The sequence below is a fragment of the Gordonia sp. SCSIO 19800 genome (assembly GCF_018132775.1).
GTDB classification, from domain to species: domain Bacteria; phylum Actinomycetota; class Actinomycetes; order Mycobacteriales; family Mycobacteriaceae; genus Gordonia; species Gordonia hongkongensis.
The window spans coordinates 1-42,470 of the sequence record NZ_JAGRQM010000031.1 but is presented as its reverse complement, the minus strand read 5'-3'; the positions used below and the strand labels follow the sequence as shown (position 1 = coordinate 42,470).

Annotated in this window: 21 protein-coding genes; 14 read left to right on the top strand and 7 right to left on the bottom strand. The window is 69.1% G+C overall.

Going from position 1 to position 42,470, the window contains the following annotated elements; translation table 11 throughout:
- Nucleotides 1-315: 315 nt before the first annotated feature.
- From KB201_RS22885 to KB201_RS22875, 3 genes are read left to right on the top strand one after another with little or no spacing between them, the layout of a single operon-like run.
- The gene (locus KB201_RS22885; protein WP_058251845.1) at nucleotides 316-1,215 is read left to right on the top strand and encodes an ABC transporter substrate-binding protein; all 900 of its coding nucleotides are present in this window, start codon (nucleotides 316-318) and stop codon (nucleotides 1,213-1,215) included.
- A 1-nt stretch (nucleotide 1,216) separates the two neighbouring features.
- Complete coding sequence (locus tag KB201_RS22880; RefSeq protein ID WP_211540601.1) at nucleotides 1,217-2,179, top strand: amino acid ABC transporter permease; 963 nt, start codon at nucleotides 1,217-1,219, stop codon at nucleotides 2,177-2,179.
- Entirely contained in the window at nucleotides 2,176-2,982 is an 807-nt protein-coding gene (locus KB201_RS22875; RefSeq protein WP_272498183.1) for an amino acid ABC transporter ATP-binding protein, read from the top strand. The genes KB201_RS22880 and KB201_RS22875 overlap by 4 nt, the downstream gene beginning before the upstream one ends.
- A gap of 6 nt (nucleotides 2,983-2,988) precedes the next feature.
- On the opposite strand, the gene KB201_RS22870 is transcribed toward KB201_RS22875, so the two are convergent.
- Nucleotides 2,989-3,852, bottom strand: a complete 864-nt coding sequence (locus KB201_RS22870) for a class I SAM-dependent methyltransferase (RefSeq protein WP_068971358.1) — start codon at nucleotides 3,850-3,852, stop codon at nucleotides 2,989-2,991.
- Nucleotides 3,853-3,869: 17 nt separating this feature from the next.
- On the opposite strand from KB201_RS22870, the gene KB201_RS22865 reads away from it, so the two are divergent.
- On the top strand, nucleotides 3,870-6,884 hold the full coding sequence (locus KB201_RS22865; RefSeq protein ID WP_249146359.1) for a BTAD domain-containing putative transcriptional regulator: 3,015 nt from the start codon (nucleotides 3,870-3,872) through the stop codon (nucleotides 6,882-6,884).
- Here the strand turns inward: KB201_RS22865 and KB201_RS22860 are convergent.
- Both KB201_RS22860 and KB201_RS22855 read right to left on the bottom strand, forming a co-directional pair.
- Nucleotides 6,834-7,931 carry a trans-aconitate 2-methyltransferase gene (locus KB201_RS22860; protein ID WP_211540599.1) on the bottom strand — a complete coding sequence of 366 codons (1,098 nt, stop codon included), beginning with the start codon at nucleotides 7,929-7,931 and terminating at the stop codon, nucleotides 6,834-6,836. The two genes, KB201_RS22865 and KB201_RS22860, sit on opposite strands and share 51 nt — an antisense overlap.
- Nucleotides 7,932-8,284: 353 nt before the next feature.
- Complete coding sequence (locus KB201_RS22855; protein ID WP_211540597.1) at nucleotides 8,285-8,863, bottom strand: 2'-5' RNA ligase family protein; 579 nt, start codon at nucleotides 8,861-8,863, stop codon at nucleotides 8,285-8,287.
- 225 nt (nucleotides 8,864-9,088) lie between these two features.
- Here KB201_RS22855 and rpsA point away from each other — a divergent pair, with 225 nt between their 5' ends.
- The gene (rpsA, locus tag KB201_RS22850; RefSeq protein WP_058251851.1) at nucleotides 9,089-10,567 is read left to right on the top strand and encodes a 30S ribosomal protein S1; all 1,479 of its coding nucleotides are present in this window, start codon (nucleotides 9,089-9,091) and stop codon (nucleotides 10,565-10,567) included.
- A gap of 79 nt (nucleotides 10,568-10,646) precedes the next feature.
- Here the strand turns inward: rpsA and KB201_RS22845 are convergent, their stop codons facing one another.
- Both KB201_RS22845 and KB201_RS22840 read right to left on the bottom strand, forming a co-directional pair.
- Nucleotides 10,647-11,246, bottom strand: a complete 600-nt coding sequence (locus KB201_RS22845; protein ID WP_211540595.1) for an SWIM zinc finger family protein — start codon at nucleotides 11,244-11,246, stop codon at nucleotides 10,647-10,649.
- Nucleotides 11,243-12,703 (bottom strand): DEAD/DEAH box helicase, encoded by a 1,461-nt coding sequence (locus KB201_RS22840; protein WP_249146357.1) that lies wholly within the window; start codon nucleotides 12,701-12,703, stop codon nucleotides 11,243-11,245. The genes KB201_RS22845 and KB201_RS22840 overlap by 4 nt, the downstream gene beginning before the upstream one ends.
- A gap of 369 nt (nucleotides 12,704-13,072) precedes the next feature.
- Here KB201_RS22840 and KB201_RS22835 point away from each other — a divergent pair, with 369 nt between their 5' ends.
- From KB201_RS22835 to KB201_RS22820, 4 genes are all read left to right on the top strand, one after another.
- A complete protein-coding gene (locus KB201_RS22835) occupies nucleotides 13,073-13,819 on the top strand; it encodes a TetR/AcrR family transcriptional regulator (RefSeq protein WP_211540592.1) in 747 nt (248 codons plus the stop codon).
- Between the two features lie 90 nt (nucleotides 13,820-13,909).
- The gene (aztD, locus tag KB201_RS22830) at nucleotides 13,910-15,142 is read left to right on the top strand and encodes a zinc metallochaperone AztD (RefSeq protein ID WP_211540590.1); all 1,233 of its coding nucleotides are present in this window, start codon (nucleotides 13,910-13,912) and stop codon (nucleotides 15,140-15,142) included.
- Nucleotides 15,143-15,268: 126 nt separating this feature from the next.
- Nucleotides 15,269-16,165: a dephospho-CoA kinase gene (gene coaE / locus KB201_RS22825; protein ID WP_211540589.1), complete on the top strand. Its 897-nt coding sequence runs from the start codon at nucleotides 15,269-15,271 to the stop codon at nucleotides 16,163-16,165.
- A 137-nt stretch (nucleotides 16,166-16,302) separates the two neighbouring features.
- Nucleotides 16,303-16,773, top strand: coding sequence for a hypothetical protein (locus KB201_RS22820; protein WP_065632416.1), 471 nt, complete (start codon nucleotides 16,303-16,305; stop codon nucleotides 16,771-16,773).
- On the opposite strand, the gene KB201_RS22815 is transcribed toward KB201_RS22820, so the two are convergent.
- Nucleotides 16,759-17,367 carry a DUF402 domain-containing protein gene (locus tag KB201_RS22815; RefSeq protein WP_065632394.1) on the bottom strand — a complete coding sequence of 203 codons (609 nt, stop codon included), beginning with the start codon at nucleotides 17,365-17,367 and terminating at the stop codon, nucleotides 16,759-16,761. The genes KB201_RS22820 and KB201_RS22815 overlap by 15 nt on opposite strands.
- Before the next feature lie 94 nt (nucleotides 17,368-17,461).
- Between KB201_RS22815 and KB201_RS22810 the strand changes: the two genes are divergently transcribed.
- The 3 genes from KB201_RS22810 (at nucleotide 17,462) to KB201_RS22800 (ending at nucleotide 20,917) form a co-directional block, all read left to right on the top strand.
- Entirely contained in the window at nucleotides 17,462-18,127 is a 666-nt protein-coding gene (locus KB201_RS22810; protein WP_211540588.1) for a hypothetical protein, read from the top strand.
- Between the two features lie 20 nt (nucleotides 18,128-18,147).
- On the top strand, nucleotides 18,148-20,304 hold the full coding sequence (gene uvrB, locus KB201_RS22805) for an excinuclease ABC subunit UvrB (RefSeq protein WP_058251857.1): 2,157 nt from the start codon (nucleotides 18,148-18,150) through the stop codon (nucleotides 20,302-20,304).
- 169 nt (nucleotides 20,305-20,473) lie between these two features.
- A complete protein-coding gene (locus KB201_RS22800) occupies nucleotides 20,474-20,917 on the top strand; it encodes a universal stress protein (RefSeq protein WP_058251858.1) in 444 nt (147 codons plus the stop codon).
- 47 nt (nucleotides 20,918-20,964) lie between these two features.
- Here the strand turns inward: KB201_RS22800 and KB201_RS22795 are convergent, their stop codons facing one another.
- Nucleotides 20,965-21,882 carry a hydroxymethylglutaryl-CoA lyase gene (locus KB201_RS22795; RefSeq protein WP_211540604.1) on the bottom strand — a complete coding sequence of 306 codons (918 nt, stop codon included), beginning with the start codon at nucleotides 21,880-21,882 and terminating at the stop codon, nucleotides 20,965-20,967.
- A 450-nt stretch (nucleotides 21,883-22,332) separates the two neighbouring features.
- Between KB201_RS22795 and KB201_RS22790 the strand changes: the two genes are divergently transcribed.
- Both KB201_RS22790 and KB201_RS22785 read left to right on the top strand, forming a co-directional pair.
- Nucleotides 22,333-30,600 (top strand): non-ribosomal peptide synthetase, encoded by an 8,268-nt coding sequence (locus KB201_RS22790; protein ID WP_249146351.1) that lies wholly within the window; start codon nucleotides 22,333-22,335, stop codon nucleotides 30,598-30,600.
- On the top strand, nucleotides 30,597-42,470 hold an 11,874-nt coding region (locus tag KB201_RS22785; RefSeq protein ID WP_211540585.1), incomplete at its 3' end, for a non-ribosomal peptide synthetase. The genes KB201_RS22790 and KB201_RS22785, both read left to right, overlap by 4 nt.

Genomic DNA, 42,470 nt, shown 5'->3' with positions numbered 1-42,470 from the left:
CCACCCCCGGCGCGAACCAAGCTCGAATGAAGGCTGTTGGGTAGCAACCCGTTTGAACGCTAGGTAGAGCCCGCGCCCGGCACGACCCCGGCCCGCTCGAACCCACCCACACACCCATCCCGACAGGCCACCGGCCGCCGGGCCACACCCCCACGCCCACACCCATCACAGGACCCCATTGACACAACCCTCATAGGCTGCTCAGGGAGCAGGTGGTGAGGCGCTCGCTACACGCGTGAACGGTGGGTGGCGAGCCGGGGTGCGGCGGGCGAACTACAGTGAGTTGGTGCGATCGGCCGGACGAAGGGTAGTGGTGTGACGCGGGTGGCTCGTTGGCTCGGCGTCCTGCTCGCCGTCCTGGTCGTCGTGACCGGATGCGTGGACAACGAAGCGCGGGAGCGCGCCGGTCAGGTCGTCCCGATCGACGTCGACGTCGAGGCCGTGCCGGAGATCGCGGCGCTGGTCCCACCGGAGATCGCGCGCACCGGACGCCTGATCGTCGGGGTCAACATCCCGTACCAGCCGAATGAGTTCAAGGACGCGTCGGGAAAGATCATCGGCTATGACGTCGACCTGATGAACGCCGTCGGCAAGGTGCTCGGACTCGTACCCGATTACAAGGAGTCCCAGTTCGACACCATCATCCCCTCGGTGCAGGCCGGGACCTACCAGCTGGGGATGTCGTCGTTCACCGACACCATCGAGCGCGAGAAGCAGGTCGACTTCGTGACCTACTACAGCGCGGGCGTGCAGTGGGCGCAGGCGAGCGACAACGACGACGAGATCGACCCCGACAACGCCTGCGGCCTCCGAGTCGCGGTGCAGACAACCACCTACGAGGACACCGACGAGGTTCCCGCCAAGAGCGCGGCGTGCGTCGCTGCGGGCAAACCGGCGATCGACAAGGTCCGGTTCGACAGCCAGGACGAGGCCGTCAACGCACTGATCCTGGGTCGGGTTGACGCGATGTCGGCCGACTCACCGGTCACGGCCTACGCGATCAAACGCACCGACGACCGGCTGAAGCCCGCCGGTGGGGTCTTCGATTCCGCGCCGTACGGGTGGCCGGTGCGGAAGGGCTCACCGCTCGCGCCCGCACTGCAGCGGGCCGTGCAGTACCTGATGGACAACGGACAGTACGAAGAGATCGCGGCCAACTGGGGCCTCGAGGAGGGCATGATCGATGTCTCCGTCATCAACGGCGCGGTGAGCTGACATGACGTCACCGCACAGCACCGCCGCGTCACCGCCGGGCGAACCCGAACCGATCGAGGCGGTTCCGCTCCGTCGTCCCGGACAGTGGGTCGCGGCGGTGATCATCATCGTGTTGGGCGCACTGTTCGTCTACGGTGCCGCCACCAACGAGGCCTACAGCTGGGGCACGTACGGCAACTATCTCTTCGACTCGCGAATCCTGTCGGGGGTCGGTTACACGCTCGCTTTGACCCTGCTGTCGATGACCATCGCCATCGTGCTCGGCGTCGTCCTCGCGATCATGCGGTTGAGCCCGAACCCGGTGTTGCGCGGCACATCGTGGGTGTATCTGTGGATCTTCCGCGGCACCCCCGTGTATGTGCAGCTGGTCTTCTGGGGCCTGTTCCCGGCGATCTACAAGCAGATCGACCTCGGCATACCGTTCGTGCACCAGTTCGTGTCGCTCGACATCCAGACGCTCAACGCCGCGTTCCTCTTCGCGGTCATCGGACTCGGCCTGAACGAGGCCGCGTACATGGCCGAGATCGTCCGCGCGGGTGTGTCCTCGGTCGGTGAGGGGCAGACCGAGGCGTCGGTGGCACTGGGTATGTCGTGGGCGCAGACCATGCGACGAACGGTGCTGCCCCAGGCCATGCGGGTGATCATCCCGCCCACCGGCAACGAGCTGATCAGCATGCTCAAGACCACGAGCCTGGTGGCGGCGGTGCCGCTCACCCTCGACCTCTACGGACGTCAGCGGGACATCTCGGGCGTGATCTTCGAGCCGATCCCGCTGCTTCTCGTCGCGTCCACGTGGTACCTCGTCATCACCAGTGTCCTGATGGTGGGCCAGTACTACGTGGAGCGCTACTACGCGAAGGGCGCGACCCGGCAGCTCACGGCGCGGCAACTCAAGACGATGGCCGACGGCGCGGCCACGGCGCCCGGCGGCGCCGCCGGGCCGGCAGGGGGAGAGAAGGCATGAGTCCCGCAGAAGACACGGCCGCACCGGCCGCCGGCGGATCGCCGCCGCCGATGGTGGTGGCCGACCGGGTCTGCAAGAGCTTCGGTTCGGTCCAGGTCCTCAAGGGGATCTCGCTGGAGGTGGCGCGCGGCGAGGTGCTGTGTCTCATCGGTCCGTCGGGATCGGGGAAGTCCACGTTTCTCCGCTGTGTGAACCACCTCGAAGTCGTCAACGCCGGCCGGCTCTACGTCGACGGTGATCTGATCGGCTACCGGGAACGCAACGGCAAGCTCCACGAGATGAGTGCCAAGGACGCGGCGACCCAGCGACGCGACATCGGCATGGTGTTCCAGCATTTCAATCTGTTCCCGCACCGCACGGCCCTCGAGAACGTGATCGAGGCGCCGATGCAGGTGAAGCGTCAGTCGCGTTCGGAGGCGGTCGACAAAGCCCGCTACCTGCTGGACCGGGTCGGCCTGTCCGACCGGGCCGACGCCTATCCGGCCCAGCTGTCGGGTGGCCAGCAGCAGCGTGTCGCCATCGCGCGTGCGCTCGCGATGGACCCCAAACTCATGTTGTTCGACGAACCCACCTCGGCGCTCGACCCCGAACTCGTCGGCGATGTACTGAAGGTGATGCGTGAGCTGGCTGCGTCGGGCATGACCATGCTGGTCGTCACGCACGAGATGGGTTTTGCCCGGGAGGTCGCCGACCAGCTCGTGTTCATGGACGGCGGCGTCGTCGTGGAGAAGGGGAACCCTCGTCAGGTCCTCGCCGATCCGAGAGAACAGCGCACCCGGGAGTTCTTGTCGAAGCTGCTGTGAGCGCCGCTAGTCGGGCTTGTGGCTGCAGAAGATGGCTGTTCCCGGGAAGTAGCTGCCGCGCAACGGGCTCCATTGCCCCCAGGTGCGGTCGAAACCGTCCGGCCACTCGGGTTCGATGATGTCGTCGAGAACGAACCCGGCGGCCCGGAGTTCGCGAACACGGTCACCGATGGTGCGGTGGTGCTCGACGTAGGTCAACGTTCCGTCGGCATCGGTCTCGGTGTACGGCGTGCGGTTGAAATAGGGGATCCGTACGGTCAGGCCCTCCGGCCCGGGATCGTCGAGGAACATCCAGCGCATCGGGTGGTTGACGGCGAAAACCCAACGCCCCCCGGGTTTCAGGACTCGTGCGACCTCGCTCATCACGCCGGCCGAGTCGGCGACGAACGGTACCGCGCCGAAGGCCGAACACGCGGCGTCGAACGACGCGGACGCGAAGGGCAGGGTCTCGGCGGTCGCCTGGACGAGCGGGACACGCACGCCTTCCGCCGCCATCGCGTCGAGTCCGATGCCCAGCATCCGCCGCGACAGGTCGACGCCGACTGCGCGCGCGCCGTGCGCGGCCAGCCATCGGGCGCAGGGCGCCGAACCGCAGCCGATCTCGAGGATGTCCTGGTCCTCGATGTCCCCCAGGAGCCGAACATCGGCCTCGCGTAGACCCTCCGGACACCACACGAAATCTCCGCCCGCGGCATGGGCACCGAGGAAGTCGCCGTGCTCGACGTGATAGTTCTCCGCGTCGTGATCCCACCACCACCGGCTGGCACGGTCACTGGTCGCGGAGTCGACCTCGCCGAGGATCCTCGGGGGACGGCTCGACCCCGGGCCGTTCGATGTGGTTTGTTCGGATTCCGCCTGGTTGGGGGACATCCTGCGATGATAAGGCCATGGTCTGTCTCACTCTGCTGGGTCCGGTGGACACACCGGATGACGCGGGTGTGTCCCGACCGCAGTTCGGCACCCCTCGCCTCCGCTGTCTGCTCGCCGCCCTGGCATTGCGCGCGAATGCGGTGGCCGATGTGGACTGGCTGACCGACATCCTGTGGGCCGACGCGCCGCCGGCCACCCCGGAGTCGGCCCTGCACAACCTCGTCTTCCGACTACGAACCACCTTGCGGCGACGTCAGGTCGACGGCCGTCTGCGAGTCGTCACGACCGCGCCCGGGTACACGCTCCTCGTCGATCGGACCGATGTCGACGCACTGCTCTTCGACGACACCGTGGCACGGGCCGTCGCCGTCGTGGATGTGGAGCCCCAGCTGGCTGTCGATCTGCTCGACCAGGCCGAGAGTCTGTGGCATGGAACGCCATACGGCGAGTTCGCCGACTGTGCCTGGGCGCAGCCGGAGGTCGGGGCGCTCCTCGAACGGCGTGTCCTGGCCGCGGAGACAGCTGCCGATGCCCTGGTCACCCTCGGCCGTCCGGAAGACGCCTATGTCCGGTTGCTGCCCTTCGCCGATGATCATCCCTATCGCGAGGGGCTCCACCTCAGGGTCATGGCGGCGTTGTGGCGGACGGATCGCGCGGCCGAGGCGCTCGATGCCTACCAACGGTTGCATCGACGCCTCGCGGAGGACCTCGGCACGGACCCGGCCCCGTCGGTCCGCGAACTGCATGCCCGCATCCTCGACGGGGCCCCGCCGCCGCGCCGCGTCCGCGGGGATCGGCGGCCGGCCGGAACAGGCGCGGTACCACATACCGAAATCGGCGCGGCGAGCCATGATTCGGGCCAGCTGATAGGCCGGGATGCCGACCTGACGGGCCTGACGGCAACCGTGCGGGGACGCGGGGTCTTCACGGTCCTCGGCCCCGGTGGTGTCGGCAAGACGGCGCTAGTCCGGCACCATGTCCGGTCGGCGAGTGACCGTCCCGTCTGGTTCGCCGAACTGGCAGCGGTCGCGAGCCGCGACGCGGTGGTGCACCTGGTGGCTTCGGCGACGGGCCTGTCGATGCGTCGCGATGTCGCGGCCCTGGACGCAGTCACCGGCGCGCTGACCGGTCGACGCGGACTGCTCGTGCTCGACAATTGTGAGCACGTCCTCGAGGCAGCGGTCGAACTCGTTGTCGCGCTGCAGGATCGGTGCCCAGATGTCACGGTGCTCGCGACCTCGCGGGTGCCGCTGGGAATTGCCGCCGAACAGATCATCTCCCTTGATCCACTTCCGGTGCCGGACGTGGATGCGGCGCCCGCCGCCATCGAGTCGTCGGATGCCGTCCGGCTGTTCTGTGTCCGTGCCCGGGCACGCGATCCACGCTTCGAGCTGAACGAAGCAACGGCGCCGGCGATCGCGGAGATCTGCCGACGGCTCGACGGCCTGCCGCTCGGCGTCGAGCTCGCGGCGACGAAGGCGCGCGCGATACCGCCGGCAGTGCTCGTCGACCGACTGCACTGGCGTTTCCGGGTCCTGCGCGGTCCGCGCGGGATCGCGCCCCGGCACCGGAGCCTGCACGCACTCGTCGACTGGTCCTATGGACTGCTGAGCGACTCGGCGCGTGGTCTGTTCGACGTCCTCAGCATCTTCCCCTCCCGGTTCGGACTCGACGATGCGGAGTTCCTGGCCGCGGCGACGGGAGTGCTGGACCGCGAAGACGTGGCCGATGCGATGGCCGAACTGGTCGACGCGTGCATGGTGTCGGTCGATCCGGGGGGCTACCTCCTCTTGGAGACGTTGCGTGCCTTCGGTATCGATGCACTGGCGAGTCGGGACGCCCTCGACGGTGCGCGGTGTGCGCACACCGCGTGGGTCGCGGATTGGCTCGGTCCGTTGGGGTGCGAGGTCTACGGTCGCGGACACCTCGACGCCGCGCGCCTGATCGATGAACGGCTCGATGACGTGCGGCAGGCGATCGACCATGCGAGTGTTCACGATCCCGCTCTCGCCGACACGATCCTGCAGGGGTCGATCCCCTTCCTCGAACTGACCATGAGTCCGGAGGTCACCGCATGGGCGCGGATGCTCATCGACCGTCACGACGACTCGTCGCTCGGGTCCGCGGTGTGGGCGGTGTCGGCCGGCGGTGCCCGCTTCGATGGCGACCTGCCGACCGCGCGGCGGTGCACGCGCCGGGGCCTCGACGCCGGCCCAGACCCGTCGGTCCGCGTCTACCTCCACATGATGCTCGTGGACATCGGCCTGTTTCAGGGGGATCTCGACACTGCGCTCGACGACGCGCGGACGTTCCGCGAACTCGCACTGGCGGCCGGGATGCCGGGGGCGGCGCACATGGCCGACATCAGTGCACTGCTCATCCGCGCCTACCGCGGCGAGGACGCGTACCCGGCTGCGCGGTCCCTCGAGATCGCCTGTGCCACAGCGGGTGAAGACGTTGTCGCGGCCTGGTGTCGCTACGTGTCCGGCGAGTGTCTGCTCGACGCCGATCCCGGGCGGGCGCGGCAACTCCTCGAGGGTGCCATCGAGTCCGCGCGCCGGCACGGTGACCGGTATCTGCTCGGGGTGGCGATGGCGTCGCGGGCGTCGATCGAGGCCCGTTCCGGCGCAACCGACGCCGCCGCCCGGTCGTACGTGGAGGTGCTCGAGCATTTTCGGCAAGCGGGAAACTGGACGAATCAGTGGGTGACCCTGCGCTCTGTGATCGACGTCCTGGTCGATCTCGGGCGGTGCGAACAGGCCGCTCTGATCCTCGGTGCCACCCGGCGAGCACACGAGGTGGCCGGGTCCGATCCGTTCGGGAACGACGTCGGGCGACTTGGTTCCGTCGAGAATCGAATCCGAGCCGCGCTGGGCGAGGCGGTGACGGACGATCTCGTCGCGACCGGTGCCGCCACGGCTCCGTCCGATGTCGTCGACGTCGCCGTCACCTCGTTGCGGGCCGGGCGCGCACCGGCGGGGTCAGGTCGTCAGCTCGTAGAAGCGGAAGAAGCTGAAGTCCTCGATGGGTAGGACCGTCACGCCCGCGTAACCCGCGTCGTGCGCGTACCGACGCAGCGTCGACGGTCGGAACACCGTGCCGGTGGCCGCGGACGGTGGTGAACTCATCGAGTCCGGCAGACACACCAGCAACGAGAACCCGTACATGATCTTGTCGAGATCGTCTGCGGGACCGTCGAACTCGTCGGATACGGCTTCGTCCATGACGATCAGCGAAGCTCCGGGCGCCAGTGCGCGCCGGACCGCGGCGAGGACCTCGACCGGCCGCGGCATGTCGTGTAGGCACTCGAACGCGAAGGCGGCGTCGAACGGGGCGTGCGCCGCGGCCTCGTCGCCGTCGGCGACGAGGAACGTCACGCGGTCGGTGACACCCGCCGCCTCGGCATGCGCACGGGCCATCCGTACCGACGCCTCGTCGACGTCGAGCCCGATGAAGGTGGCCTCCGGGTAGGCCCGCGCGAGTGCGATGGTCGAGTGGCCCGCTCCGAACCCGACGTCGGCGATCCGCGCCCCGGGCCGGGACAACCGCTCGTGCAGGGCTTCGACACCCGCCAGCGCGGGCGCGAGGCGTGCGTCGAACCAGGGCCGGTTGAGATCGGCCTGGCACTCTCGCGCGTCGGCGCCCAGGGTTTCCCAGCTCACGCCCCCACCGTTCCGGTAGGCATCGAGCAACTCCGGCAGATGGCGTGCCGACGCTGCGAACATGCGGGGGAGGGCGCCGAGGTACGACAGGCTGGTGGTGTCGGTGAGTACCTCGGCGACGCCCGGCGAGATCGCGAAGGTGTGCGGCCGGGTGGTCAGGTCCGCGTCGAGAATGCCGAAGGCGCTCTGCATCTCCAGCCATTCCCGGGCATAGCGTGCGTTGGTGTCGGTTCGTTCGGCCAACCCGTCGGCGGTGAGGGGTCCCGATTCGGCCAGGCATCGGTACCACCCGAGGCGCTCGCCGAGGTACACGCTCATGGTCTCGGCGGCGGCGAGCGTCGAACCGAAGAGTCGTTCGGCGAACTCGTCGGCGCTCGGTGCTGGTCGGTCGGTGGAGGATCTCAGTGTTTCGGTCATGCCCAGATCATCGGGCCGTGGGCTCTCAAGTCACTCTCATCGTGATCTCGGAGTTCTTCACCCGGTGCCGGTGGGACGCGCTCGTCGCCGTGGCGACGACGTGGGTCACAACCTTCGACGACCCCGGGTCCGAAGACCCTGCTTGGGTAACCTGAGCGCCGTGGGCGACCAGACTTGCCGATGCGGTCACGACCGATCGGCTCACGAGCACTACCGGACGGGTACGGATTGCGCGCTCTGCGGCGAGCGGTCCTGCCCGCGGTTCCGTCCGGACTCCCGGCTTCGTCGGCTACTCGGCGCGTTGCCGGGCCGACGGGGGAACGGCGGCTCCTCCGTCTGACTCCGCAGCGCGATCAGCAGGCCCGCCCCGCGAGCACGACGTCGGTTCCCGCATCTGGGTCCCAGCGTCGCAGTGCGGTGAACTCGCCGACGATCTCGGCGCGTATGTCGAGGATGTCGAAGGCGCGGACGAGCTGTTCGGCGTCCATCCGCCGCGCGAGGGTGACGTGCGGGGTCCACTGCCCGGGAGTGGTGTGCGCGAACGGCATTCGGCGACCATCGGTCGAGGCTGTCGCCGTGTCGGCCGGCTCGGGGTCGACGAACTCGGCGGACAGCCGCGAGACCTGGGCGTGGACCGACAGTAGTTCGCTCGACGGCACCACGAGCCGCGCGAGCGTGGATCGTCGGCCACCGCCGAAGACGATCGGAGCGCCGAGCCGCATGCCCACCGGCAGACGCATGGCGACCGCGGCCAGTGCCGGATCGGCGTTCCCGTCGATCCGGGACGCGGCCACCAGCGTCACGTGTGGCCGATTCGTCGGCGACGCGACGCGACTCTGATGGGGGAGTCCGGCTGCGGCGAGGGCGTCCCATTCGGCCCGAACCTGCTGGTCGGACGAGTCGTCGAGGAGGAGTTCGAGTGAGTGCGCCACGTGGGGATCGTCTCATTTTCCGCCGGGCCGCACGTCCTGGCGGCCTCGTGCGACGAGCCATTTGCCCAGCACAATGCCGCTGGAGTAGGCTTCTACACGCGCGTGTGCCCGATGACGCGCGGTTCGCACCTGCCCTGACCGGTGACAGGCCGGTCCAGGTGGTGTCGATCAACAGAGCTTTGCAGAATCGTACCTACTACACACCTGTCCGGAGCAACTCAACATATGTCGTCCCCCACGATCACCTCGCCGCAAGTAGCCGTCAATGACATCGGCACTGCCGAGGACTTTCTCGCCGCCATCGACTCCACGATCAAGTACTTCAACGATGGCGACATCGTGGAAGGCACCATCGTCAAGGTCGATCGGGACGAGGTTCTGCTCGACATCGGTTACAAGACCGAAGGCGTCATCCCTTCTCGCGAACTGTCGATCAAGCACGACGTCGACCCCAATGAGGTCGTCAACGTCGGTGACGAGGTCGAAGCCCTGGTCCTCACCAAGGAGGACAAAGAAGGCCGTCTGATCCTCTCCAAGAAGCGTGCGCAGTACGAGCGGGCTTGGGGCACCATCGAGGAGCTCAAGGAGAAGGACGAGGCCGTCAAGGGCACCGTCATCGAGGTCGTCAAGGGCGGCCTGATCCTGGACATCGGCCTGCGCGGCTTCCTCCCGGCATCGCTCGTGGAGATGCGCCGCGTCCGCGATCTGCAGCCGTACATCGGCAAGGAGATCGAGGCCAAGATCATCGAACTCGACAAGAACCGCAACAACGTGGTCCTGTCGCGTCGCGCATGGCTCGAGCAGACCCAGTCCGAGGTCCGCAGCGAGTTCCTGCACCAGCTGCAGAAGGGCCAGGTCCGCAAGGGCGTCGTGTCCTCGATCGTCAACTTCGGTGCGTTCGTCGATCTCGGCGGCGTCGACGGTCTGGTCCACGTCTCCGAGCTGTCCTGGAAGCACATCGATCACCCGTCCGAGGTCGTCGCCGTCGGCGACGAGGTCACCGTCGAGGTCCTCGACGTCGATCTGGACCGCGAGCGTGTGTCGCTGTCGCTCAAGGCAACTCAGGAAGATCCCTGGCGCCAGTTCGCCCGCACCCACGCCATCGGCCAGATCGTGCCGGGCAAGGTCACGAAGCTGGTGCCGTTCGGTGCGTTCGTCCGGGTCGACGAGGGCATCGAGGGTCTGGTCCACATCTCCGAGCTGGCCGAGCGCCACGTCGAGGTGCCGGATCAGGTCGTCGCCGTCGGTGACGACGCGATGGTCAAGGTCATCGACATCGACCTGGAGCGTCGTCGGATCTCGCTGAGCCTGAAGCAGGCCAACGAGGACTACACCGAGGAGTTCGACCCCTCGAAGTACGGCATGGCCGACAGCTACGACGAGCAGGGCAACTACATCTTCCCCGAGGGCTTCGACGCCGAGACCAACGAGTGGCTCGAAGGCTTCGAGAAGCAGCGTGAGGCATGGGAGGCCCGGTACGCCGAGGCCGAGCGTCGCCACAAGATGCACACCGCCCAGATGGAGAAGTTCGCCGCTGCTGCCGCAGAGGCCGCCAACGCCCCGACCGACTACTCGTCGGCGTCGGAGAGCCGCGGCGGATCGTCGTCGAGCAGCAGCTCGACCGGCGGATCGTCGGCCGGCGGTTCGCTGGCCAGCGACGAGCAGCTCGCCGCACTGCGTGAGAAGCTGTCGGGCAACGCCTGACACGCCTCGCTCACCGAGCACCATGAAGAAGCCCTCCCGGGAAAACCGGGAGGGCTTCTCTCGTTCTCACACTCGGCGGTCAGTCGGGCGGCCCGGTCCGACGCCCCGTACTCCAATAATCGCGGGCGTCGAAGGTCGTCAGAGCCGCCCACCGCAGCGGCATCCGGCTCGGTGGTCCATCCGGGTGGTCCGCGCCACCGGCGACTCCGCTGAGCCGTGCCTCGAAGTCGCGTAGGCGGAGGGCCAGCGAGGGCTCTCGATCGACGGCCGCGGCGAGGGCATAAAGCGTGGCGAGGATGTGCAGGCACCGGTCGCCGCGGGCGCGGCAGGAGCAGTCGGCGACCTCGAGAACCGGTGACGACCACGACGCCGCTTCGATGAGGCGACGATGCATGTAGTCGGTCGGTTCGGTGGACTCGCCGAGCACCTCCCGCAGCGTCGTCGCGGTGGCCGGGGACATGGCATCGAACTCGAGGTGTGCCATCGACGCCTCGCCGCCACGCTGCACCAGACCGCTGACCGAACGTCCGTCGACGGTGAGCGTGACGCCGCCGTTGCGGGCGACACTGCGGGCTCGTGGCGCCGAGGCGTTGGGGCCACGCGCCGAGATCGGCTCGGCGAGCCGGACGATCTCGGCGCCCCAGCGGGTGAACCCGAATTCGGCAGGAGTGCTGGTCATCGCGCCTCCCGGTGACGCCGCAGGATGTCCATCAACCGTTGGTCGTCGAGGCCGGTCAGCTCGGTGAGAGCGGACGTGTCGTCCGCGTGCGCGCCGAGCACGGACTTGCGCCGGTGCAGGCGATCGATGTGCTCTTCGAGGGATGTGGCCGAGGTCAAGGTGGTGATCGTGACGGGACGTTCCTGGCCGATTCGGTGCACGCGGTCGGACGCCTGGGCCTCGACCGCCGGATTCCACCAGCGGTCGAAGTGGATGACGTCGCAGGCGCGCGTGAGGGTGAGTCCGACGCCGCCGGCTTTGAGGCTCATGACCATCAGACCGGGGCCATCGCCCGACTGGAAGGCGGCGACGAGTTCGTCGCGACGGCTCGCCGAGAGACCGCCGTGGAAGAACGGTGCGTCGACCGCCAGTTGTTCGGCGAAGTGCCGGACGAGGAGTTCACCGGTTTCCCGGTACTGGGTGAAGACGAGCGTGGGGGAGCCGGTACGCAGGTTGTCGCCGAGGATCTCCGTGCACACGTCGAGCTTGCCCGAGCGTCCCGCGAGCACCCGGGTGTCGCCGGTGACGAGGCCGGGATGGTTGCAGATCTGCTTGAGCCGGGTGAGTGTGGCGAGAATCCGTCCGTGTCGTTCGAATCCGTCGCCGAAGCCGGTGTCTTCCACGCGCGCGAGGTGAGCGTCGTAGAGCTGCGCCTGTTCGTCGGTCAGATCGACGAGCACCGGATTGGCGATCTTCGGCGGCAGCGCCGACGCCACGCGGGACTTGGTGCGCGCCAACATCACCGGCGCGACCGCCACCCGAAGTCGTCGCAGCGCGCCGGCGTCGCCGTCGTCGACGGCTTTGGTGAAGCGCCGCCGGAACACCGCCCGGTGAGGAAACAGTGCGGGCGCGACGACCCGGAGAATCGCCCAGAGGTCGTCGAGACTGTTCTCGATGGGAGTGCCGGTCAACGCGACGTGAGCCCGGGCGCCGACGGTGCGCGCCGCGCGTGACACCTGGGTGCGCGGGTTCTTCAGGGCCTGCGCCTCGTCGAACACGGCTGTGGCCCAGTCGAATCGACGGACATCGGCGATGCTCAGTCGCAGTCTCGCGTAGGAGATCACGGTGATCGAACCGGGCCCGTCCGGCGCATGCTCGAGGGGGCCGGTGTACACGTTCAGATCAGGCGCGAAGCGGGCCACCTCGTGACTCCAATTGGTCACGAGGCTGGTCGGGCAGACGACCAGCTGTGGTCCCTTGTGCGCCCGAAGCGTCAGCAGTCCGATCGCCTGGACGGTCTTGCCCAGTCCCATCTCGTCGGCCAGCACGGCACCGCCGGTGACCTCCGCGGTCCGGGCCAGCCAGGCGATACCGCGAATCTGATACGGCCGCAGGTGGGCTCGCAGAGTGTCTCGCAGTATGTCCTCGGCGGCGAGACACTCCTGCAGCGCTGTACGGGCGAAGTCCGCAGTCGTCATCGCCGTACCGGTGGGATCGATCTCGGCGTGTGCGGCGAGCGGCAGCGGTGTCGCGGAGTCGCCGGCGAGTGTGCGTCGCCACGCTTCGACCGACTCCGCGACTCGGCTCGGATCACCCTGGTCGCACGCGGCCAGGAGTGCCGGGGGGTCGACGAGTTCGCAGCGGACGTCGCGAACGACGAGGTCGCGGCCGTCAGGGACCGCGAGACGGCAGCTGTCCGATAGGTTCCCGGCGTCGGATTGGTGGGAAGACCAGAGCGCGAACTGGTGCAGGTCCGGCAGATACGTGGCCTGAGTGGGCAGCGGACACTCCTCTTGGTACGGTGTACGGGATTATTACTCGGTACACCGTACGGGAAAGGCGTCACTGTGTCGACCTCAGATGATGCACGCACGCTGGTCCGACTGCTCTGGCGAGCCGAGGCCGGAGACGTCGGCCCGCGGCGGGGGCCGCGGCAGCGGGTATCGGTCGACGACATCGTGACGGCGGCGATCGACCTCGCGGACGAGCGCGGGCTCGCTGCGGTCTCGATGCGCGCCCTGGCCGCCGAACTGGGCGTCGGGCCGATGAGTCTGTACACCTACGTGCCGACGCGTGATGTGCTGGTGGCGCTCATGATCGATCACGTGACGGCACGGACTCCGATGCCCGGGCCGGCGCCGACCGTCGTCGAGTCCCTGGCGGAAGTCGCGCGCGCACTGCGTGCCGAGTGTCTCGACCACCCATGGCTGCTGGCGACCTCGCCGTGGCGCCAGGTGCTGGGCCCGCACCGTCTGGCCCGGTACGAGCGGCAGCTCGAATTGCTCGAGTCGACCGACATCTCGGATGTGCAGCGAGACCACATCATCGCACTGCTCGGTGCCTTCGTGGCCGGCAACGCCCGCGAGGCGGTCGGGGAGCGGACGGCCGCCGAGGAATCCGGGATGAGCGACGCGCGATGGTGGGAGATCGTCGGTCCTGAACTCGCGGCGGTCATCCCCGATGGTGCGTACCCCCTGTCGGATCGGGTCGGCAGTGCGGTCGGAGAGATCCATCAGGCGCCCGGCGCCCCCGACGACGCCTTCGAATTCGGACTCGCCTGCGTGCTCGACGGGTTGCGGCCAATGCTGTCCTGATGCCGGGGGTTCGTGAGGAGCGGCCGTTGCGGGCCGTCACCATCCCATGCGTTGTTGACAATGATTTTCATATCCATGTTCACTGTTCGGGTGTTTGCACAACGGACAAAACTGACCCGCTCTCTCGCGTTTCTCACCGCCGCGTCGTTCGCGCTCGTCGCCTGCGGGAGCGAGCATTCGAGCGAATCCGCGCCCGCCTCCAGCTCGGCCGCGGCCGTCGAGCAGCAGAGCGCCACGCCGCGCCTCGCGCTCAGCTACGACGGCGGCATCCTGGTCCTCGACGCGGAGTCGTTGGAGCAGGTCGCCGACCTCCCGATCGACGGCTTCATCCGACTCAACAGCGCCGACAACGGCCGTAATGTGTTCGTCTCGGAGTCGGACGGGTTCCGGGTTCTCGACATGGGTACCTGGACGCGTCAACACGGCGACCATGGTCACTACTACACGACGACACCGGCCCTCACCGACATGACGTTCGGCGGTGAAGAGCCGGGACACGTTGTGCCGCACGACTCCCGGATCGCCCTCTTCACCGACGGCACGGGCCAGGTCGACATCGTCGAGCCCGCCGAGCTCCTGCGCGGGAACCCGGCGTCGACCTCGTTCACACTTCCCGAGCCGCATCACGGGGTCGCGGTGTTCCGTGAGGACGGCACGGTCGTCGTCACCGTCGGAAACGAGGACTCGCGCAGCGGGATTGCAATTCTCGACCCCGAGCGCAAGGAGATCGTGCGCAACGACCAGTGCCCGGGCGTGCACGGTGAGGCCGCCGGCGCCGACGGAGTCCTCGCTTTCGGTTGCGAGGACGGACTGCTCATCGTGAACGGGAACGACATCCGCAAGGTCGAGAGCCCCGACGAGTACGGCCGCATCGGCAACCAGGCCGGCAGCGAGGAGTCCCCGATCATCCTCGGTGACTACAAGTCCGATCCGGACGCCGAACTCGAACGGCCGACCCGGTTCTCGCTCACCGACACCCGCACCGGTCAGCTCCGGCTCGTCGACCTCGGCACCTCCTACAGCTTCCGGTCCATCGAGCGCGGTCCCGGCGGGTCCGCCGTGATCCTGGGAACCGACGGTGCCCTACACGTCTTCGACGCCAACACGGCCGCGAAGACCGCCACGATCCCCGCCATCGGCGCATGGACCGAACCCGACGAGTGGCAGTCCCCGATGCCGAACGTCGTGGTGCAGGAGGGCATCGCCTACGTCAGTGACCCGGCGGCCAAGAAGATCGTCGCCGTCGATCTGAACAAGAACGAGAAGGTCGGCGAGGCGGACCTGCCGCACGAGACCATCGAACTGGCGGCCGTCACCGGCTGATCCATCAACCCGAGGAGACCTCGTCTCGACGTCGTGACCCGCTGAGGGTCATCGCGCGAGACGGGGTCTCTCGTGTCTGCGGGGGCCTTCCAACGTGTCGCAGACGGATTTGTCAGACTGGTGGGCGTGATCAGGCTTGGGCTGACCGGTGGCATCGGGGCCGGCAAATCGACTGTGGCAAAGACGTTCGTCGAGCGGGGCGCATACATCATCGACGCGGACAAGGTCGCCCGGGAGGTGGTCGAGCCGGGATCCGAGGGTCTGGCTGCGCTCGTCGAGGCGTTCGGTCCGGACATCCTGGCCGCCGACGGGAGTCTCGATCGTCCGGCTCTCGCGGCGAAGGCCTTCGTCGACGACGAGTCGAGGCTGACGCTCAACGGCATCACCCACCCGCTCATCGGGGCGCGGACTCAGGCCATGCTCGACGACGCACCGGCCGACGCAATTGTGGTGCAAGACATCCCGCTGCTGGTCGAGAACCACACGGCGCCGTTCTTCCATCTGGTCGTGATCGTGTTCGCCGAGGCCGACGTGCGGTTGCACCGGCTGACGACCATGCGGGGTGTTGCCGAGGCCGATGCCCGTGCCCGCATCGCCGCGCAGGCGACCGACGAGCAGCGTCGTGCCGTGGCCGACGTATGGCTGGACAACTCGGGCGCCCCCGAGGAACTGGCGGCATCGGCCGCCCGGGTCTGGGACGAGCGCCTCGTGCCGCTCGAGTTGAACGTCCGCGAGCGTCGCGTCGCCGAGTCGGTGCCCGGACTCGTGGCAGCAGAACCGAATCCCAATGGTCCGTCCGCGCGTCTGGTGAACCGATTGTGGGCGCTCGCCGGCGAACTGGCCACCGCGGTCGACATCGTCGACCCGGCGACGGTCGAGTTGCGGGTGACCGCACGTGACGCCGGCGCCGCGGAGGGCTTGGCGGATCGTCTCGCCGACGGTGGATTCGCACCGGCCGGACCGGATCAGTACGGGTCGTGTGACCCGGGGCGGCCGGCCACGGTGCGGGTCGTGACACGCTGACCGGCGGTTGGCACAAAAACTGACTACAAACGTTACCAAAATCGGCACATGCTGCCCCGTCCGCTGCTAACTTGTGAGTCGCACGCCCCCGCGGTGGGGGTGGTCGCTGAGGACGAAGCCCAGGAGTGGAGCACAGCATGGTCGGTCGGGGAAGTCGGAGTCGCGCGCGGATTGCCAGTGGCGCAATAGCTTTCGGTGCAGTTGCGTGCGCAAGCGTGGCGCTGGCCGCGCCGGCGGAGGCGGCGCTGCAGGGCATCGCGGTGGACACTCTTCCGGGTTACGGCTCGTCGGCCAACGGCTCGTTCAACTACGGGGTGTACGGCGCGGGATGTTCCTACACACTGTCGGTTCTCGTCAGCGATCCGCGTTCGGCGAAGTCGAATCTGAAGGTCACCCTGGTGGGCGCCGGGCGCACGGTCACGATCTACGACCAGAAGCCCACGAGTGTCGAGATCCGGCCCAAGTGGCGGCCGTCGACGCCGGGCCGCTACCTGCTGAAGGCGACCCTCGACGGAGTCGAGAAGTCGAGGGCGGTCACGGTGGGCACCGGCGTCCAGCTCCCGGACTTCATCCGTAACGGATCCTGTTTCGTGCTACCGACGTACTGATCTACCGGCCTGGCCATGGCGACGGTGGTCGTGGTCGCGAAAGGCCACCGCGCCACCCGCCGCGGCGTCGAGCCAGGCCTGTATGTCGTTGCCGTGTTCCGCCGCACCGACGAGTGCACGCGTGGCGATCTCGACGGCTTCGACGCACTGCGCGGTGTCGAGCAAACCGTCACGGTGGGCCTCGAGCAGCTCGTCGGTGTCGAGCAGCAGGGGAGGGGTGCCCGGCACGTCGACGAGATCGAGGTACCAGTCCTCGGCATGCCACCGGCCGTCGTCGTCGGGGCCGGCGAACCGGCCCACATCCAGGTACAGGCGCTGCCCTTCGCGGTAGCCGCCCTGGTAGTGGAAGATGTTGGCGCGCAACCCCAAAGCGGGTAGCAGCCATGACTCCAGGTGGTCGAATCTGGGGTGCCCGGGAGCGTGGCGCGACATGTACAGCCCGAAGTCGGTGACGCGATACTCCTCGACCTCCCGGACGAATCCCTTGTTGTCGGTGTTCGTCATCGCCGGGACGTCGAAGACCTCGCGTTTCGGCGGGTGCAGCGGGTGCGGTGCTGACCCGGGGTCGGCGGTGCGCCCGCCATCGCTCGTCATGCTCTGAATCTAGACAGCCTCACCGACGATCTCAGGGTGAAAGCCCGAGTTCTCACCGATGCGTCCGACCGCCGGTCCGCGGGATGGTCGGAACATGAGGACTTTCGTCGCCGAACGGGGCCGTGCTGTGGCCCGCGAACGAATCACAGCGCGGCCGACCGTCAAGCGCGCACGGCACGTGCTGTTGTGGATACACGTGCTCTCGTCGGTCTGTTGGATGAGCCAGGCGCTCGCGATGGCGGTTCTGATGCTGAGTCCCGGGGACGGGGGCGCGGTCGCCGCGCACGTCCTCGACACCACGGTCCTGGTGGTCTCTGCCAATGTGTCCGCGATGTCGGGATTCCTGTTGTCCGCCACGACGCCGTGGGGCTTCTTCCTCCACTGGTGGGTCCTCGTGAAGTTCGCGATCACGGTGAGCCAGCTCGTCGTCGGGATCGCGGTGCTCTCACCAGCTCTCGACTCGGCGGCGCGCGCCCGCGAAGTCGCGTCGGCCGGCCTGCTCGCGTCGACGGTCCTGATGGCCACGTTGATCGCGTTCCAGGGCTGGCTGTCGATCGCGAAACCGTGGTCGCGCGTGCCGCGCCGGTCCCGCGGCACGGCGCCGGTTCCGGGCCCGGCGGTCCGGGTCGCGGCACCCGTCGCGGTCCTCGCCGACGTCGGAGTGTTCGTCGTCGTCGGCCAGCCGATCCCGCTGTGCTCGGCGGTCGTGCTCGTCGCCGCGCTCGTCGGACGCCGGTCCGCGGGAACATCGATGTCATAGGTCGCGTTTACCCTGGCACTATGGCTTTTGCAGCAGAACGCCCCGTCATCGCGCACTCGGAGTTCCGGCCGGTCGGCGAGATCGAGCGGACCGATGCCCGCCTGCAGGTCGTCAGCGAGTACGAACCGGCCGGCGACCAGCCCGCCGCCATCGAAGACCTCACCCGCCGGATCAAGGCCGGGGAGAAGGACATCGTCCTCCTCGGCGCGACCGGCACCGGAAAGTCGGCGACCACGGCCTGGCTCATCGAGCAGGTCCAGCGCCCGACGCTCGTGATGGCGCCGAACAAGACGCTCGCGGCGCAGCTCGCGAACGAACTGCGCGAGATGCTGCCCAACAACGCCGTCGAGTACTTCGTCTCGTACTACGACTACTACCAACCCGAGGCGTACATCGCGCAGACCGACACCTACATCGAGAAGGACTCGTCGATCAACGACGACGTCGAGCGCCTACGTCACTCGGCGACGTCGAGCCTGCTGTCGCGACGCGACGTGGTCGTCGTCGCCTCGGTGTCCTGCATCTACGGCCTCGGTACGCCGCAGTCCTATCTCGACCGGTCCGTCGAGATCGAGGTCGGTCAGGAGATCGATCGAGACGCCCTGCTGCGTCTGCTCGTCGACGTCCAGTACACGCGCAACGACATGTCGTTCACCCGCGGCAGCTTCCGGGTGCGCGGGGACACGGTCGAGATCATCCCGTCCTATGAGGAACTGGCTGTGCGCATCGAGTTCTTCGGCGACGAGGTCGAGTCGCTGTACTTCCTGCATCCGCTGACCGGTGACGTCGTGCGCCAGGTCGACTCGCTGCGCATCTTCCCGGCCACCCATTATGTTGCCGGGCCCGAGCGCATGGAGAAGGCGATGGCGAGCATCGAGCGCGAGCTCGAGGAACGACTCGCCGAGCTGGAGGGCAAGGGCAAGCTGCTGGAGGCCCAGCGTCTTCGCATGCGCACCACCTACGACCTCGAGATGATGCGTCAGGTCGGGTTCTGCTCGGGCATCGAGAACTACTCGCGCCACATCGACGGTCGAGCCGCGGGGAGCGCGCCGGCCACGCTCATCGACTACTTCCCGGACGACTTCCTCCTCGTCATCGACGAGTCGCACGTGACGGTGCCCCAGATCGGCGGCATGTACGAGGGCGACATGTCGCGCAAGCGCAACCTCGTCGAGTACGGATTCCGATTGCCTTCGGCGGTCGACAACCGACCGCTCACATGGGACGAGTTCGTCGACCGCATCGGACAGACCGTGTATCTGTCCGCGACTCCCGGGCCGTACGAACTGGGCCAGTCCAACGGCGAGTTCGTCGAACAGGTGATCCGTCCGACGGGACTCGTGGACCCGCAGGTCGTGGTGAAGCCCACCAAGGGCCAGATCGACGATCTGGTCCACGAGATCCGTGAGCGAACCGATCGCGACGAGCGCGTCCTGGTGACCACCCTGACCAAGAAGATGGCCGAAGATCTCACCGATTACCTGCTCGAACTCGGTATCCGCGTCCGGTACCTGCACTCGGAGGTCGACACCCTGCGTCGTGTCGAACTGCTCCGCCAGCTGCGCTCCGGTGACTACGACGTCCTGGTGGGCATCAACCTGCTCCGCGAGGGCCTCGACCTGCCCGAGGTCTCGCTCGTGGCGATTCTCGACGCCGACAAGGAGGGCTTCCTGCGGAGCACAACGTCGCTCATCCAGACGATCGGTCGCGCGGCCCGCAACGTGTCCGGCGAGGTCCACATGTATGCGGACAAGATCACCGATTCGATGCGCAACGCCATCGACGAGACCGAGCGGCGTCGGGAGAAGCAGATCGCGTACAACAAGGCGAACGGCATCGATCCGAAGCCGCTGCGCAAAAAGATCGCCGACATCCTGGACCAGGTCTACAAGGAAGCCGAGGACGAGGCCGTGGCGGTCGGTGGTTCCGGACGCAACTCCAGCCGCGGACGCCGCGCACAGGGTGAGGTGTCGAAGGCCGGTAGTTCGGGGGTCATCGAGAAGCGTGACGTGTCGATGATGCCCCGCGCCGAGCTCGCCGACCTCGTGTCGCAACTCACCGACCAGATGATGAGTGCTGCTCGGGATCTGCAGTTCGAACTCGCCGGACGACTCCGCGACGAGATCGCCGATCTGAAGAAGGAGATGCGAGGGATGGACGCGGCCGGGATCAAGTGACGTCCGTTCAGCGTGGCAGCGTCGGGTTCACGATGTGCCGATCACCACGAACGGGGGACAGACGCGCCCGTGGCACACTAATGTCCCCGTGCAGGACCCCTGCATTGTGGGTATACGCGATGACGCCTCGCTGATGGGCAGCGAGGCGAATTCATGTCGAGAGGTTGGGATGAGCTCTTACGAAACCGTCGTCGTCGGAACGGACGGCTCCGAGTCGTCGATGAAGGCTGTGGAGCGTGCGGGTGCACTCGCGGGCGACGCTCAGTTGGTGATCGCGTGCGCGTACTTCCCGAACGAGCGCGGAGCCGGCGACGCCGCGGATGTCCTGAAAGACGAGGCGTACCAGGTCACCGGATCGACGCCGACCGAGGAGATCCTGCGAACCGCGAAGGAACGGGCCACCAAGGCCGGTGCGTCGAACGTGGTGCAGCGCCCGGTCAAGGGTGCCCCGGTCGACGCCCTCCTGCAGTTGGTGAGCGACGTCAAGGCCGATCTTCTCGTCGTGGGCAATCGCGGCCTGAATTCGATCGCCGGCCGGCTCCTCGGATCGGTCCCCGCCGACGTGGCCCGCAAGTCGGCGTGCGACGTGCTGATCGTCCACACCACCGGATAGTCGGCGAAGGGTTTCCCACCGGTGCGTTCGCACCGATGGGGTCCCGCTCAGATGTCCCCGTCTCCGCGGACGGCCGGAAATGCTCCGGCACGTCCGATGAGTGCGGGGACATCCTTGTCGAGGGCACGGCCCAGCCACGCGGCGGCGTCGATCAGCCCCTGCATGTCGACACCCGTGATGACCTCGGACCGATCGAGTGCGTAGACGAGATCCTCGGACGCGATGTTGCCGGTCGCCGCGGGCGCGAACGGACACCCACCGAATCCGCCGACACTGGCGTCGATGGCGCCGGCACCCGAATCGAGCGCGGTGAGAGCATTCGCGTAACCGGTGTTCCGCGTGTTGTGGAAATGCCAGCGCTGTGGAATACCGGGCGCACGCTCCGCCGTGCGGGCGGCGAGATCGCGGACCTGCGCCGGGACCCCGACGCCGATCGTGTCGGCGAGAGCGATCTCGTCCGGGGCGGCCTGATCGGTCAACCGCGCCACGATGTCGGAGATCCGGCGCGGGTCGACCTCGCCCGTGAACGGGCAGCCGAACGCGACCGCGATGGTCACCGTCGTCGCGAGGCCGGCCGCGCGCGCGTCGCGCACCACGTCGACGGCCGCGGAAACGGTGTCCTCGACGCTGCAGCCCTGATTACGGCGGCTGAACGCCTCGGTGGCCACGACGACCGCGTTCACCTCGTCGACCGCGGAGGCGAGAGCGCGGTCGAGACCACGACGATTGAGGACGAGCCCGATATAGGAGACACCGTCCACGCGGGGCACCCCGGCCATGACCTCCTCGGCGCCGGCCATCTGCGGTACGCGTTTGGGGTTCACGAAACTCACCGCCTCGATCCGGCGCACGCCGGCGTCGACGGCCCGGGCGATGAACTCGATCTTCTCCTCGACGGAGAGCAGGGTCTGCTCGTTCTGCAACCCGTCCCGCGGGCCCACCTCGATCAACTGCACGTCTGACACCAGTCCGATCTTGCCTTGTCCGGCGCCGGGCGAAGCCATGTCCGAGATGTCGTTCTGCCCCGGTGTCGGTCGAACGACCGAATCCTACGGTCCCGGAACCACGCCAGACGGTACGAAAGTGACCAGTGTGGCTCCATCGCACTCGGGTGTTCCCATCTGTCACACCAGTTTTCGAAGTCGTCCGATCGTCGGGAACGGCCGGTCGTGCGGGATGTATCACTTTCCGAAGCGGATGCGATGTACCGCGTATGATTCGTTGCTGTTCGACGATCGCTGCGGGGGGACGCGGGGGCGTCATCGTCGAGCGACCCAATCGCCGAAACCGACGTCGGACGAGGCATGGATGACACTGTGTCCCACCGAGATGGGACTGGGGGAGACTGGCGCCCGGGGGCACCCCGCGCGCCTCGAGGGGCGGATCTACTGGAGCTGACCGCGGCCCAACGCGCCATGTGGTTTGCCGAGAACCTGGTCGACGACCACTCGGTCACCGTCGCGCACTACCTCGACATCGTCGACGACGGACGCCCGTTCGATCGGGAGCTGTTCCGTCGGGGAGTGCTGGAGGCGGCACGCGACCTGCAGACGGCGTACACGCGTGTGATCGAGGTCGACGGCACGCCTCGGCAATACATCGACTTCTCCGTACCGTTCGACGTGATCGACATCGATCTGCGGACGCACCCGGATCCCGAAGCGGCCGCCGCCGACTGGATGCGCGCCGACCATCAGCGGTCGGTGGACCTGCTGGCCGATCCGGTCGCCGTCGCGGCCTTCATCCGGATCGCCGACGACCGGACGTACTGGTACATGCGCGGTCACCACATCGCGTTCGACGGATACGGCGCACTGATGTGCCTGCACGAAGCGGTGGCGCGCTACAACGAGCACCGCGCGCCGAATCCTGCGGCGGAGGTCGCTGCCGCGGTCCCGCCGCGAACCGGACGCCGACCGGTCCGCCGCGCCAGTATCGCCGAGGTGGTCGCCGACGACGCCGCCTACCGGCAGAGCACGCGGTTCGAGAAAGACCGCGAGTTCTGGCAGGAACGTGCCGCCGGGCTCCCCGAGCGGGTCAGCCTCGCGGCACACCCGGCCACCGCCGGCGTCCGCAACGAGACCGTCGTCTCCGCCGGGCTGCTCGGTCCCGAACTGGATGAGGCGCTGCGTCGGTGCGCCCGGGATCTCGACGCCTCGGTTGCTGCCATCCTCACCGCCGCGTTCGCCGCGTTCCTGGCGCGCATGTCCGGCAGCGACGACATCGTCCTCAGTCTGCCGGTCACCGCGCGGACGACGGCGCGCGTCCGGCACTCGGCCGGGATGGTCTCCAACATGTTGCCGCTGCGTGTGGACGGAATCTCCTCGGCGACGTGCGCCGACGTCGTCGCGGCGGTCAGCGCGGAGATCACCGCGGGTCTGCGCCATCAACGGTATCGATCGGAGGACATCAGGGCGGCAGCCGGTTTCGGTGATGCCCGCGGTACGTCGTTCGGACCGTTGGTCAACCTGTTGCTGTTCGACAAGCCGATTGTCATCGACGGCGCCCGCGTGCGCTATCACATGCTGTCCGCCGGTCTGGTCGAAGACCTGGTGATGAACGTCTTCGCGGCCGGCCCGGAGGCCCCGCTGGAAGTGGGTCTGCACGCGAACCCCACGCTGTACGGGTCGGCGGAACTCGAGGCACATCGCGGTCGCCTGCTCAACGTGCTCACCCAGTTCGTCGCGCACCCGAACCGGCCGGTCACCGACCTCGACCTGCTGATGGCCGGGGAGTCGGCAACCCTGGATCACCTCGGTTCCGGCGGGCCGGCCGTCGGCGTTGTCGGTGAGCACGTGCTGGCCGCCTTCGATCGCCAGGTCGAGTCGACGCCGGACGCGGCCGCGGTGACGTTCGGCGACACCACCCTCACCTACCGCGAATTCGCGCGTGCCTGCGACACATTCGCGGACCGATTCACGAGTCTGGGCGCGCGGCGCGGCGATCGCATCGTCGTGGCACTGGAACGCTCGATCGAGCAGGTGTGCGCGGTGTATGCCGCGATCGGGCTGGGTGCGGCCTACGTGCCCGTCGATCCGGCCGAACCGGACGAGCGGCGACAGGCGATCATCGCCGCGGTCGAACCCGCCCTGGTCGTCGACGCACACTTCATCGCCGGTCTCGACTCCCCGCTTCCCGGTCCGACTGCACGGCCGCATCGGGAGACCCGGGTTCCGGTTGATCTGGCCGCCTACGTCATCTTCACGTCGGGATCGACCGGGACCCCCAAAGGTGTTGAGATCGGTCATCGGGCGATCGAGCAACGCCTCGGGTGGATGCAGCACGGTCACCCGATCGCCGCGGGGGACGGCGTGCTGTACAAGACGCCGGCGACCTTCGACGTGTCGGTCTGGGAGTTGCTGTGGCCGTTGCGCGTCGGGGCGCGGATGGTGATCGCGATGCCCGGCGGACACCGCGATCCCGCGTACCTACGCGACCTCATCGCGCGCTCCGGCGTCACCGTCCTGCATTTCGTACCGTCCATGCTCGATGCCTATCTCGACGTGGTGCTCGGACCGGACCCCGGTGGTTCGACGACTCAGTCCGTCGACGACTTCGGCGGAACCGACACGATGGCGCACGAACGGCTCTCCCTACCCGACCACGTGCGCTGGGTGTTCACGTCGGGCGAGGCGCTGCCGGCCCGGCTCGCCCGGCGCGTACGGTCGACCACCCGTGCCGGACTGGTGAATCTGTACGGGCCGACCGAGGCGGCGATCGACGTGACCGCCCAGCGGGTCACGACGGATGGTCCCGTCGTTCCGATCGGACACCCGGTACCGGGGACCGAGGTGCGGGTCCTCGACAGCCGACTCCGTCCGGTTCCGGTCGGGGTCGCCGGCGAGTTGTATCTGGTGGGGCCGCAGCTGGCATCGTGCTACGTCGGTGCGCCGGGACTGACATCAGGCAGGTTCACGGCCGATCCGCGGGGGGACGTGGGTGCCCGGATGTACCGCACCGGGGATCTGGTCCGATGGACTGCCGACGGTGAACTGGAGTATCTGGGACGAACCGATCAGCAGATCAAGATCCGGGGTCAGCGCGTGGAACCCGGCGAGGTGGAGGCGGTGATCGCCGCGATCCCGGGCGTCGACGCGGTAGCGGTCGTCGCCCGCCGCGATCTCGGGCCCGCACCGGTTCTCGTCGCCTATCTCCGTGCTCGCCGGGATGGGTCCGTGCCCGAATCCCGCGCCGATCATGATGCCGGTGACACCCGGCAACTGCTCGATGCCGACGCTGTGCGTGCGCACTGCCGACGGCGACTCCCCGGACACATGGTTCCGCCGGGGATTGTCTTCCTCGATGCGTTTCCCACCACCCGGTCGGGCAAGCTGGACACACGCGCGCTGCCGGTTCCCGTACTCGGCTCCGCCGCAACGAGTTTCCGGACGCCGCAGACCCCGGTCGAGCGGGCGATCGTGTCGCTGGTGGAGGAGGCGCTGGACCGTGAGGGGGTCAGCGTCTCGGACAATCTCTTCGCTTTGGGTGCGGATTCGTTGCTCGCCGCCCGGATGGTGGCCCGCGCACGTGTCGACCACGGGCTGGGGATCGCCCTGACCGACGTCTTCGACGCGGTCGACCTCGCCGATCTCGCGTCACGCGCCGTGGTCGTCCCGCAGTCCGACCCGTCCGCCGCGACCCGGTCGCAGCCACCGCGTCCGGCGCGAATCCCGCTGTCGCAGGCGCAGACCCGGTTGTGGTTCATCAACCGGATGTCGCCGGCCGAGTCGACCTATAACATGTCGGGCGCGCTGCGCCTGGCGCACGCGCTGGACGCCGATGCCATGAACCGGGCGGTCCGGGATGTCGTGGACCGGCACGAGATCCTGCGCACGGTGTTCCCGGTCGTCGACGGCGAACCCGAGCAGCGAATCCTGGACTCGCGCACGGCTGCCGATCTTCTGGCCGGCGGGACACACGTTGAGCTCGTCGCCGGGAGCGCAGCGAGCGGGACACATGTCACTGTCGCCGGGAGCGCAGCGAGCGGGACACATGTCACTGTCGCCGGGAGCGCAGCGAGCGGGACACATGTGACCGACGCCGGAGACGATGTGGACGTGGCGATCTCCGCCATCACCGACGTGGGCTTCGACCTGGCCGAGGAGATCCCGTTCCGGTACCGCCTGCTGACAGGTCATCCGGATGGCGACATCGTCGTGCTGGTCCTTCATCACATCGCGGCCGACGGGCACTCGCTCCGGCCGCTGCTGCGAGATCTGATGACCGCGTACGACAGTCGGCGCGCGGGTGCGGAGCCGGATCTCGCGCCGTTGCCGATGCAGTACGCCGATGTCGCCGTCGAGCGCGCCGAGACGCTCGGAACGCCGGATGCGCCGTCGTCGGTTCTGGTCGAGGGCCTGGAGTTCTGGCGGGGGGAGTTGCGTGGCGCGCCGGATCTGCTGCAGTTGCCCACCGATCGGCCGCGTCCGCGGGTGATGTCGAGCAGCGGAGCGCATGTGGACACCGTGCTCGGGACGGGCCTGACCGCGGGGATCCGGCAGCTCGCGAGATCGTTGGCGGTCACCCCGTTCGCGGTGTTCCAGTCCGCCCTGGCGATCACCTTGGGTCGGCTGGCCGCCACCGACGACGTGAGTATCGGGACCGCGGTCGCCGGCCGCGACGATCCGGCGCTCGCCGACCTCGTCGGCATGTTCGTCAACACCGTCGTGCTGCGAACGACCCTGCAACCCGGGGACACCGTCGTCGACTTCGTCACCGCCGCGCATCGCCGCTGCGCGCGTGCGATGAGCCGCGCCGACGTCCCGTTCGAACGGGTCGTGGACGCTGTCGCGCCACACCGGTCGCCGTCGCACTCGCCGCTGTTCCAGGTCGCGCTGACGGTTCAACCCGATCAGTTGGCCGAGCTCGCCCGATGGGCCGGGTCCGCGGAGGTCCTCGATGCCCGGGTACCGTCCGCGAAGTACGACGTGACCGTGTCGGTCACCGACCGCACCGACCGTTACGACGTCGAATTCGCCTATGCAACCGACCTTTTCGACGACGCTACGGTGCGCGACATGGCGCGGCGGCTGGAGTTCGTCCTGGAGCAGATGGTGCACGAGCCGTCGCGGAGCATCGGTGCGATCGACCTGCTCCGCCCGGACGAGATGCGTACCCTGGCGGCGCCGGCCTGGGGATCGCGTCCCGAGCAGACCCTCGCAACCCTGCTGACGCGCGGTCTCGCGAGCGCCGACCCCGGCGCCCCTGCCCTGCTCGGGGAGAGCGCGGTCCGCTGGTCCGAGGTGACGACCACGACCAATCAGATCGCCCGCGTCCTGATCGAACGCGGCATCGGCCCAGGCGACGTCGTCGCGGTGAGCATCCCGCGCTCGCCCCGGTCGGTCCTGGCCGTACTGGGCGTGGCCATGAGCGGCGCCGCCTTCGTGATGATCGACTCCCGTCTGCCCGCCGCCCGCCGTTCGGCGATGCTCGCCGACAGCGGTGCGGTTCTGGTCATCACGGCGGATCCCGTCACCACGGACGGCGCCGGGTCCTCGGCGACCCGATCCACGGTCGCGCAGCTGGTTCTCGATGACCTCGAGGTGGATCTGGGCATCGCCGGACGGCCGACGAACCGGGTGGCCGACGCCGAGCGGGTACGGCCGATCGCCCTCGACGACGCGGCCTATCTCCAATTCACCTCCGGGTCCACCGGCCGGCCCAAGGCCGTCACGGTGACCAACGCCGGGTTCGCCGAACTGGTCGGTGAGCAGCAGCATCGCTTGGGCGCGGGCCCGGACTCGCGCATACTCCACGTCGCCGCACCGGGATTCGATGTCGCGGTCTGGGAGATCGTGTTCGCGGTGTGTTCGGGCGCCCAGCTGGCGATCAGCCCACCCGAGGTGTTCGCCGGTCCCGAGCTGGCGACCATCATCGCCCGTCACCGGGTCACCCACACGATCATGACGCCCACCGCGCTCGCCACTCTCGATCCTGCCGCGGTGCCCGAACTCTCGGTCGTGATGGTGGCGGGCGAGGCCTGCCCTCCGGAGTTGGTCGCGAGGTGGCATGCAGCCGGCCGCCCGCTGCTCAATCTCTACGGTCCCAGCGAGACCACCATCTGGGCCACCGCCTCCGCGCCCCTCCGGCCCGCGGAACCGGTCACGATCGGTGGGCCGATCGCCGGAGTCGGCGTCCGGGTCCTCGACGCCTGCCTGCGTCCGGTGCCGGACGGTGTCCTGGGTGAGCTGTACCTGTCGGGACGGGCACTCGGGCGCGGCTACCACGGTCGTCCCGGACTGACGGCGGGCCGGTTCGTCGCCGATCCGTTCGAGACCGGGGGGCGGATGTACCGCACCGGTGACCTCGTCACGCGCACACCGTCCGGCGACATCGTCTACCACGGGCGCAACGACTTCCAGATCAAGATCCGCGGCATGCGGGTCGAACCCGGCGAGGTCGACGGCGTGCTCGCAAGTCATCCCGACGTGGACATCGCGGTCACCGTCGGAACGACGACTCCCGCTGGGGACACGGTGCTGGTGTCGTATGTGACCGCCCCTGCCGACCGGGTCCCCGCACCCGAGCACATCCTCGACCACGCCGCCGCCCGCCTGCCGTCGCACCTCGTACCGCACACCGTGGTGGTGCTCGACGAGTTGCCGATGACCCGGACCGGCAAGGTCGACCGCCGCGCCCTGCCCGCGGTGGAGATCTCGCCCGCACGTGAATATGTCGGCCCCCGCAGCCGGCTCGAGGGCGTCGTGGCCCAGATCTTCGCCGACGTGCTCGGTCTGCGGGAGGTCAGTGTGTACGACGGGTTCTTCGAACTCGGCGGGAGCTCGCTGTCGGCGACCAAGGTCGCCTATCGCGTCGAACAGCATGTCGGACGCCGCGTGCCGATGTCGCTGCTCTTCGAGAACCCGACCGTCGCGGACTTCGTGGCGGCGGTGGCGACGGCAGACCGGGCGGTCTCGGGACGCATGCTGACGCCGCGCGAACGCACTCATGTCGTCGACCTCACGGGAGTGCAACGCGGCCTGTGGTCGATCAATCAGACCGATCCGGCCTCGCCTGCCTACAACGTCGGCCTGACCCTGGAACTCGACGGCCGGCTCGACGTCCCGGCCCTCACGGGCGCGGTGGGTGACCTCGTCGCGCGGCACGAGTCGCTGCGCACCCGTTACCCGCTGCACGACGGCACACCGGTGCAACTCATCATTCCCGCTGCGGATGCGGTGCACGCGTTGCGGATTCCGCTCGTCGATCTCGCCGGTGACCGGCCCGACATGCCCGCCGAGGACAGGTTGGGCGCCGAGGTCGCCGCTGTCGTCGGAGCTGGTTTCGACCTGACCGGCCCCCCGGCGGTCCGCGCGACGATCCTGCGGGTGAGCCCGGACCGGCACGTGCTGGTGTTCGTCGTCCACCACATCAACGCCGACGGTGGGTCGCTCGGCCCGCTGGCCCGCGACCTCGCCGAGTTCTACTCCGCCCGCATCTCGGGGCGAGCCGGATCGAGAAGTGCGGTGGGGCAGCGCGTGCAGTTCGCCGACTATGCGATCTGGCACGCCGAGCGCCTGCAGACCACGCGGCCCGACGGGGAGACGGAACGGCAGCGTCAACTGCGGTACTGGGGGCAGCGTCTGGATCGGGCGGGGGAGCCGGCGACGATCCCGACCGACCGGCCCCGGCCCGTGGAGCCCCGCCATGTGGGCGGAGTCGTCGATCTCGACATCCCGTCGTCGACCGCGACGATGCTCCGTCAGATGGCGCGGGTGGGCAACACGACGCAGTTCGCCGTCCTGCACGCGGCGATCGCGGTCCTGATCGGGCGGTTGTCGGGAAGCGACGACATCGTCATCGGCACACCGTTCGCCGGTCGTGATGATCCCGCCCTGACTGACATGGTGGGGATGCTCGCGACCACGGTGCCCCTGCGTACGCGGCTTCGCCTCGACGAGCCGTTCGCGGAGCTCTTGCGACGGGTGCACACCGATGATTTCGCCGACCTGGGTCACACCGACGTGTCCTTCGACGAGATCGTCGATCATCTCGCCCGGACCGACCGTACGTCGGTCCGCCGCGGACGCCGCAACCCGTTGTTCTCGGTGATGCTCTCGTACCAGAATCTCGAGTTCCCGGACATCGAACTCGACGGGCTGCATGTCCGGCCGCGTCTGCCCGAGTCCTTTCCCGCCAAGGTGGACCTCGAGGTCATGCTCTACCCGGGCGACCCCGACGGCGTCGACCGGAACGGCGCGTTGGGCGGGCAGATCGCCTTCGATACCGATCTCTTCGACCCCGGCACGGTGGCCCTGTTCGCCGAGAGATTCCGAAATCTGTTGGCCGACATCGTGTCACGGCCGGACACTGCGATCGGGGATCTCGCCGTCTGGGCGGAGCAGAACGCGCCGGATGTGCGCGGAACCGATGCCGTTCGGCCGCTGCACGAGCTGGTGTCGGAGGTCGCGGCCGTCGCGCCCGACACGGTCATCGGCGTCGCGGGGGCGCCACAGGTGACCTTTGCCGATCTCGAGGCAACCGCGGTCGCCATGTCGATGTCGATTCCCGACGAAGACCCGGCGGAGGCGTTGACGATCGCCGTGGCGACGCTCCTCGCCGACGCCGACCGGTCCATCGACGAGGTCTTCGAGAGTGTGCGGTCCGCCGCCGATGCCGTGGTGCACGGTCACACGGGCGCCGGATCGGGCGCGGTCCAGCGAAATCGAGTGGAACCCGCGTGACGTCGGACACCTCGATTCCCCGCACCTCGACGGGGCATGCCCAGCCGTCGCTGCGCCGCCCGTCCGCGCTTCGGCTGCTGGCGCTCGCCGCCGCCCATGCGGGCGACGACGAGGCGATGTCCGGGGCGGCCGGCCCGGTGACCTTCCGTGCTCTGCACCGCCGGGTCTCGGCCTCGGCGATCACCCTGGCGGAGCGGGGCGTCGCGCCCGACGCCGCCCTCCGCGCGACGGTGACGGCGCTGATGCCGCGCGCGGGGCTGAGCGGATCGCAACTGGCTACCGCCGCGGCCGGAATCGTCGATGAACTCGACCGGCGGATCACCGAGATCCTGGGCCTCGGTGACCGCGAGTCGCTGCCGGGGCTCTTCCGGATCGCCGCACGACGACGTGCCGACGCCGTCGCTCTCGCCGACCTCGACGGGGCGTCGCTCACCTACCGGGAACTCGACGAGCGCTCCGAACGGATGGCGCACGCCCTCGTCGATCGTGGTGCGGGTCCCGAAACACTCGTGGGGGTCGCGCTCCCGCGCTCGGTGGACCTCATCGTGGCGTTGCTCGCGGTTCTCAAGACCGGTGCCGCCTATCTACCCCTCGACCGGACACATCCGGTCGCGCGCCTGCGCGGGATCGTCGAGGACGCGTCGCCGGTCGCCGTCGTGGCCGACGCCGAGACGGCCGGAGCCTGGGCTGCGATGCCCGCGCCGCTGTGCACGCCGCAGGACCTGTTGGCGCAGTACGACATCGATGCCCGGTCGGTCTCGACCCCACCGCTGCCGGAGCACGTGACCGCCCAGTCGAGCGCCTACGTGATGTACACCTCCGGTTCCACCGGGCGCCCCAAAGGAGTTGTCGTCACCCACGACAACGTGGTGTCGCTGCTCGATGCGCTCGACGCCGTCGTGGAGAGTTCGCCCGACGACGTGTGGTCGATGTTCCACTCCTACGCGTTCGACGTCTCGGTCGGCGAGATCTGGGCCGCACTGCGCGCCGGCGGTCGTCTCCTCGTGCTCGACCACGCGACGACCCGCGCCCCGGACGACGTGGTCGAGGCGTTCGACCGACACGGGGTCACGATCGTCAACTTCACCCCGTCGTCGTTCTATCAGTTCGCGGCGGTCGTCCGCCCACCCCTCGGCCGTCGATTGCCCGACTCCGTTCGGCGCCTGCACTTCTCGGGCGAACTCCTCGACTACGAGCATGTCCGGACATGGCAGACCGACCGGGCGGCCGACGGGTCGGCGACCCGTCCCGGCGCCGATGTCGCGGGCCCGCAACTGAACAACATGTACGGTCCCACCGAGACCACCGTCTACATGACCCGTCGGGAACTGACGCGCGCATTCGTCGACCGGGCAACCGCCTCCGACATCGGGACCCCGCTGCTCGGTTCGCGGGTGTACGTCCTCGACGGTCGGCTCGCCCCCGTGCCCGACGGCGTGCCCGGTGAACTGTACGTCGCGGGCGCCCAGGTCACCCGCGGGTTCCTGAACCGGCACGGTCAGACGTCCACACGGTACGTCGCCGACCCGTTCGGACCGCCGGGCGGTCGGATGTACCGGACCGGCGACGTCGGGATGTCCCGCAACGGGTCCATCGAATTCGTGGGACGACGCGATGGCCAGGTGAAACTCCGCGGCTTCCGGATCGAGCTGGGAGAGGTCGAGTCGGCGATGTCGGCGCTCGACGGCGTCGACGCGGCGGGGGCGGACATCCGTACGCTCGGCGACACCGAGCATCTGGTCGGCTACCTCGTCGCCGCGGGCGGCGCCGCTTCGGCGGCGGATGACGCAGTCGGGCTGTCGGATAGCGAGATCCGCACGCGCCTGGCGACCGCGGTGCCCGAGTACATGGTGCCCACCCGGTTCGTCCGGCTACCCCGACTGCCGCTCACCGTGAACGGCAAGCTCGATCGCGGCGCGCTGCCCGATCCGGGGTCCGGCGATGGCCCGGAGGCCGAGCCGCCCGCCGGCGCGACCGAGGAGGCCCTGGCCGCACTGGTCGCCGAGATCTTGGGCGTGAGCGACGTCGGGGTCACCACGTCGTTGTTCGATCTCGGTGGCAACTCGCTCACCGCTACCCGGGTGGCCGCCCGGGCAGCCGAGCATTTCGGCACGACGGTCTCCGCGCGAGAAGTGTTCGCCGATCCGACGGTCCGGGGTCTGGGAGCGGTCATCGACGGACGCGACCACGACGGAAGCGGGGGAGCTGATCGCCGGGTGCCCCTGCGCCGAGTGGGCCGCGACGGGGTGCTCCCGTTGTCGCCCGCACAGCGTCGAATCTGGTTTCTGGAGACGCTGGATCCGGGCGGGGCCGGGTATCTCATCCCGGCCGTGCTCCGCCTCGATGCCGCATCGGGTTCGGGTCCGGAGGCGGCGGATGACCGGTCCCCGGACCCTGCGGTCGTCGCCGCGGCTCTCGCGGATCTGCTTGCGCGACATGAGGTGTTGCGCACTCGATTCGTATCGGTGGACGGCGTTCCCGAGCAGGTCATCGCGCCCGCGGGAGACCCTCGACACGACGTCCGGGTGACACCCCCGATCGACATGCGCGGCGCCGGCGAGGGCGACGTCACGGCCACCATCGCCGAGATCACCAGTCGTGGTTTCGATCTCGAAGCCGGTGCGCCTGTTCGGGCGCGCCTGATCCGCGTCGCCGACGACGCCGTGATCCTGGTCCTGGTGGTGCACCACATCATCAGCGACGGTGGCTCGGTCGCGCCGATGGTCACCGACTTCGTCACCGCATACGAGGCGCGCGCGGCCGGCCGCGAACCCAGCTGGGCGCCCCTGCCGGTCCAGTACGTCGACTACTCGGTGTGGCAGCACCTTCGGCTCGGGGACGCCGGCGACCCCACGTCTCTCGCAGCACGTCAGCTCGACCACTGGCGAACCCGTCTCGCCGGGGTGCCGGCACTCATCGAGTTGCCGGTGGACCGGCCGCGCACCGCGGTCCGGGACGACTCGGGTGCCGAGCTGTCGGCGACGTTCGACGCCGCCACCTGGAACGCTCTGGGAGACCTCGCCGGTCGGCACGGCGCGACGATGTTCATGGCCGTCCACGCCCTGCTCGCGGTCACTCTTGTCCGGTCCGGCGCCGACGAGGACGTCGTCATCGGGACCCCGGTCGCGGGTCGGGGCGAGCGCGATCTGGACCCATTGATCGGGATGTTCGTCAACACGCTGGCGCTGCGCAGCCGGGTGCGTCGCGCGGCCTCGTTCACCGATCTGCTGGACGACATCCGCGAGATCGACGTGACCGCACTCGATCACGCCGACCTGCCGTTCGAGACTGTCGTCGACGAGGTCGTCGCGGTACGCGACACCGCGCACCCGCCGCTGGTCCAGGTCGCTCTGGCATTCCAGAACGCCGCACGGCCGACCGTCGAGTTGCCGGGGCTCGTCGTCTCCGAGATCGAGGCCCCGGTCACCACCGCGAAGGTCGACCTGCAGATCACGGTCCTCGACGAGCCGGGCCGCAGCCCGGCCGACGACACGCGCGTGATCGTCACCTATGCCACCGCCCTCTTCGACGCCGGCACGGTGGACGCGTTCGTCCGTCGGATGACCGCCATCGCGCGAGCGGTGGTGGACGAGCCGCACACGCCGGTCGGCGACCTGTCCACCGGAGACGATCACTTGGATGCGGTGATCGCGGCACCGGGTCTCGCGTCGGCGAGGTCGACGCTCGCCGACCTGCTGGACGCCGCGATCGCCGTGAATCCCGACGGCATCGCGGTCACCGAGAACGGGCAGCACCTGACGTACACCGAGCTCGACCTCCGTACGCGCCGGCTGGCCGACGTACTCCGTGCGCGTGGCGCCGGGCCGGACGCCGTGATCGCCCTCGCCACACCGAGATCTCTCGAAGGCACGGTCGGGTTCTGGGCGATCGCGCGCACGGGCGCGGCGGTGGCGCCCGTCGACCCCGGCCTGCCCGGGGAGCGCCTGCGCTACATGCTGGACACCGTCGACGCGCGTCTCGGGGTCACCTCGTCCGAGGTCGTCGCCGGGCTGCGACCGGCGGCTGCGGCGGTGGACTGGGTTGTCGCCGAACAGCCCGGCGATCCGGACGAGACCGGAGTCGCGTCCGCCCGACGTCCGCGCCCCGACGAGACGGCCTATGTCATCTTCACGTCCGGCTCGACCGGCCGGCCGAAAGGCGTCGCGGTCACCCACCGCGGGCTTGCCGATCTGATCGCCGATGCCCGTGCGAGATTCGGGCTCACGCCGGCGGCGCGCGTACTCCGCTTCGCGGCACCGGGTTTCGACGCCGCGGTGTTCGAGACGCTGGTCGCGGTGGCGGCCGCGTCGACCATGGTCGTGGTGCCCGGCGGGGTCACGGGCGGCACCGAACTCGCGGCGATCCTGCGGCGGGAGCGTATCACCCACGCGACGATCACCCCGACCGCCCTCGCCACGGTGTCCGAGGCGGTCACCGGATCGGGCGCGGCGACCGGCACCGGGTTCCCCGATCTCGAGGTCATCTCCGTCGCCGGTGACGTCTGTTCGCCGGAACTGGTCCGGGCCTGGGCCGCCGGTCGCTCGATGCACAATCTCTACGGTCCCACCGAGACCACCATCTGGGCGACGTCGTCGGCACCGATGCGGCCCGACTCCGCGGTCACCATCGGTGGTCCGATCGCCGGTGTCACCGCCGCAGTTCTCGATCCCCGCCTGCATCCCGTTCCCGCCGGCGTGGCCGGGGAACTGTATCTGGCGGGTTCCGCCCTCGCCGCCGGCTACGTCGGCCGGACCGCGTTGACCGCCGAGCGCTTCGTCGCGGCACCGTTCGGCGCGCCGGGCGAGCGGATGTACCGGACCGGTGATCTCGTACGATGGCGCCGACGGAGCGGCCGCTGGACGCTGGACTTCCTGGGCCGCAGCGACTTCCAGGTCAAGATCCGGGGTTTCCGGATCGAGCTCGGTGAGATCGACGCCGTTCTCGGCGAGCACCCCGGGGTGGACTTCTCGACGACCGCCGGAATCGAGCACCCGACCTCGGGTGAGACGGTCCTCGTGTCCTGGGTCCATGGTGTCGCCGGCGCTGCGCCCGACACCGCAGACGTCGCGACCCACGCGGCTCGACGGCTCCCCGCCCACATGGTGCCCACCGTGATCGTGCCGATCGACGACATCCCGCTGACGGCCACCGGAAAGCTCGACAGCAGGGCGTTGCCCACACCGCGTTTCGGTGGACACGTCCACGTCCGGCCGTCGACGGCAACCGAGCAGGCGGTCGCTGCGGTCTACGCCGAGGTCCTCGGACTCGATGCCGCGGAGGAGGTGTCGGCCGAGGCGTCGTTCTTCGATCTCGGCGGCACCTCGCTGTCGGCGACCCGGGTGGTGGCCCGCCTGGGTGGCTCGCTCGGTGTGGAGATCGGAGTCCGCGCGCTGTTCGAGACGCCGACGGTCCGGGCGCTGGCCGCCGCCGTCGATGCGGGGGAACACGGTCGCGGTGCCGATCTGCCCGCGCTCGAGGCGATCCGCCGGCCCGACCCGGTACCCGTCTCGTACGCCCAGCGCCGGATGTGGTTCCTCAACCAGTTCGATCCGCACTCTGCCGCCTACGTGATCCCCATCGTGGTCCGTCTGCGCGGGGACCTCGACGTGTCCGCGATGCGGACGGCGATCCTCGACGTCGTCGACCGCCACGAGGTGCTGCGCACGATCTACCCGACGACGACGCCCGACGGCGACACCGGCGCGGAATCCATCGCGGCCGGGTCCGCGTCGGCCGAAACGGGCGCTCGCGCCGTCGGTGTCGAACCCGTGGCGCATGCACCCACCGACTGGGCCGGGCGCATCAAGATCGGGCACACCGTGGTCCCGCCGCGGGCCGTCGCATCATCCGGCGAGGTCGTCGACCAGGAGATCCAGGAACTCGTCACGACCACGTTCGACGTGACGACGGACCTACCGGTGCGGGTGCGCGTCATCACCGCGTCGGCGGATCACCACGTACTCGTCATCGCGCTGCACCACATCGCCGCCGACGGTGAGTCGGCACCGGTGCTGGCGGCCGAGATCGCGCGGGCGTACGCGGCCAGGCGGTCGGGCCGCGCGCCGGACTGGCCGGCCCTGCGCTTCCAGTACGCGGATTACGCGGTGTGGCAACGACATCGGCTCGGTGACCCCGCGGACGCCGACTCCCTGATCGCGCGCCAGTTGCGGTTCTGGGTCGAGCGGTTGACCGGTCTGCCCGACATCCTCCCGCTGCCGATCGATCGCCCGCGCCCCGCCGAAAGCGACGGACGCGCGGCCACGGTGCGGTGGTCGCTGCCCGCGGCCGTCGTGTCGCGACTGCGCCGACGCGCCGCAGCCCGCCGTGCCACCCTGTTCATGGTCGCGCACACGGCCACCGCCGCGGTCCTCGCGCGCCTGACGTCGACGAACCGGATCGCCGTGGCCACGCCCGTCGCAGGACGAGGCCGACGCGAGATCGACCAGCTGATCGGCATGTTCGTCAACACCGTCATCCTGTCGGTCGACGTCGAGCCGCACGTCACCGTCGGCGCGTTGCTCGAGCAGGTCAAGAACGCCGACCTCGCGGCGTTCGACAACGCCGACGTGCCGTTCGAGCGGGTGATCGACGCGGTGAACCCGCAGCGCATCGAGAACGTGGAGCCGCTCGCCCAGGTGCTGCTCGTCCACTCCACGAGCGGCAGACCCGCGTTCGGCACACTGGCCGGTCTCGACACCGAGTTCGTCGAGATCGAGGACACCGCCGCGAAATTCGACCTCACCATCGGTTTCCGCGAAACCGCCGACGGTGGGCTGACCGGCTCGATCGCCTATGCCACTGTGCTGTTCGACCCGGCGACCGCGGAGATGATCTCCGCGGCGTTGTCCGCGACACTCAGCTCGCTCGCCGACGACGCCGACCTGCCGGTCGCCGACGTCCCGATCCTCACCGCAGCTGAAGCTGATGCGCAACAGCAGCTCTCGGTCGGTCCCGCGGTCGTCCTGCCCGCCCTCACGATCCCGGCGGCGATCACGGCCGCCAGCCAGCTGCGGTTGCCGGAGGCAGTCGCGGTGCGTTTCGGGGACCGCACTCTCACCCAGCGCGAGTTCGCGGCGCGGGTGGCCACCCTCGCGCGGGAACTCATCGCGCTCGGGATCGGCCCGGAGGACTGCGTCGCGGTGTGCATGCCGCGGTCGATCGAACTGGTCATCGCGGTCCATGCGGTACTCGCCGCCGGCGGTCAGTACATACCGGTGGCACCCGACGCTCCCTCCGACCGCGTTCGCCACATGGTCGACACCGCGCACGCGAGGATCGCGCTGATCTGCGACGACCGGGCGCCCGCGGCGCAAGTTGTCGCCCGCGCGATCGTTGTGGACGCCGCGAACCCGGTCGACCTCGACACCGTCCCGGTCGCCGCCGACGAACGTCTGTCGATACTGCGCCCCGACCACGCGGCGTACACCATCTTCACGTCGGGGTCCACCGGCCGACCCAAGGGCGTCACGGTGTCCCATCGCGCCGTACTCAACCGATTGCGATGGGGAGTCGACGAATTCGGGATCGGACCGCACGACTCGATCCTCCTGAAGACGCCCTTCACCTTCGACGTGTCGGTGCCCGAACTGCTGACCCCGGCGCTGACCGGCGCCCGGTTGGTCATCGCGCCCGACGACGCCCATCTCGATCCGCATTCGATGGCTCGGCTGATCGACGCCGAGCAGATCACCACGGTGCACTTCGTACCGTCACTGCTCGCCGTCTTCATCGACGAAATCCGGCCCGCTCGCTCCGCTCCCGACGCCGGTGACATTTGGCCCGCTCGCTCCGCTCCCGGCGCCGGTGACATTCGGCCCGCTCGCTCCGCTCCCGGCGCCGGTGACATTCGGCACGATGCGAGTTCGCTCCTGCCGAGCCTGCGACACCTCTACTGTTCCGGTGAGGCCCTGCCACCGGGGACGCTGCGGGCGACGCGCGCCGCACTCCCACACGTACGCGTCTCCAACCTGTTCGGTCCTACCGAAGCCGCCGTCGAGGTCGCCGTCGCGACTCCAGACCCCGGCGCCGACGTGGTGCCCATCGGGCGGCCGGTGTGGAACACCCAGACGTTCGTCTTCGACGCACGGTTACGTCCCGTGCCGGCGGGCGTCACCGGCGAGTTGTATCTGGGAGGCGTCCAGCTCGCCCGCGGATATGCGGCGCGGCCGGACCTCACCGCCGAACGCTTCGTCGCCGATCCCGCAGGCGGCGGCCGACGCCTGTACCGCACCGGCGACCTCGTCCGGCGTAACCGTGCGGGCGACCTGGAGTATCTGGGACGCAGGGACTTCCAGGTCAAACTCCGCGGACAGCGAATCGAACTCGGTGAGATCGAGGCGGTCCTGTCCGGCATCGACGGCGTACGCCAGGCCGTGGTCACCGTCGCGAGCGCCCCGGGCGGTTCGGACCACCTGGTGGGATATCTCATCGGACCCGGCGGCGGTGGACCGGACGGGGACGAGTTCATCGCACGCGCGCGGGAGGCGGTGACCGCGTCGTTGCCGGTGTACATGCGGCCGACACTGTGGGTGCCGCTGACCGAAGCGCCGCTCGGCAGCACCGGCAAACTGGACCGGAAATCGCTGCCGGCGCCGCGCTTCGACCCGTTGTCGGAAGCCGTCCACGCCGACGCCGCACCCGCCGACGACGCGGAACGGACCGTCGCCGCACCCGCCGACGACGCGGAACGGACCGTCGCCGCAATCGTTGCATCACTCCTCGGGGTCGAGGACGTCCCGGTGACCCGGTCGTTCTTCGAACTCGGCGGGGACTCCATCGCATCCATCCGCCTCACGTCGATGCTGCGCGCCGCGGGGCTCCATCTGACCCCGCGCGATGTGTTCGCGGCGTCGACCATCCGTGAGCTGGCCCGTCGTGCACAGACGGAGGCGATCCGGAAACTCGACGAAATACCGGGCGGGGCAGTCGGTCCGGTTGGGATGACCCCGGGCCTGGCGTGGATGCTCGACCTCGCCGACGACCCGGACGATCTCGCGGACTTCTCGCAGAGCACGGTGCTCGCGCTGCCGGTCGAGGCGGACGAGGCCGCCGTCCGCGCGGTGGTGACCGCGGTCGTCGCGGCCCATCCGATGCTGACGGCATCGCTGCGGACCGACTCCGTCGGGGGTCCGGTCGTCGTGGCGGGCGACGGCGACCCGGGTGACATCACGGTCGAGATCCTCGACCGCTCGGACATCTCGACATCGAGCCGGCCATCGACGCCGGCGCGCTCCGTCGACAGCGCCATCCGGGCAGCCCATGCGCGCGCCCTCGCGACCTTGTCGCCGGCGGAGGGACGACTGGTCGCGGCGATCGGCGTCCGCTTCGCCGACGGCACCGGGCGACTCGTCGTCGCCGCCCATCATGTCGGCGTCGACGCCGTGTCGTGGCCGACCATCGTGGCCGGTCTGGGGCGCGCGTGGTGGCAGTACCGCAACGGGGAGACACCGGGACTTTCGGCCTCGGGCACCTCGTTCCGGCGCTGGTCGGGTGTGCTGGCCGGACTCGCCGACCGCGCGGAGGAGATCGAGTGGTGGTCGCGCCAGCTGCCGCCGACCCCGACGGCGTGGGAGATCGACCGGGCCCGGGACCGTCTCGCGACCACGATCTCGGTGTCCCGCACCGTCGAAGCCGGTCTGGCCGAGCGTGTCTTGGGCACGGTCACCGAGACGTTCCGTGCGCGCCCGGACACCGTGGTGGCCGCGGCCGTGGCATTCGCGCTGCGGGATCCGGTCACGGCGTCCGGTCCGGTGTCGATGGTGATCGAGAACCACGGCCGCGAAGAGGGCATCGCACCCGGCGCCGACCTGGCCGAGACGGTCGGATGGTTCACCTCGTTCGTACCCGTGAGCGTCGACGTCCCCGGGCCGGTGGAGGCGACCAGCACAGCAGCTCGGGGTGAGACCGTCGCGGACGTCACCCCCGGTCATCGTCTGGCGACGATGGTCAAGGCGCTCAAAGACACTCAGTCCCGAATGCCGGACAACGGCATCGCGTTCGGGCCCCTGCGATGGTTGCGTCCCGGCTCGCCGCTGCGACACCGGCCCCTCCCGCCGATCACGGTCAATTACCTGGGTCTGCTCGGGGGCGGAGACATCGACGACACCGATTCGACGGCAACGGATTTCGTGCCGATCGGGGACGCGCCGCCGCTTCCGCCGTCGGTTCGGGGAGACATGATCGCATTGGCGGCGCTGACCGTGACGGCCGCCTCGGTGGCGACCGCGGGGGGTCGGGAGTTGCGAGTGGACCTCACCGCACCCGAGGAATTGTTCGACGAGTCCGCGCTGGGCGGGATCGCCGATCGCTGGGAATCTGCACTGTCCTCGCTCGCCGCGTATGTGGATGCCGTGGGCGACCCGGGTCCGAGCGAGACCGACGTGATCGGCGGGCTCGACCAGACGGACATCGACCACGTGCTCGCCACCCGGACACGCGCAGCACGGACGCGCGGCCGCTACGCGATCTGGCCGCCGACGCCGCTCCAACAGGGGCTCTTCTACGAGGCCCAGCGGCTGGTCGGCGTCGATCCCTATGTGACCCAGTCGGTCATCGAGTTCGACGGAGCTCACCCCGCCGACATGATCCTGCCGGCAGTCCGCGAACTACTGACCAGGCAACGGGTACTGCGCTCGGGGTTCACCCGCACACCGTCGGGTCGGCTGGTCGTGGTGGTACCCCCGGCCGATCATCCCGCGGTGACCGAACCCGACTTCCGCGGCGTGGACCTCACCGGTCTGAGCATGGCCGACGCGGCCTCGCGGATCGTGCAGATCGCCGACGAGGACCTACGACGCCCGTTTGTCCTGGACGACCCGCCGCTCATCCGGTTCTCCGCGGTGTCCCACGACACGGTGACGGGCCCGGCGCACACACTGGTCATCACCGCACACCACATCATCCTGGACGGATGGTCGGGGCCGATTCTCGTCGCCGACCTCCTCGCGGCCCACCTCGGCCGCCCGGCGATCACGCCGGCACGTGACTTCGAGTCCTACCTCGACTGGCTCGACCGACGCGACGCCGAGACCGCGATCACCGCCTGGCGCGAGCATCTCGCCGACATCGTTCCGACGCTGGTCCGTCCACAGGTGCACCCCGGTGCCGACCGCGAGCCCCGGCGGCACGAGGTGACGGCGCGGGTGTCCGCGACCACCCGGGCCGCCCTCGAACGGACGGTGCGGACGCTGGGCACGACGACGAGCACCGTGCTGAATGCGGCATGGTCGATCGTGTTGTCCCGCTTCACCGGCGAGCAACGAGTCGTCTTCGGTGAGACGGTGTCGGGGCGGCCGGCCGACCTCGACGGTGCCGACGGCATGATCGGCCTGTTCATCAACACCGTGCCGGTCGTTGCCGACGTCGCACCGGGTCGATCGCTGGCCGCTCTCATCGGTGAACTGCACCACGCCCGCGCCCGCATGCTCGACCACCAGTTCATCGGACTCGGCGACATCACCGCGGCGACCGGGCATCCGCGCCTGTTCGACACCCTCGTGGTCTTCGAGTCGTATCCGGTCGACGCGGACACGGTCGTGGCAGGGTCGCGGACCTCGGGCCTCGAGATCCGCGACGTGAGCACGTCCGACGCCACGCACTATCCGCTCGCGCTCATCGCCGCACCGGAGGGCGACGACCTCTGCCTCACGGTCAAGACGGATCTGTCCGTCGTCGGCGAGGGTGTCGCCGAGACGGTCGCCGCCATGCTGACCGACCTGCTCGACGCGGTGATCGACGACCCGTCCCTGCCGGTGGCCGCGCTCGACCCGATGCCGACTGCCGTGCGCCCGACGGTCGAGGGTTGGTCGCGTGGTGTGGAGGTGGGGTTGGGGTGGTCGGGTCGTTCGGTGGGGTCGGTGGTTGCTGAGCGG

What these genes read in the sequence shown, in the direction of transcription:
- KB201_RS22880 (WP_211540601.1), top strand. Translation starts at nt 1,217, where the DNA reads ATGACGTCACCGCACAGCACCGCCGCGTCACCGCCGGGCGAACCCGAA.
- KB201_RS22875 (WP_272498183.1), top strand. Translation starts at nt 2,176, where the DNA reads ATGAGTCCCGCAGAAGACACGGCCGCACCGGCCGCCGGCGGATCGCCG.
- KB201_RS22870 (WP_068971358.1), bottom strand. Translation starts at nt 3,852, where the DNA reads ATGTCCCCCAACCAGGCGGAATCCGAACAAACCACATCGAACGGCCCG.
- KB201_RS22865 (WP_249146359.1), top strand. Translation starts at nt 3,870, where the DNA reads ATGGTCTGTCTCACTCTGCTGGGTCCGGTGGACACACCGGATGACGCG.
- KB201_RS22860 (WP_211540599.1), bottom strand. Translation starts at nt 7,931, where the DNA reads ATGACCGAAACACTGAGATCCTCCACCGACCGACCAGCACCGAGCGCC.
- rpsA (WP_058251851.1), top strand. Translation starts at nt 9,089, where the DNA reads ATGTCGTCCCCCACGATCACCTCGCCGCAAGTAGCCGTCAATGACATC.
- KB201_RS22845 (WP_211540595.1), bottom strand. Translation starts at nt 11,246, where the DNA reads ATGACCAGCACTCCTGCCGAATTCGGGTTCACCCGCTGGGGCGCCGAG.
- KB201_RS22840 (WP_249146357.1), bottom strand. Translation starts at nt 12,703, where the DNA reads ATGACGACTGCGGACTTCGCCCGTACAGCGCTGCAGGAGTGTCTCGCC.
- KB201_RS22820 (WP_065632416.1), top strand. Translation starts at nt 16,303, where the DNA reads ATGGTCGGTCGGGGAAGTCGGAGTCGCGCGCGGATTGCCAGTGGCGCA.
- KB201_RS22815 (WP_065632394.1), bottom strand. Translation starts at nt 17,367, where the DNA reads ATGACGAGCGATGGCGGGCGCACCGCCGACCCCGGGTCAGCACCGCAC.
- KB201_RS22810 (WP_211540588.1), top strand. Translation starts at nt 17,462, where the DNA reads ATGAGGACTTTCGTCGCCGAACGGGGCCGTGCTGTGGCCCGCGAACGA.
- uvrB (WP_058251857.1), top strand. Translation starts at nt 18,148, where the DNA reads ATGGCTTTTGCAGCAGAACGCCCCGTCATCGCGCACTCGGAGTTCCGG.
- KB201_RS22800 (WP_058251858.1), top strand. Translation starts at nt 20,474, where the DNA reads ATGAGCTCTTACGAAACCGTCGTCGTCGGAACGGACGGCTCCGAGTCG.
- KB201_RS22790 (WP_249146351.1), top strand. Translation starts at nt 22,333, where the DNA reads ATGTGGTTTGCCGAGAACCTGGTCGACGACCACTCGGTCACCGTCGCG.